This window comes from Roseibium algicola (assembly GCF_001999245.1).
GTDB lineage: Bacteria > Pseudomonadota > Alphaproteobacteria > Rhizobiales > Stappiaceae > Roseibium > Roseibium algicola.
Map to the genome: position 1 here is coordinate 1,879,325 of NZ_CP019630.1, position 57,671 is coordinate 1,936,995.

Genomic DNA, 57,671 nt, shown 5'->3' on the forward strand with positions numbered 1-57,671 from the left:
GGGTCTCGCGAGAGTTCGGAAAAGGCATCGGATCGGCCCTTCTGGAGCCGGTTAGTGAAGCTAAGGGGCTGATTCCACGAGGGCTTACGCTTGACGGGCTGGTATCCGTTTGGCAGGCTTCTGACGCGGCAGACAATAATCCGTAAGCGAGGGGGCACTTCATGATCAAATCTGAGCTGGTTCAGCATATCGCCGAACAAAATCCGCATCTCTATCAGCGGGACGTTGAGAACATCGTCAACGCCATCTTGGATGAGGTTACCGAAGCGCTCATGCGCGGCGACCGGGTGGAGTTGCGCGGCTTCGGCGCGTTTTCCGTCAAGAACCGCCCCGCTCGCGTCGGCCGCAATCCGCGCACCGGTCAAAAGGTGGAAGTGGACGAAAAGTTCGTGCCCTTCTTCAAAACCGGCAAGGAAATGCGTATACGGTTGAACGATGGTGTGGACCACGGCGACGACTGATTGCGTTTGCCACGGCACGCCATTTAAAATCGACTTCTGATCTGGCCAAAACCGGGAGAACCCAGTGACCCGTTTCCTCAAGAACGTGATCTTGTTCGTTATCGCGGTTGTCCTGATCCCGTTGTCGGTGGCGAACCGGCACACGGTCTCCCTGTCGCTCAATCCCCTCGACCCGCAGGACCCGCGCCTGACGATCCCGGACATTCCGCTGTTCTGGATCATCTTCGCAAGTCTGGGCGTCGGCATCATCGTCGGTGGACTTGGCGCATGGGCCAAACAGGGCCGCTGGCGCAAGGAAGCACGCGTGAAGCGCCGGGAAGCCGCGAAATGGCACAAGGAAGCCGACCAGCTGCGGGAAATGAACACCGCAGGTCAGCCGGCATCCAATCTCAAGGGACTGGCAGGACCGGGCAACCGCAACGCCGCCTGACCGGCCGACATTACCATGCGTATTATCTCCAGCGACGAGATCGATGCCTGCCTGGAAGACAGGGCCGTTCTTGAAACGCTGCGCAGAGCCTATCGCTCCAGCACAGTCGCGCCCAAGGCATCCCCCTTGCCCATCGGCCGGCTGAATCAGCAGCAAGGCGCGCTCACCGTACAGCCGGCCTGGACTGACTTTACCCAACAAGGCGACGTCAAGCGCGGCTATATCGGCTGCTCCCTGGCGCTGGATCTACCCGAACAAACGGGCCTGTCCTCAAGTCTCTACCTATTGTTTTCCGGTTCCGGCGGACAACCGATCGCCCTTCTGGATGGCATGCGCCTTACAGTCTGGCGCACGGCTGGTCTCCATGCGCTCGGGGCAAGTTACCTGTCCCGCGAAGACACGTCCCGCCTGCTGATCATCGGCGACGACCCGAGATTGCCCCGGCTTGTGTGCGGTTATGCGGCCGTGCGCAACCTGACGTCGATCCTTCTGGCCGGCGTGTCGCCGGAAATCCAGAAAAGGATCGCCGCCTTGCCCGCGCTCAAGGGGGTCAATGTCGGCATCACGAACGAGATCTATGCCGCGCAAGAAGGCGCGGACATGATCTGCATTGCCGGTCCGGAAAACGAAACAGGCACCCATCACGCCCTCACCTACCTGGATCCTCCTGCGGGCTGTCACGTAGATGTGCTGGATCCGGAAGCACAATTGCCGACAGAACTGCTGCAGGAAGCACGGCTGTTCACCACCGACCTGAGCGAACCGCCGCGGCCGGATCTTGAATGGGCTGCCGACCTGAAGGACCTCACACAGGGCACGAAAGCCGGCCGGCGTTACTACGGCCAGCGCACGCTGTTTTTGCCGGCCCCGCGCACCGGGCTCGCAGACTACGCACTGGCTGCACACGTTTTTTTGAGGACGTGACCTCTGGAACTCGTGCCTGCGCACACCATATCCCGGAACAGCAGGGGGAATCCATGAAAGCGAGCGCCCGAGAAGGGTCGCCCGGATGACGGCTTGGCCGCCATGGGTTTCTCGTTGGTATCTTGAAGGAGCAAATCATGCTGACGACGCTTGCCTATTCGGCAAGCCTTCCGGCAATCGCAATAGGGCTGATGTACTATGTGTCGGCCTGCTCGGGGCTTGTCTACTAGTGCCTTGATGGCACCCTGGCCGTTCGACCCTACGGGCGAGACCGGCTGCCTCCAAGGGTTTGGCACGTTCGGCCGATCGCGCCAAACCCGTTATACGATAATCGTGAAGCCGGTTCCCCGTGGGCCGGCTTTTGTCGTTCCTGGACTGTCCGCTGAGGCCGCGGAACGGAAAGCCATCCCGGCTTAGCCGGGATCTGAACCTGTTCCAATACGGTGTCCAGGCAAGGTCCAGCCACGCAGGATCGCTCCGCCGCGCAAGATCAACGCACAGCTTGCGGCAAGGATCGCGGCAAGGATTTGCGGCGCGCCCAATTGCACCAGCACAACAAATCCACCCGCACCGGCAAAGGCCGCACCGACATAGATTTCCGGCTTCACGATGGAGGAAGGTTCACGGGCGATGGTGTCCCGCAGGATGCCGCCGAAAGTTGCCGTCGAGACACCCATCAGGATCGCCACCAGGATCGTGTCACCGACAGTCAGGGCCTTGGCAGCTCCCATGACAGAATAGGCCGCAATACCGATGGCATCGGCCCATCTCAAGGGTTTGCTGAGCTTTTCGATCCACTCGGCAAAATACCAGACCAGCGCGCTGACGACGAAGCACACCAGCAGATACCATTCGTTCTCCACCCAGAAGACCGGTACACCCAGCAAAAGGTCACGCAGAGTACCACCACCGATCCCCGTCAGCGTGGCAAAGAACAGCAGGGCAACGATATCCAGCTGCTTGCGCGAAGCGACGATGCCGCCGGTAATGGCGAATACCGCCACCCCGAGATAGTCCAGCATTTGCAGCAGCATTCCGTCCCCCATGGCCACTTTCTTTCCGAAGGCAGTACCTGAGGTCCAGGTCTTTGTCATCCCGTAGCATGCCACGCCGGCGCTCGGCCCTACGTCTGAGGGCCTGCATATCTCGCTCAAGGGATTAGGGAAGTTCGACCAGACCGCCGCCTGGAAAAACATTGATCGTTCCCGGCTGTCGTCCTCGCGCGTCGCATCGACGGCAGGACTGGCTCCGGTCAGCTGTGTTGACGAAAGGGTTGCCCCAAAGAAAAGGGGCCACTCCGCTGGATGCGGAGCAGCCCCTTCGAAGCTCTAGGGTCGGTTGAACTCAGGCGTTCTTGTCGACCGTCTGTCCGGCTTCAGCCGACGCCGCAACATCCTTCGGGCCACCCTTGGAAACGCCGACCATGGCCGGACGCAGCACGCGGTCGCCAATGACGTAGCCGGCCTGCATGACCTGTACAACCGTGTTGTTCGGCACTGCGGTGTTCGGCACCTCGAACATGGCCTGGTGGAAGTTCGGGTCGAACTTCTGGCCTTCCGGGTCCAGTTTCTTGACGCCATTCTTTTCAAGCTGGTTGAGCAGATCACGCTCGATCATCTCGACGCCTTCGATCAGCGAAGCAACACCCGCATCGGCGTTCTTGCGGTCATCTTCCGGCAACGCCTCAAGTGCGCGGCGCAGGTTGTCGGAAACCGTCAGCATGTCACGGGCAAAACCTGACACGGCGTACTGGCGGGCGTCCTTGACTTCCTTTTCCGTGCGGCGGCGCAGGTTTTCCATTTCCGCCATGACGCGAAGCGCGCGATCCTTCAGATCCGCGTTTTCGGCTTTCAGAACTTCGATCGGATCGACACCGGCCGCCTCGACAGCTTCCGGCTGTTCCGCTGCTGCGGTTTCCGGCGTTGCTTCTGCCGGCTGCTCTTCCGGGGTTTTGTTTTCGTCGCTCATGAATGATCCGTTTGCTCAGACTGTTTGCGGGTGCTTATACGACCGGTTGGCGTTTTTTCAAAGAGCATCGGCGGATAGGCTTTCGCTTACCCGCCGGATGCGCTCATATGAACCGCAGCCGGTCAGCCGCAGATATATTTCGGAATTAAAGGGCGCTCTTGATCCAGTCGGAGAGTTTGCCCTTCGGCGCTGCACCGATCTGGGTTGCCATCGGCTCGCCGTCCTTGAACAGGATCAGCATCGGAATGGACCGAACGCCGTATTTCATGGCCATGTCCTGGTTCTCGTCGATGTTGAGCTTGGTGATCTTCACCTGGCCGTTCATCTCTTCGGAGATTTCTTCAAGAGCCGGAGCGATCATCTTACACGGACCGCACCATTCGGCCCAGAAGTCGACCACGACCGGGCCGTCGGATTTCAGGACTTCGGCTTCAAACGAAGAGTCGGTAACTTGTGTGGTAGCCATAACTAGATCTCGTAGGTCTCAGGATCGCGCCTACCCGATGTAAGCGCGTCAGTTGGCAAGAACGTAGGAAGCCGAGGGCCTGCCGTCAAGCCGATGTGCCGTCAGGACGCAGTCCGGCGAAGGTTTCTTCCAGCACCTTTTCGGGGATTTCCATCAGGCTCGGCACCGCGGTCCACAGAAGCTGGGCGGAAATCGCCCTGTCCGGATAAATCTGCTTCAGCATTTCCCTGTAAACACAAAGCTGTGCGCGGTACTCGAGCGGGATTTCGGCAACTGATGCCGGCGGATGGAAATTGGTCTTGTAATCCACAATCACCACCCGGTTATCCTCAACCACCAGCCGGTCGATCTGTCCGGATATCTCGACTTCCGTGCCGTCGCTTGCCCGAATCGTCCCGACCAGCGGAACTTCGGCGCGGGCATGACCGCAAAACAACGTCTCGAATTCCGGCATCTCGAGAATCGCAGCCACTTCGCGCAGAAGGTGAGGCAAGCGCTCGGCAAATTCCGGCTTGAGGGTCTGCTTGAGGTAGGCTTCCGACGCTACCATGCGGGCGTCTTCAGCCAAGTCCGGCAACAGCTCCAGAAGCCGGTGGATCAGGCGACCGCGCTCCAGGGGCCAGGACGCAAGATCCCTGCCCGCCTGCAGGCGAGACACCGCAGGCACCGGTTCGATGCCGTCCTTTTCCTCCATCGCCTCGAATGCCCGTGAGGGCTGAAGGCGTTTCTTCCTGGCAAGCGGACGGACGGGACTGGAGAGCCAGTCCGGCAACGGCGGTTCTTCGCTGCGCGGCTCTGCGAAGGTATGCGACGCCGCACCTGCCTCGGGCTCGGCGATGACGCCGTCCTTTTGCCAGCGCCAGGCGGAGACGGATCCATCCGTCGCTGTCAGTTCACGCGCCTCAGGCTTCAACGCCCGCGAGACCATCGAATACCAGCAGTTCTCGTGGGCACCGCGTTTCGGTTCCCAGCCGCAGACGATCAGCCGGTCTTCGGCTCGGGTCAGAGCCACATACAAAAGGCGCCGGTATTCTTCCTCCTGCGCGTCCCGCAGGGCTTCCACCGCCGCGTCGTGCCAGGGCGTCCGGTCCGCCTTGGGCGGCAGCCAGACCAGAGCCGGTGGCAGAAGATCGTTTTCCAGACGCTTGCGCGGCAGGAAGGCCGGATCGTGGATTGCGCTGACGGGGGCTGCCCCCGGATCGACCAGAACGACGATCCGTGCTTCCAGCCCCTTGGAACCATGCACGGTCATGATGCGGACCATGCCCTTGGTATTGGTCAACTCACGCTTGATCTCGGTCGGTGCCGCTGCCATCCAGGCAAGGAACCCTTCCAGGCCCGGCGTGCCGGATTGCTCATAGGCAATGGTGAGCGCCAGGAACTCGTCCAGAACGTCATCGACTTCCACGCCGAGGCGAGCGCGAAAAGCTTTCCGGCCACCATCAGCCCCCAGCAGCCGGGCATAGAATTCGTAAGGCGGCACGAAGTCGGCGCGTGCGCGCCAGTCTTCCAGCCTTGCGCGCACGGCCTTCCATTTGTCCGAACTGTCCGACCGTTTCACCAGCATCTGCCACAGCGTTCCAGGCCGCACCTTTTCCGGCGTTTCCCGGGCAACCTCCAGCAGGTCGTCGTCCGTCAGGTCGAACAGCGGGCTCTTCAGCACGCAGGCAAGCGACAGGTCGTCTTCCGGCAGCAACAGGAACCTGCCGAGAGCGGCAAGATCCTGAACAGCGATATGGTCCGTCAGAACAAGGCGGTCACTGCCCGCAGCCGGGATGTCCATCTCCTTCAGTTCCCGATTGAGCGCTTCGACAAAAGGCCCGCGCTTGCGCACGAGGATCATCACATCGCCGGGATTTGCCGTGCCATCGCGCATCCATTGGGCAATTTCGGCAGCAATACGCCTGGCCACCTTCAGCATCGGGCTGCCTGAACCGACGTGGTCGATCGGCTGGCGCCAGTCGTCCGGCTCCTCGATCTCCGCCTCGGCCTCCAGTGGCCACAGATCAACGATCCCCGGATCGCGCCGGATGGCTTCATGGACCGGCGCTTTCACGTCCTGCGACAGGCCTTTGTGGGCACTTTCGTCGTGAAACACCTTGTCGACCGCTCCAAGAACATCCGGCGTGGAGCGGAAGGAGAGCTGCAGATTGACGGAATGAAACTCAAGCTCGGCCGCCTCGGCCTTGCCGGAAAAGGCCCGGCGCATGGCATCGAAATAGGCCGGAACAGCGCCCTGGAACGAGTAGATCGACTGTTTTTCGTCGCCCACCGCAAACAGCGTGCGGACCCGGTCTCTTGCACCAGTCCCGGCGAAGAACTCGGAGGCAAGCGAAGTCACCACGTCCCATTGGCGCGGGCTGGTGTCCTGAGCCTCATCAACAAGGATATGATCAAGCCCCTGGTCGAGCTTGTATTGCACCCAGAGTGCGGCGTCCGACTTCTGCAGCATTGTTGCCGTCTTGACCACCAGATCCTCGAAATCGAGATAGCCGCGAGCGGTCTTGGCGCGCTCATAATGACCGATCACCGCGTCGGCGAGACGCAGCAGGGCTGTGGTTCCCTCATAGGTCGCCACCTTCCGGCGCTGGTCCAGCAGCTCCAGCAGGCGATGTTGTTCCGCCTCCAGCGCCTCAAGCATCTGGGGGAACGTTTCAGCGACCTTCTTGGTGGCGAGCGACTTTCGCGGCTCAAGCTTGGCTGTCAGGAAAATCGCCTGCCAGGCCTCGCGGAAAGCGGTTATGTCCGTGAGCTTCGCGGCGGTAACCAGATCGTCCGCACGCGCCTGATCGGTCTTGGTGCCGGTTCGCAGTGCCTCGGCATAGGCAAGACAGGTGTTCAGATCAAACGGGCATGCGGACCGAAACTGCTCGTCGAAATCCGCCAGCCTCAGAGCCGGGTCGGTTTCCAGAAGACCGGCAAGCTCGGCAAGCGCGGTCTCCAGATCGCCGGCATCAACCGTCCAGCGGCGGAAAGCGTCACGGCTCTGGATCAACTCGTCCAGCGCCTTCTGGGCGCCGCCGTCGCTCATCAGATCAATGACCGATGCCAGTGCCCTGCCAAAGGCGCTTTCCGGCTCGGTTTCGGCAACATGCAGCACGGTCGCGCGAGAGGCCGCCATGAGTTCCGCTGCCACCCGGTCGTCGAGCACGGCAAAATGGCCCGCGACGTTTGCTTCCAGCGGAAACTGGTGCAGCAGGGATTCGCAGAAACCGTGAATGGTCTGGATCTTCAACCCGCCCGGTGTTTCCAGTGCCCGGGCAAACAGGCGACGCGCCATCGCCAGGCGCGCGGCGTCTGGTTTGCGGCCTTCAATATCCTGCAATTCGGCCGCGAGTGCGGCATCATCCTTGGTGACCCATTCGCCGAGAATCTTGAAAACGCGGGTCGCCATTTCGGCAGCGGCGGCCTTGGTGAAGGTCAGCGCAAGAATACGAGAGGGATCGGTGCCATCCAGCAGCAGCCGCACAACCCTGCGGGACAGAACGAAGGTCTTGCCCGATCCGGCATTGGCACTCACCCAGGCAGAAGCCCGTGGGCGGGAGGCAAGGTCCTGCCGTTGCCTGGTCACTTCAGGGATCTGAAAGCTCATGAAGGCTCCTCCGATCCAAGTGCCCATTCCTGCGTTCTGGCAAGATGATCATAGTCACCGCCCATCTGCCGTTCGCGCATGACGCGGGCACGGGACAGGTAACCAATGTCTTCCCTGACATAATGTGCGATCAACTGTTCCAGCCGCGTCCAGGCGTCTTCCACCAGATCTTCCAGCGGCGTGTCCTTCGGGTTTCGCGGCGCTTCGATCACAGGTTCGCTGCCGCCCTTCAGCTGCAGATACAAAAGCTCGGATATGGGCGCGTCAGCCGGCACATCCTTGAACCCGAACCGCCGGACCATCGCGGCCTCCAGCGGCAATTGCGGCGACAGGAGCGCGTCGACCTGCTTTTGCGAGGGCACCTGCCCTGTCTTGTAATCGACCACGGACAGCCCGCCGCCACTCAGAAGGTCGATCCGGTCTGCCCGGCCGCGCAGGCGGAAATCGAAGCCGGGCAACTTCAGTTCAACACCGCCGCCGATTTCCAGGAACCGCTGACTGACGTGTTGCGACCGCCTCGCTTCGTAGGCAACGAAGCCAGCCGCAATTTTCTGGAAACGCGGCCACCAAAGCGCCCGGATCGCCGGAAACGCATCAAGAGGCTCAAACAGCTCCTCGCCGATCTCTGTCAGGGCCTTTACGGCACTGTCGTCGAATGCGGCGGTCCAGGTCAGCAGGAAATCTGCCAGCGCATCGTGAATGAGGTTGCCCTTGTCGGCAGCACCGGGTTCGCCGCCGATCGGGTCGACCGGCTGCAGCTCGAGCACGTGACGGGCAAAGATCGCGTAGGGATCGCGGATCAGGCGTTCGATTTCGGTGATGGAGAGCGATTTCGGGCGCGCTGCCAAGGGCGGACGAGGGTGAGGCCGGGACGCGGGCCGCACCGCGCCTTCCGGCCGGTCGAGCTGTGCTGCAAGGGCGGAATATACCGCCCCTTGCGCTTCCAGTTTCTTCGTCAGGTCAGGCCCGGCAAGCGTGGTCAGGCGCTGCAGCCAGCGCGATGCGACAGTGGGAGCGCCGTCGGAGCGTGCGGCACGCGACAGAAGGACCCGCCGTGCACCCATGCCTTGCGCAAAGTCATGTGCGGCCGCACCGAGCCGGCGCTCCGGGGGTTCCAGCCCCATGTCGCGCTTCATCGGCCGGTTCAGCCACGGATCATTGCGCGTGCGTTGAGGCCAGACGCCCTCATTGAGGCCACCCAGGATCGCGAAATCAAATGCCTGAAGCCGTGCTTCCATGGGGCCGAGGATCTGCACCCGCTGGTCGCCCGGCAACCTGCGCCGTACGGCCTGACCGGACATCAGCGCAGGCAATACGGACGGCCATTCGCCGGCGGGAATTTCCAGTCCGCTGGAGCTTGCTTCCAGAAGACCGGTCAGGAACTGGGCCAGCGCCTCGCCCGCCTCACCGACGTAAAGTTCTGCCACGGAACCTTCGTGATCGATCGAGATCGCCTCGATCACATCGACATGACGCCGTGCGAGGTCGGTCAGAAGGATCGTGCCGCCTTCTGCGGCAAGTTCTTCCAGCGGTTTCAGTGCGTTCGCCAGACGGTCGACAAGGTTCGCGATCACGTCCCAGTCTTCGTCGTGGATCTTTTTCCAGCGTGGCGTATGTGCCTTGTCCGCATCTTCCCGGCTCGCCTCGACAGCCAGCTGCAAACCTGCCGTTCCCGGCCGGGCGCGCGGTCCGCGAACCACGCCACGCTCCAGCGCGCGGGCGGCAGACCGGATGTCCTTCACCGGCAGGCCCAACCGTGTCAGCGGATGCTTCAGCAGCGCCAGAAGATCGATAGGCTCGCAGCCACCAAGGGCGAGTTTTGCTGCCAGGATTGCCAGGATCGCCGGTGCGGTCTGGTCGAGCGGGCGGCCGGCACTGTCGTCCACCTGGATGTTCCAGCGGGCAAGCTCTGCCGCAACCCGGCGCGTCAACATACGGTCCGGCGAAATGAGGGCCGCACTTTCCTGCCGCTCGATCGCTTCGCGCAAGGCAATCGCGACGCTCAAGGCTTCATCCGCCTCGTTGCGGGCAGTCATGATCGAGACACCATCCAATGCCTCCGCCCTGTCCGTTTCGGGACGGGCATCCAGATAGGCTGTCCAGCCATCGGAGGTATCGGCGGGACGCAAAGCTTCGGAGACAAGTTCCTCACGCAGCAGGAGCCCACGGTCCGGGTCCGGCCCGAGTGTTACGACCTCTTCCCGCCCGGCACCCAGCCGATCAAGCAACTGCTTCAGAGAATACTGCGGATGTGAAGGCAGGGTTGCCGCGTCTTTCTGCATCACACCCTTGCGGGTCGAGGCCTTGCCCGTCTTTTCTCCCAATACGGCCCAGGAGCGGCTGTCCAGATAGCGGTCCAGCCCAGGCAGCACGACGACACCGGATTCAAGCCGGGAGACAACCTTCAGCAATTCGGCGGTGGCCGGAACCGAGCCGGTGACACCCGCAACAATGACCGGGCCACGAGGAGGTGTCCGTTCCAGGCGCTCGGCCTCGCGCCGGATAAGGGCCGAGCGGCGGGCCTTCGGGTCCATCATTTTCAGTTCGGCCAGATGCGCGGGCCAGGCCTCCCGTACGATCTGCAGGAAATCGAGCGTGATCTGCCAGTACCGGGCATGGTCCTCCGGCACCAGACCGGACAGTTCCGTCCAGTCGGCTTCTTCCGTCTCAACCTCGTCCATAAGCGTCAGCAGGTCTGCCGCCAACCAGGCTGCATCGGCCGTCGACGCCGGAAGGCCGAGAGGTTCGTCGGACCTGAGACTGAGCGCTTCCCGGCGCAGCATGCCTTTCCAGGCCTTTACCAGCCGCGTCATCGCAAGATGACGTTCCAGAAGGGGCATTGCCGGCGGCAGAGGTTCCAGATCCGCATTGGCGGTCAGGCTCTGCGCATCCTCGTCGGCATCGCCCACCGGGCGGATGGCAGGCAGGAGAACCGGCCGGCCACCAAACCGCTGCTGGAAAAGCTCCGGCAGCAGGCGCGCAGCGCGGCGCGTCGGCAGATACAGCGTGACCGACGGCAGCAGCAGTGGATCGTCCAGCGGGCGAAAGCCGGGGATCAACGTGCCGTCGACCAGTGTGTCGACCAGCGTTTTCAGGAAAGGGACGGACGGCGGGACAGACCAGAGGCGCGCGCTGCGGGCCATCCTCAGGCGGCACTCTCGCGAACGGCATATTCGGCGGCACGGATGGCCTCCGGGGTACCGATATGCAGCCACAGGCCTTCCATCTGAACGCCGTAGAGACGCCCGGCTTCAATCGCCCTGTCGAAAAGCCTGTTCATGGAGAACGGCCCGTCCGGGGCATCTTCGAACAGGCGCGGGTGCAAAATGGTTGCACCTGCATAGGCAAAGGGCGTCACACCCTTTTCCTGCCGCCGGGTCAACGCCCCATCCTTCGCCATGTCGAAATCACCACGGCCGGAATAACCGACCGCTTTCACGGTTTCGGCAACCAGAAGCAGGGCGTCCATGCGGCTCTCGTCCCAGGCTTCGATCATGTGTTCCAGGTTGGGTTTGACGCCTTCGATCCAGTAGCAGGTATCGGCGTTGAGCTGGAAGAATGGCTCTTCGCCCAATAGCGGCAGCGCTTTCTTGATACCGCCCCCGGTTTCCAGAAGCTGATCGCGTTCGTCGGAAATCAGGATTTCCATATCAGGGCGGCGGCGGACATGAACCTCCACCAGATCGGCAAGGTAATGCACGTTGACCACACAGGTCTTCACGCCGGCTGCTGCGAGCCGGTCCATGCCATGGTCGATCAGGGCCTGACCGTTGACCTCGATCAGGGGCTTGGGCGTCGTTGCCGTCAGCGGGCGCATGCGCTTGCCGAGGCCTGCGGCCAGGATCATGGCTTTGGAAGGGCGAAACCGCTTGTCTGTCATCATCTGTCTCAAATGTGCGACCGGTTGAACGCGGCGCGTTCAGTGCCGGTAGCGTGCGTACCAGTCTTTCAAATCTGACAGGAACGGCCTGTCAAGCACCCGGTCGAGATAGCCTAGCATGCGCGGCAAATGGCTCAAGTAAGCCGGCTTACCATCGCGCTCGGCCAGACGGACGAAGATGCCGAGGATCTTGGAGATCCGCTGCGCCGCCATGACCGCATAGGCTTTCGAAAAACCAACTTCATCGAACTCTGCGGACTGCATTTTTCTTGCCGAGAGATAAGCATCGTAGAGCGCCGTTTCCAGAGCTTCGTCCATGTCCGTGCGGGCGTCCAGCAGCAGGGAAGCAACATCATAGGCAACCGGGCCATAGACCGTATCCTGGAAATCGATCAGGCCGATCCTGTCGGTTCCTTCAGCACCCGCCTGCCAAAGGAGGTTCGGCGAATGAAAATCGCGCAGCACCCAACCTGTCTGGGCCTCGCTAATGTCTTCAAGTGCTTCGCGCCATAGCCGTTCGAATTCCGAGCGCGTGCTCTCGTCGGCCGGATTTCCGGTGACCTTCGGGACATACCAGTCCAGAAACAGCGCCGCTTCGGCAACAAGCGCGTCCGCTGAATAGTCGGGGACCTGATACAGCCCACCATCAGCGAGCGAGACCGTTTTTGGCCAGGCCTCCCCATGCATCTTCGCCAGGACATCGACGGCGGCAAAATATCTTTCGCGCACCGGTTCGCCGTCTACCACGATGGTATCCCGGCCAAGATCGGACGAGAGGATCAGTCCGTTTTCCAGGTCGCTCGCCATAAGATCGGGCGCGCGAAGACCATGGTTCCTGAGTTCCGTTCCCACCGCGACAATCGCCCGGCAGTCGCGCGCCAGATGCACCTTTTCCATGTAGGCGCGGACAGCTTCCGGCACCGCGTCCCCCTGGAAAGGCCAGCGCATCAGAACAGCTGTCGAAGACCCTGTTGCAACCGTCTCGAACGTTCGCAGGGAGGCATCGCCTGCCAGGAAACGGCGCTCGGCATCCGGCAGACCAGCGGTCCCCAGAAAGGACCGCGTTGCCAGCGATTGCCCGATCCGGTTCTGCCAGTGGGGGGCGTCCGAATAGAGGCTGAACCGGCGATGGTAATCGTCGTCAGTCGGCTGGGTGATCTGGATCCAGAGGGCATTGCCGGGCAGCAGCTCGTTCGCCTTCTCCGGCCATTCGATCAGCGCGGCTCCCGTTTCCAGAAGGTCATCCAGCCCGAGCTCTTCCAGTTCTTCGGGCTCTTCAAGCCGGTAAAGATCGAAGTGGGAAAGGTCGAAACGCGGGAAATCGTAGGTCTGCACGAGCGTGAAGGTCGGGCTCGGCACTTCCAGCTCCGGCTCACCGGCAAAGGCCCGGATCAGCGCCCTGGTGAATGTGGACTTCCCGGCACCAAGATCGCCCGACAGGCAAATGACATCGCCGGGCTTCAGGACCATCGCGATGTCGTTGGCAAGTCGCCGCGTGCCTTGTTCGTCGGCAATTTCGATTGTCTGAAAGGCGCCCGACAGGGCTTGCAGCTGGTGGTCTGCCATCCGGCGTCCTACTCGGCCGCCGCCTGGTCCGCCAGTTCGGGCCGTGCGGGGAAAACGCAGGTCACCGTCGTGCCCTTGCCTTCGGCGGACTGAATGTCGACCGTGCCGCCATGGAGTTCGACAAAGCTCTTGACGATGGCAAGGCCGAGACCCGCGCCCTGACGGCGCGATCCTGTGTCATGCCCGACAAAGCGGTTGAACACCTGGGTGAGGATTTCAGCGGGAATGCCATAGCCATGATCCTGAACGACGAAGGTCACCTTGTCGTCTTCGCGGCTGCAGCTGACATCGACCACGCCGTCGGGCTCGGAATAGCGCACGGCATTGGAGATGAGGTTGAACAGGACCTGGCGCAGGCGTTTTTCGTCGGCAACCATCATGCCGATATCACCCGGCACATGGGTCCGCAGGTTGATGCGTGCTTCGGCGATCCGGTCCTTCAGCCCTTCGACGGCGGCTGCAACGGTCGGCGCGACGTCGACTTCACCCAGGTCCAGTTCCATGATGCCGGCATCCAACGTTGCCAGATCCAGAATGTCGTTGATGATGGCAAGCAACGCCGAGGAGGACGACTGGATGTAGTCCGCATATTCGCTCTGCTTGTCGGAGAGTTCGCCGAACTTCGGATCTGCCAGCAACTGGGCGAAGCCGATGATGTTGGTCAGCGGCGAGCGCAGCTCGTAGGAAACATGCTGGATGAAGGCGTTCTTGATCTGGTCGGCCTGTTCCAGTGCCTCGTTCTTTTCCAGAAGAGCCCGCTCGACATTGACGCTGTCCGTTACGTCGACAAAGGTCACCAGCGTACCGCCGTCGGGCAGCGGAACAGTGGCATAGTCGACGACATCGCCGTTGTGGCGTTCCAGACGGCTGACCTTCTGGGTGCGGTTGTCGAGAAGTCCCGTTACATTGCCGGCAAGCTGTTCCCAGGCATCGCGCTCGGTTTCATTGAGCGTGCAGGCGGAGACGACTTCCTTGACGTGCGGCAGTTCTGAAAGCTGATCCTCTTCCAGACCCCAGATACGACCGAAAGCGGGGTTCCAAAGGCGTAGGCGCCCGTCGGACCCGAACACGGCAACGGCTTCCGACAGATTGTCGAGGGTTTCCCCCTGGACGCGGGTCAGCGCGTTGTAGCGGCTTTCCAGATCGAGCTGCTCGGTGACGTTTTCATAGATATAGGTGACGCCGCCTTGCGGGTGCGGATTGGCAATGACGCGCAGGGTGCGGCCATCGGGAAGATGCCACCAGCTTTCGCGAGCTTCCAGAGACTGGTAGCTCTCCATCATCTTGTTACGCCAGACGCGATAGTCCGCCTGTTCCGGGATCTTGCGCGCCGCGCGCAAGGCATCCAGAACCGCGCTGTCTTCCGGCCGGCTTTCCAGGAAAGCGGGATCGAGATCCCACAACTGGCGGAAGGCCGCGTTGTAGAATTGTAGCTTGCGATCGGAGCTGTAGATGGCAACCGCAGCTGCCAGCTGGTCCAGCGTGCGGCCGTGGAAGTCCTCGGCGCGGCCGAGTTCCTTCTGGGCCTGTTCCAGTTCGCTGATGTCCACGGCAATGCCGGCTCCGCCGACATTGGCATTGACATCGGTCACTTCGAACACCCGGCGTTCACCGGAGGCCACGATGGGAATGCGTGCGTTGAAACAGCCGTCTTCGTTCCGCTGGACGGCCATGGCAGTGCGCGCAGCAGCGTCGAGGAAGGTTGCCCCTTCCTTGATCGCAAGATCAGCGTCGGTCATGTCGACCGCTTCTGCATAGGCCTGGTTGGCCCAGATGAGATTTCCTTCCGCATCGCGCTGCCAGGCCGGTGCCGGCATCGCATCCAGCAGCGCGTGCAGCATATGCAGTTCGCCCGAGATCTTGGCATTGCGGGCAGCAAGTTCCGCCTGCATCTGACGTTCGCCGGTCAGATCGCGCAGACGCAGGACCACAGCACCGCCGGTGGTGCGCCCCAGCGCTTCCACATAGGTTCCGGTGCGGGTCTTCAAGGTGGTGGTGAAAGCTTCGCCGGTGCGGAACAGCATGTCCAGATGACGTTCCAGATCGCCGGCGCATTTCGCCGTCAGCCAGCTGCCGAACGCAAGCAGCTGCGCCGGGGGTCGCGGCACACCAGATTTTTCGGGAAGAATGCCCCAGATCTGGGGCATGGCGCCGTTACCGGTCCAGACGATGACGCGTTGCTCGTCGGTATTGAGCATCGCCTCCAGGCGGTCGACCCGGAATTTGAGATCGCTCTTTTCCTTTTCCAGCGCGTCGGTCAGCAATCCGGATTGTTTGCGATGACGCACGAGAGCGACAGATGCGGTGACGGCAAAGGCGCACATTCCGCCTAACGCACCAAAAAGAATCATGTTATCGGGGGAAATGGCAGCAGTCGTGTCGGCGAGCATGTCGGCTGCCGCTGAACCGCAAGACAGGCTCCAGCCTGCCAGCGCCGTTCCGCCGAGCTTCACCGATTTCAGACTCCAATCTCGCCACGCCGCGCGTGGCCGCGCGTCGTTCCTGCCGCTTATCGGCATATTGTGATCCCCTTGTGCCGCCTTGCCCTGTTCTTGCGGGCCGCAGCTCCCGGTTTCTGGGAGCAAATCAAAGACATCCGCCTCATGGCCTTTGATTCGCCTAAACCATAACCTTTTTGAGAATCACGCAGAAGAGTCCGTTATTGAAAAGTTAACAGGACCCTTAAAATTAAAGGGTCCTGCATTTTTTTATTCACAGACCCGAATCGAGGCGATCACCACATCTAGTGGGCCACCTCGCCGGAATCAGTATTTGTAGTGTTCCGACTTGAACGGACCAGCCTTATTAATCCCCAGATATTGAGATTGCTCGTCCGACAATTCGGTTAACGTGACGCCCAGCTTCTCCAGGTGAAGGCGGGCAACCTTCTCATCCAGATGCTTCGGCAGCACGTAGACTTCGTTCTTGTACTGATCACCCTTGGTGAAGAGTTCGATCTGCGCCAGAACCTGGTTGGTAAAGCTTGCGGACATCACGAAGCTCGGGTGGCCGGTAGCATTGCCGAGGTTCACCAGACGGCCCTGCGAGAGCAGGATCATGCGCTTGCCATCCGGGAACACATACATGTCGACCTGGTCCTTGACCGGGCGGCACTTGGTGTTCTTGAGGGCAGCAACCTGGATCTCGTTGTCGAAGTGGCCGATGTTACAGACGATCGCCATGTCCTTCATGCCACGCATGTGGTCGAAGGTGATGATGTCCTTGTTGCCGGTCGCGGTGACATAGATATCGCCTTCCGGAAGAGCCTGTTCAATGGTCTTGACCTCGAAACCGTCCATGGAAGCCTGCAGGGCGCAGATCGGGTCGATTTCGGTGACGATCACGCGGGCACCGGCACCAGCCAGGGACTGTGCGGAGCCTTTGCCGACGTCGCCGTAACCACAGACAACGGCAACCTTGCCGGACATCATCACGTCGGTGCCGCGGCGGATACCGTCGACCAGGGACTCACGGCAGCCATAACGGTTGTCGAACTTGGACTTGGTGACGCTGTCGTTGACGTTGATCGCCGGGAACGGCAGGTCGCCCTTCTTCTGCATTTCATAAAGACGCAGAACGCCAGTGGTGGTTTCTTCCGAAACGCCCTGGATCAGCTCTTTCTGCTTGGTGAACCAGCCCGGGTTGGCGGCCATGCGCTTCTTGATCTGCGCGAACAGGCACACTTCCTCGTCCGACTTCGGGTTATCGATCAGACCGGTTTCACCGGCTTCGACCCGTGCACCGAGCAGGATGTAGAGCGTGGCGTCGCCGCCATCGTCCAGGATCATGTTCGCACCTTCGGGGAAGTCGAAGATCTTGTCGGCATAATCCCAGTATTCTTCCAGGGTTTCGCCCTTGGTTGCGAAAACCGGAATGCCTGCAGCTGCAATCGCAGCGGCTGCCTGATCCTGCGTGGAATAGATGTTGCAGGACGCCCAACGGACTTCCGCACCCAGCGCAACCAGCGTTTCGATCAGAACGGCGGTCTGAATGGTCATGTGCAGGGAACCGGCAATGCGGGCGCCCTTGAGCGGCTTGGAGTCACCGAATTCGGCGCGGCAGGCCATCAGGCCCGGCATTTCGTGCTCGGCGATCTCGATTTCGGTGCGGCCCCAGTCTGCGAGCCCGATGTCTTTAACGATGTAGTCGGTCATGAATAAGTCCTGCTGTTTTGAGCCAGCTTCAGGCGCAAGGCCCCTTGAGTGTCGCCGCCATCTCGTGAACCAGTGCCAAAACAGCACCAGGGGCGGGCGACAGCCGAAATCCGGAAGGCTCCGGAAATCGTTGGAAGGGGTTATAGCGTCAGCAGGGTCATCACGCAATAAAGATATAAAGAATTCTTTATATCATATGTCCCAATCACGTCCGGTAGAGATCCGCACGTGACGGCGGCATGCCTGAGGGGCCCTTGGTGCGACGCGTCGCGACCGTCTGGAAGATGCCGATGGAGCCGCGTTCGAAGCCAAGCGAGACGCCAATGAGATAGGCCAGCCACAGACGATATTTGTGCTCGCCTATTTCCGCGACAGCCGCGTCCTTTACCTTCATCAGGTTTTCCGCCCACAGCCGTGTCGTGCGGGCATAGTGCTCGCGCCATGCTTCCACATCGTGAACCTCGAAGCCGTGCGCTTCCAGATTGGTCAGCGTCCAGCCAATGTGGTCGACCTCCCCTCCCGGGAAGATGTAGCGTACCAGCGCCTGGTATTCCGGCTTCTTGCGGCGGAACGCCTTCAGATCCTTTTTTCCGCGGCGGGTGATCGCATGGTGCAGGTAGACACCCCGCGGTTTCAGCAGGCGGTGCACGCTCTGGAAATAATTATCGTAATTGTCCAGCCCGACCGCCTCGAACATGCCGATGGAGGAGATCTTGTCGAACTTGCCGTCCATGTCGCGATAGTCGATCAGCTTGACCGAGACCTTGTCTTCAAGGCCACGCGCCTTGATCCGCTCCTCGGCAAGCTTCAGCTGTTCTTCCGCCAGTGTGACCCCAACGGCTGTCACGCCATAATGTTCGGCGGCGTGGCAAATCAGGGCGCCCCAGCCGCAACCGATATCGAGCATCCGGTCGCCCGGCTTCAGCCGCAGCTTGCGGCAGATCATGTCGAGCTTGTCTTTCTGCGCCGTCGCCAGATCGTTCGACCAGTCGGAGAAATAGGCGCAGGTGTAGACCATCTCCGGATCGAGAAAGAGCCGATAGAAGTCGTTGGAAACGTCGTAATGGAACGCGATGTCGTCCTTGCGGCTGCCGGAGCTTCGGTCCGCTGACTGACCGGCATCAAGCCCGTCCGGGTTGGCTTCAGCCTTGCGACCAGAGCCGCGCCAGAGCGAAAATCCGGTTTTCAGAAGCAGGGTCTTGTTGAGGCGCTTGCGAATTTCCCGGCTTTTGAGCGTCGGCCGCTTTTCGGCAAAGTCGAAAATGCTGCCACCGCGCGGGTCGACGTCGCCATTTGCATAGAGATCGATCAGCGTCTTGATGCCCGGACGGCGAAGAAGACGCGTCAGGGCGGCTTCGGAAAGAGCAAGCCGCAGACCGTCCGCCGGCGCATCGGCAGGTACCCGGGATCCGTCCCAGAGTTCGAACGCGAATTGAAGGTCCAACGCCTCATGGACATGGGTAAGTGCAGTGCGTGCGGCGGAAATCAGTCGGTCCTGAGTGTGGCTCGCCATGTCGGCCCCCGGTTCGGTTTGGAAGGGTGTGGCCGATGCCCGGAATTCACTCGATCGACCGCAGCAGGAATGTGCACCGCAGGGTGGCGGCACGAAATGTCAAAATCAATCTTCTTCGCCAAAGCCGCTTTCGACGAGCTCGGCAATCGCCGCCATGGCGTCTCCCGCATCAGAGCCGGTGACGCTGACAGTGATAAAGCAGCCCGGGCTGGCAGCGAGCATCATGAGACCCATGATCGACGTTCCGCCGACGGTCTGGCCGTCCTTGGAAACCTGGACGTCTGCGTCAAACGTCTCCACCAGCTTCACCAGCTTTGCGGAAGCCCTGGCATGCAGGCCACGGCGGTTGACGATTGTCAGGTCTTTTTCCAACACGGTCTGCGCTGTCATTGTTGTTTTAGTTCTGTCCCGACAGCACCTGGCTGGCAACCGAGATGTATTTCTGGCCGGCCTGACGGGCTTCGTCGACAGCATCGGCCAGTTCGCGATCTGCGCGCACGCTGGCAAGCTTGATCAGCATCGGCAGATTGACACCGGCCACCACTTCAACGGATTTGCTGTCCATCACGGAAATTGCGAGGTTGGAAGGTGTGCCACCGAACATGTCCGTCAGAAGCACCACACCCTTGCCGGAATTGGCAGCTTCCACAGCGGCCAGAATGTCCTGGCGCCGCTGCTCCATGTCGTCATCCGGACCAATGGAGATGGTTTCAACCTGTTCCTGTGGACCGACAACATGTTCCAGCGCCGCTTTGAATTCCTCAGCAAGGCGCCCGTGCGTAACAAGTACAAGTCCGATCATGCGTCAGTTAGCCTGATTATCGAGTGCGTTAAGCTCAGGATCCCAAAAGAGATCCGGAAAGAGCCGGGCGTTTATCAGTCTGATGCACTCTCTTCAACCGCTTCGTCAGTTGCAAGCAAAAAACGCCCCTGCTGCCTCAAATATAATCCGGTCCTTTGGGGAAAAGGTGCCGTAACGCCCAACGGATCAGGCGCAGGCTGTGCTCAGGGTCGTTTTGCGGGCACATAACCACCGGTAAATGCACGCCTTCCAGGCAGGTCGTCGCGAGAACCTGCTCCGGCATCCTCTCGATGGCGTCGGCCTGCTTCAGTTCGACCAACAGATGCACTTGCGCGTGCGGCAGAAAGCGCGTTTCGACAACACCGAAACCGCGTACTTCCATGCGGCCTTCGATCGTCCGCGGCGCACGCGCCTCAAGCCGTCCATCAGCTGCAGCAACATGCGTGTAGTCGTCAGCCACCAGAAGGCCGAGATTGCCTTTGGCCCGTGCCGCCTCGACGAGAATATCCGAAAGGGTTGTCTTGCCGCTTCCGGCACCGCCCCGGATCAGAAGGCCGGCTGTGCCCACCACCACGCAATTGGCATGAACCGCCGGAGGCGTCACTTGCTCCGCCCTGCCGGCAGATAGATGGTGAAACGAGCACCTGCAATCTTCTGCTTGCCGTCCCGACCGGGCACCAGACGGTTGGTGGCAACAATTGTCCCGCCATGGGCTTCGATGATCTGCCGGGAGATCGACAGGCCCAGACCGGAATTGTTGCCGAAGCCTTCTCCTTCCGGCCTGTCGGTATAGAAGCGTTCAAAAATGCGCTCGGTGTTTTCAGCACGGATGCCGGGACCGTCATCATCCACGATGATCTTGATCATACGGCCGTCCCGGCTGAGATCCACCCGAACCGTTCCGCCGGCGGGCGAGAAGGACCTGGCGTTGTCCAGAAGGTTGCTGACGACCTGTCCGAGGCGAATATCATGGCCTTGCATCTGATAAGGCTTGCTGCCCTGAGCATCTGCAACGGCCAGCTTGACACTTGCCTCCTCCGCTCCGGACCGCTGGTTGGCGGCATCGGCCATGTTGCGCAGCAGTTCGGCCAGGTCGATCGGCTCGGCCTGGATCCGGGCCAGTTCCGCATCAAGGCGGGAAGCATCGGAGATGTCGCTGATCAGACGATCGAGGCGGCGCACGTCATGCTGGATCACTTCCATCAACCGGTCCTGCGAATTCTTGGACTTGGCCAGGGGCAGGGTTTCCACGGCGCTGCGCAGCGATGTCAGCGGGTTCTTCAATTCGTGCGCGACATCGGCGGCAAACTGCTCGATCGCATCGATCTTGTTATAGAGCGCGTGGGTCATTTCCCGGAACGAACGCGCCAGATGGCCGATCTCGTCCTGCCGATCCGAAAAGTCCGGTATCTCCTCGCGAGAGGTCGAGCCTCGCCGCACGCGGTCCGCGGCAGCCGCAAGGCGCCGGACCGGGCCGGCAATCGTCCCGGCCAGAAGGATCGACAGAAGGATGGTCACTGTGGCGGCAAACAGGAACACGCGAATGATGGCGATACGTTCGGCCCGCACGATGGCGTCGATGTCACCGCCCTGTGTCGACAGGAGCAAGGCCCCAAGGACCGCGCGGAACCGCTGGATCGGCACGGCAACGGAAACGATCAGCTCGCCCCGTTGCGAGATCCGCGTCACGCTGGCCGGGGATCCGGCAAGCGCCGCCTCCACTTCCGGATAGGCGCGGCCATCGCCACCGCCTACGTCCTGATAGATCGGCAGGTCACCCTGGCGCAGCCAGCGCTTGACCCATTGCCAGGTCGAATCCCAGAAGCCTTCCTCCTCCGCCGTCGGAGGCGGCAGATCGAAGCGCAGGATCTGGGCGCTGGTATAAAGGTGGCGGCTGTCGAGGATGAGAATGCCTTCCGGATCATAGATCCGCGCCCGGGTCTTGGTCGGCGAAATCAGGCGGCGCAGCACGGGACCGACCCGTTCCGGGTTGATCGGAAAGTCGAGACTGTCGAGATCTTCCTGGGTCGGGGTGATGCTTTCGCCCGCCTGCAACTGCAACAGGCGTTCGGGATCGACGGTGATCGTGCCCGTATCGACGGTGGCGGAAGCGGCAATGGCGCCAGCAATGATTTCGCCCTGGGTCAGAAGGCTCTGCACCCGCGCATCGATCAGACCCGCGCGAAACTGGTTGAGGTACAGGATACCGATCACCAGTGCCAGCAGACCCACGAGGTTGATGGCGATGATCCGGCGCGTCAGCGACGAGAGAACATAGGTTCCGAAGATACGGCCCAACTGGCTGAGCAGACGGCGACGGATCCGCTTGTTGCCAAGTCGGCGCAGACGGGAGCGATCCGAACCGTTCTGAGGTTCAGAGGCACCAATCTCTTCCGCGCTCTCGCTTTCCACCGCCATTCAGGCTCACATTAGATCAAAGGCTGTTCAATCGAAACCGACTGAACAGCCAAAAGCAGATCGTTTCCAGGTTTTACCGGGACAGTCGCTCTACCGGTCCGTTTCAGACTTCCCGGAAACGATACCCGACGCCGTAGAGGGTTTCGATCATGTCGAAGTCGTCATCAACAACCTTGAACTTCTTGCGCAGCCGCTTGATGTGGCTATCGATGGTGCGGTCGTCCACATAGACCTGATCGTCATAGGCCGCGTCCATGAGCGCGTTACGGCTCTTGACGACACCGGGCCGCTGCGCGAGCGCGGACAGGATCAGGAATTCGGTCACGGTCAGCGTGACAGGTTTGCCGTTCCAGGTGCAGGTGTGACGCTCCTGGTCCATCACAAGCTGGCCACGTTCCAGCAGTTTGTCGGCATCGTCGCGCGGCGTGGATGCGTCACGCGGTTGCGCCCGGCGCAGCACCGCGCGCACACGCTCGACCAGAAGCCGCTGCGAAAAGGGTTTGCGGATAAAATCGTCGGCGCCCATCTTCAGGCCGAAGAGTTCGTCGATCTCGTCATCCTTGGAGGTCAGGAAGATTACCGGCAGATCGGAGTTCTGGCGCAGGCGGCGCAGCAGTTCCATGCCGTCCATACGTGGCATCTTGATATCGAAAATCGCGAGTTCCGGCGGGTCGCTCTGCAGGCCGTCGAGCGCCGATGTACCGTCGGTGTAGGTTTGAACGCGATAGCCTTCCGCTTCCAATGCGATAGAGACCGAAGTCAAAATGTTGCGGTCGTCATCGACCAGGGCAATTGTCGGCATGCTTTGTTTTTCCATTTCCGGCAACGCACCGATGGCGCGCATCGGCATTAATGTAACACACAGCCTTTGGCCTGCTAAATGCGCATAAATTAAGGCAATCCGCCTCCGGATATGCTTGCATGACACAAAGACCGCCCAGCCGGCTGCATTGGTGGGGATCACTGTAAAAGATTTCAAGAGACCAACTTAACGTCAAGTCTCGTACATTGGTGGCGGGGCTCAGTCGAGTCTCTACTACAAGTGCGAAATGAACGCACTTTCTTTCGATTCAATCAACATTTCGAACATTCCGAAAGTTTCGAATTTTAGTTCGACGTCCAAATTAATCATTGGCAATTTAATGGTGATTTTTAATCGATTAAACAATTACATAGCACCTTTGGTAGTCTTGCTGCCGTTTAGTCATTCCACTACGTTCGCAGCCCTCACAGCCAGATTTAGCTTTTCTTAACTTTCTCCGGCCGTGACAAAACTAGCCCCCATCACGAGGACTGCGGGAACATGCAAGAAGTAGGTGTCAGGAATCCCTCAATTGGTTGCGAAACTTTCGGCTTCAAAGGCCTGAAAGCGCTCTATTGGAACCAGAACGAGCCTGCTCTTTATGAATATTCCCTCTCCCGCGGCGAAGCGCAGCTAGCTGCCGGCGGCGCGATTGTTGCTGAAACCGGTGTTCACACCGGCCGTTCGCCGAAAGACAAGTTCGTGGTTCTGGACGACGAGACCCGCGACACAGTGTGGTGGGACAACAACTCCCAGATGTCGAAAGCCAATTTCGACCTGCTGCTGTCCGATTTCCTTGCCCACGCCGAGGGCATGGAGCTGTTCGCACAGGACCTTTACGGCGGCGCTGACAAGACCCATCGCCTGCCGGTGCGCGTCTATACGGAATATGCCTGGCATTCGCTGTTCATCCGCAACCTCCTTCTAAGGCCCGAGACTTCCGAGCTGGAAGGCTTTGCGCCGGATATGACAATCATCGATCTGCCAAGCTTCAAGGCGGATCCGGAACGCTACGGCTGCCGGACAGAAACCGTGATCGCCTGCGACCTGACCCGCAAGATCGTTCTGATCGGCGGAACCTCCTATGCAGGCGAAATGAAGAAGTCCGTCTTCACCATGCTGAACCACCTGCTGCCGGCAAAGGGCGTCATGTCCATGCACTGCTCGGCGAACTTGGGTGATGCAGGCGATACCGCAGTGTTCTTTGGCCTCTCCGGCACCGGCAAGACCACGCTCTCCGCCGATCCGTCCCGCACGCTGATCGGCGACGACGAGCACGGCTGGGGTGAAAGCGGCGTCTTCAACTTCGAAGGCGGCTGCTACGCCAAGACCATCAAGCTTTCCGAGGAAGCCGAGCCGGAGATCTACTCCACCACCCAGCGCTTCGGCACGGTTCTGGAAAATGTGGTTCTGGACGAGAACCGGGTGCCGGATTTCGACGACGGTTCGAAAACCGAAAACACCCGCGCGGCCTACCCGATCCACTTCATCTCCAATGCCAGCGACACCGGCTGCGCACCGATGCCGAAGACCATCATCATGCTAACGGCCGATGCCTTCGGCGTCATGCCGCCGATCGCGCGTCTGACACCGGCGCAGGCGATGTATCACTTCCTGTCCGGGTACACCGCCAAGGTGGCCGGCACGGAAAAGGGTGTTACCGAGCCGCAGGCAACCTTCTCGACCTGCTTCGGTGCGCCGTTCCTGCCGCGGCATCCGTCCGAATACGGCAACCTGTTGAAGGACCTCATTGCCAAGCACAATGTGGATTGCTGGCTGGTCAACACCGGCTGGACCGGCGGTGCATATGGCACCGGGCAGCGCATGCCGATCAAGGCAACCCGCACGCTGCTCACTTCCGCACTGAACGGCAGCCTGAAGGACGCCGAGTTCCGCACCGATGCGAACTTCGGCTTCGATGTGCCGGTTTCCGTCGAAGGTGTCGACGATACGATCCTGACCCCGCGCGAAACCTGGACGGACAAGGATGCCTATGACGTTCAGGCCGCCAAGCTGGTGCAAATGTTCGTCAAGAACTTCGCGACCTTTGAAGCCCATGTCGACGGTGCCGTGCTGAATGCCGCTCCCGCCGTGCGTATGGCTGCCGAATAAGCCCGAAAATAATACCCCGCAAAACCTGAACGGCTCCTCCCCCTCGAGGAGCCGTTTTTTCGTGGGTAGACAACGCTCTTGTGCTTCCCGATCACGACGTCCCGCCGGATGGATGATCGCTGAGAAAGTCCGGCGGCGGCGCGAGGAGCACAGGGTGATGCTGCGCTTGCTTTCCCTCGCCTGCTCTCTTTCATCAAATTCAGAAAGATCTATATTGAAGGTCCTACCTTGAAGGGGCGACCTCATGACGGCCACAGAGACGACTTCCATTCCCGACGTTTTGAAGACAGCCGAAAGCTGGCGCGGTGCGGGACGTTCCGTTGCACTGGCGACCGTGGTCGAGACCTGGGGTTCCGCGCCACGTCCGGTCGGGTCCCATCTGGTCATTGATGCTGAGGGCAACTTCGAAGGCTCCGTCTCCGGCGGTTGTGTCGAAGGGGCGGTGGTGTCCGAGGCAATCGACGTCATCGAGACCGGCAAACCGACCACGCTGGAATTTGGCGTTGCAGATGAGACAGCCTGGCGTGTCGGTCTTTCGTGCGGCGGCCGCATTCGCGTCTACGTCGAACCCGTCACCTGATCCCGGACCTGATTTCGATGACCACGGAAACCCTGCTTGCCTTCGTCGCCGCTACGGCTCTTTTTGCCTATATGCCTGGCCCGGCCCTGCTTTATACCGCCGCACAGACGATCGCCCGCGGACAGCGGGCCGGTTTCATGGCTGCCGCGGGTATTCACCTGGGCTGTTATGTGCATGTCTTTGCCGCAGCCTTTGGCCTGTCGGCGATCTTCAGTGTCGTGCCGACACTCTATTTTGCGCTGAAGCTGGTTGGCGGGCTTTACCTGATCTTTCTCGGCATCCAGATGATCCGGACCCGCGTAGTGGCCGGACCGACACCCAATTTGCCCCAAAAATCCGAAAAGCGAGCCTTTGCAGACAGCGTGCTGGTGGAGGTTCTCAATCCCAAGGTCGCCATCTTCTTCATCGCTTTCCTGCCCCAGTTCGTCACCCCTGACGCAAGCCTGCCGATCTGGGCGCAGTTCCTGATCCTGGGAACGTTCGTCAACTTCGCTTTCACCTCGGCAGATATCGTCACCGTTCTTTTTGCAAGCCAAGTGAAAAAGCGGCTGACCAGGACATCGAGGTTCCAGAGCCTCACACGCTGGCTCGGAGGATCGCTTCTGGTGGGACTTGGACTGAAACTGGCAACGGACCGCGCATAGACCATGGACTTTTCCCTGCTAAGTGACCTCAACAAGGACCGTGCCGCGCGCCGTGCGGCGATCCTGGTGACCGACATGGTGGACGGGCAGCAACGCCTCGTCCGCAAATCCGACGATTTTTCCGGCGATCCCCTGGCTGAGGAACTTGCAAGGCGTTTCCGCTCAGGTAAATCCGGCATGATCACCGCAGAAAGTGGCGAAGTCTTCCTGAACGTATCCTTGCCTGCGCCGCGCCTGGTCATCATCGGCGCAGTGCACATCAGCCAGGCGCTTGTTCCGATGGCGGAGATTGCGGGGCTTGATGTGACCGTCATTGATCCGCGCACGGCCTTTGCCACCGAAGACCGCTTTCCCGGAAGCACACTCAAGGCGGACTGGCCCGAAGAGGTCTTGAAGGATGCGCCCCTTGATGCCTTCACGGCCGTTGCCGCTGTCACTCATGATCCGAAGATCGACGACTACCCCCTGATGGAAGCGCTGAAGACCGGATGTTTCTATGTCGGGGCGCTCGGCAGCCGCAAGACCCACGGCAAGCGTCTGGAACGCTTTACCGAAGCCGGCCTGGCACCTGAGCTGTTTGACCGGATCGATGCTCCGATCGGTCTCGATATCGGAGCAGCTTCACCGGAGGAAATTGCGGTGGCCGTGCTGGGCGCCATCATCAAGGCGTTGCGGACCGCTCCGGGAGCTGCCGCATGATATTCGGCCCTTGTCCGCCGGAAGATGCCGAAGGCTGTATTCTCGCGCACCGGACAGCCCTGCCGAAGCGTGTGCTGAAAAAAGGCCGCCGCCTGACGGGACAAGACTGCGCCGAGATTGCCGCCGCCGGTATCGACAGCCTCATGGTTGCCCGAATAGAACCCGGCGACATCGGCGAGGATGCCGCGGCTGAGCAGCTCGCCACGGCTGCTGCAGGTGCGGGTCTTGAGACCGACACCGCCTTTACGGGGCGCATGAACCTCTATGCCGCCACCAACGGCGTCCTGGTGGTCGATGCGGATGCGGTTACCGCGGCCAACCGGATTGATCCGGCCATCACCTTCGCGACACTGCCGAACTGCAGCAAGGTTCTGGCCGGCCGTATGGTTGCAACCGCGAAGATCATTTCCTTTGCCGTTCCAGAAGAACAACTGGGAGCCGCCGAAAACGCTCTCAGGGGCGCAGTCCGTGTTGCCGGCTTCAGTCCGCGCAAGGTTGGCCTTGTCGCAACGCAACTGCCGCATCTCAAGCCTTCGACCATGGACAAGACCCGCCGCGTGCTGGAAGACAGGCTGTTGCCGAGCGGATCAACCGTCCTGAACGAGCACAGGGTCGCCCACAGCAGGGAGGCCGTCGCCGAAGCCTTGCGGTCGCTGAAGGAAGAAGGCGCTGATTTTCTGATCCTGTTCGGGGCTTCTGCCGTTGTCGACAGGCAGGACGTGCTGCCTGCGGCTCTGGATCTTGCCGGCGGGACGGTGCACCACCTGGGCATGCCGGTGGACCCCGGCAACCTGCTGATGCTCGGAAGTCTCGACGGCATTCCCGTGCTGGGCGCACCGGGCTGCGCCCGAAGCCCGAAGGAGAACGGTTTCGACTGGGTTCTGGACCGCCTGCTTGCGGGACTGGAAGTTCACCCTGACGACATTACCGCGATGGGTGTTGGAGGCCTCTTGATGGAAATCGGGACACGGCCGCAGCCCCGCGAAGGCAAACGCAAGGGCGAAGCTGCCAGGATCGCGGCGCTGATCCTTGGCGCAGGCAAGTCTTCCCGCATGGGCGGTCCGAACAAGCTGCTTGCGACGCTGGACGGCAAGACCCTGATCCGGCATGCCGCAGAAGCTGCCGCCGGCGTCGGTCTGTCACAGACCGTTCTGGTAACCGGGCATCTGGCTGAAGAAGTCGGCGCACAGGTCGAAGATCTGGACGTTACGCTGGTGCACAACCCGGATTTTGCAGACGGCATGGCCGGGTCCATCCGCACCGGCATGAATGCTCTCGCCGCAGATACCGATGCGGTGATCGTTCTTCTGGGCGACATGCCACGTATCGGCTGCGATGTTCTGAAGAGGCTGATCGGCACTTACCGCGAAAACGACAACAGTCTGATCGTCACCGCAACGGCGGATGGGAAACGGGGCAATCCGGTCTTGTGGGACCGGCGCTTCTTCGAAGCCCTGAAATCCTTGAGCGGCGACGTTGGAGCGCGTCACATCATTGGCGAAAACCCCGGGTTCGTGGCCGAAGTCGAGATCGGATCCGCCGCAAGACTGGATCTTGATACACCCGATGCGCTTCGGCAGGCTGGAGGCAAGTTGCCTGAGCCAAAAGGCTAAACCTTTGGCCTGGTAAAGTAAGCCGAAGCAATAAAGCCAAACGATAACATTACATTAACCCGGTATGCACTGAGTGCAGGCCGGAATTGCCAGCTATTCTATTGCAATTTTGTGACATGCCGCTTATGTAATGCCTGCGCTTGCTGAAGGGCACCCAATTGGGTTGGACAACGGATGACGTCCCGGGCGCCGCTTACATCCGATTCCTGTCGAAAGCTGTTCGGATCCTCCCTCCCGAGGATGCTCGAGCGCTTTTGTCGCTTGGTTAAAAGAAGAACGAAGGAAAACGTCATGGCTGACTTGTCTCTCCCGCGCCCGGGCTGCTGCAAATGGGCAGAAGGTGATTCTGGTAACTACATCTTCCCGTGCAGCACGCGCGTCGAAGCAGGTGTCTCCTATTGCACCGAACATAGCGCCATCGTCTACATCCCGCCGGAAGAGCGCCGCCGCAACCGTTCCGGTGGTGGCATGAGCCTGTCCTTCCGCCGCGCGGCATAAGAATACAAGCTGCTTGAACTAAAAAAGCAGATATTCCGTGGAACACCACGTACCTCGAAACCCGGCCCTCAGGCCGGGTTTTTTATTGCCCGGATTTTCCCGTGCTGGATTTCAAGCCTGCATGGCTGGACGAAAGGCATGTCAACATCGAGCAACCTCTGCGTGAATAGAAGATTTCATGCGATTTTTTCGATCTAAGCAAATATTCTTACTGAATATTACCTAGAGGCGATTCTTCGTTAAAATACAATCACCCTCACCACGCAAAACAACCCTGCCTTTATGGACAATTTAATTCAATCTCGCAAAGTTAATACTTTGTTTTAGTTCTATACCTAAGAGTAAACAAACTAAAACCGAGATAGTGACGCGTTCGGCAGAGAGGCACAGTGCATCATGACCCCTGTGCAGGGAGACAGCGAACAGGACCGCCTGGACGCACTGGCGACCCTTCAGATTCTCAATTCTGAACGCCTGCCGGAATATGACGATCTCGTGGAGACCCTTGCCACGATCTTCGATGCCCCGATGGCCTTCATTTCCATCGTCGGTAAGGATGACCTCTGGTTCAAGGCCAAGATCGGCATAGACGTCGACGGCACTCCAAGAAAAGGCACTTTTTGCGATCAGGCAATCCTCTCGCGCGAGTTGATGGTCGTTCCCAACGCCCTTGAAGACCCCCGCTTCCGCGATACGAGCCTCGTTGCCGGTCCACCCTACACACGCTTTTATGCAGGTTTGCCGTTGTGCCTGGATGGCACGCACATCCTTGGGACACTCTGCGTCGTCGACACCAAACCACGGCGGCCAAGCGAAACACAGCTCCGCCAACTGCAGCGTATGGGATCGATCGTCCTCGGTCTGATGAAGTCTCATCGCGCCCAGAGTGATACGCAATCTGCCCTTCGGGCGGCCGAAGAACAGCAACGGCTTGCGATGCGCAAGAGCGATCTGCTGGAAGAGATCACGGCCGTTTCCGGTGTTGGCGGCTGGGAAGTGGATATTGATACCGACACGGTAACCTGGACGGAAAAAACCTGCGAAATCCATGAAGTGGATGACGACTTCGTTCCAACTGTCGATATGGCGCTTTCCTTCTACGCACCGGATTGCCGTCGCCAGATATCGGATGCCGTCATCAAAAGTGTCAAGGAAGGCGTTGCCTGGGATCTTGAACTCCCGTTCGTGACCGCCAGGGGGCGTGAGATCTGGGTTCGCACCGCGGGCAGGCCCATCATCGAAGATGGTCGCGCGACCCGTTTGATCGGTGCCTTCCAGGACATTACCGAACGCAAGCAATCCGAACAGGCCGTGCTTCATTCCGAAGCGGTCCATCGCACCACCCTGGAATCCCTAAGCGAAGGGATTCTCCTCGTCAACAGAGCCGGACAGATCCAGTCCTTCAATCCTGCAGCAGCTGCATTGCTCGGCTACACCGTCGGGGAAATGAAAGGTCAAAAGCTTCAGGATCTCGACCTCGATATCGAATGCGAAGAAGACGGCCACGTTTCCGGCTGCAATCCCCTGCAACAGGCAGCGGTCAATCCGGACAAGGTTTGTAACGTCGTTGCAAACGTGACCCGTCGGGGGACCGACCAGTCCGTCTGGCTGCGGCTGAATGCGAAATCGATTGGCGACGACAATGCGTATGGCCTCGACGGCGTTGTCCTTTCCCTGACCGACGTCACCGCGACCAAGCGGCAGCTCATCGCTCTGCAAGCCATTTTCGACAACCTGCCGGGTGGCCTCGTCTATTATGATCCCGACAGACGGCTTGCGGTCTGCAACAAGGATTTTCAGCGCCTTCTGCAACTGCCGCAGGAATTTATTGATCGCAAGGCGCCGTTGCTGGAGGTGGCGACATATCTGGCAAAGCGAGGAGACTACGGTCCGGGAGACCCGGACAAGCTTCTGGAAGAACGGTTCAGGTATTTCAATGATCCCAAACCGCATATTTACGAGCGCGTCAGCCCCGATGGGACACATCTGGAAGTCCGTGGTATCCCTCTGCCGAGCGGGGGCCTTATCACCAGTTTCTTTGATATTTCGGAGCGCAAACGGGCAGAGAACATCTTGCGGTATTCCGAGGCCGTCCAAAGGACAACGCTCGAGTCTCTCAGCGAAGGTATTCTTCTGCTGACACATACCGGCGAGATCCAGTCAGCCAATCCTGCTGCGATCGACCTCTTGGGCGTGACCGGCAGGGAGCTGGTCGGGTTGAACGTAACCGACATTGATTTTGGCCTTCGCTGTGATCTTGAAGACAAGGGTCCGTGCGATGCACCGCTAGAGCTTGCTGCGCGTGACCCGGGATCACTGAGGGACGTCATCGCCCGTCTCTCCCCCACCAACGGGCGGCCTAGGAAGTGGCTTCGCCTGAGCGCCATGCCAATCGACGACGATCAGGAGTTCGATCTGGACGGTGTCGTCGTCTCCCTGACGGACATTACCGAGACCAAGCAGCAGGCCGACACGCTGCAAAGCATCTTCGACAACTTTCCGGGCGGGATCGTTCACTACGATGAAACGCTCCGGCTCGCGTCGAGCAATCAGCAGTTCCGCGACCTTCTCGAATATTCTGATGAGTTGATTGAAGATCGGCCTTATCTTTACGACTTCTTTCTCTTCAACGCTCGAAGAGGTGACTACGGCCCCGGCGACCCAGAGGCTCTCGCTCTGGAACGGTATCGGAAGTACGACCTGAAAAAATCACAGGTGTTCGAACGGCGTGCCGCGAACGGCACCTATATCGAAACCCGGAGCACGCCACTGCCGTCAGGTGGTCTCATCCATAATTTTTACGACATCACCGACCGCAAGAACCTGGAAGAACAACTTGCCGCGAACGAACGGTTGGCACGGCATCGCTCGCACGAACTCGAAGCCATTCTCGCCAATATGCGCCAGGGTGTCAGCGTCTTCGACGCGCGTGGCCGGCTGTCATTGTGGAACCGGCAGTACATCGAAATCTTCAACAAACCTGAGGGCGATGTTTACGAGGGTATCAGCCTCATCGAATTGATCCAGGCCGAGAAGGATCGCGGCGAATTCGAAGGCGACGTTCAGGAACACGTCATGGATCTGATGATCCGCTTATCGGCAGGCGAAGTGGTCCGTTCCAAGTTCAAACATCCCAACGGCAGGATTGTCAGCGCGGTCCATGCGCCCTTGCCGGCGGGCGGCTGGATCGGTACGCATGAAGATGTAACGTCCCGTGAACTGGCGGCTGAAAAGATCCAGTTTGCCGCTCACCATGACACCTTGACCGGGCTCGCCAACCGAACGCTATTCAATGCAAAGCTGGACGAAGCCCTGAATGCGGCATCGGCCAATGGCATTGCAGGCGACCTGATGCTGCTTGATCTCGACAAGTTCAAACCGGTGAATGACAGCTTCGGTCACGATGTCGGTGACGAACTTCTTAAAACAGTCGCACAGCGACTGCGCGAGTGTGTCCGGTCCTCAGATCTGGTCGCTCGTCTCGGCGGCGACGAATTCGGGATCATCCTAACCGGAACCGGTTCCGGCAACGCCAGTACGGCCGAGATCGCCGATCGTATCGTCCGCAAGATCGGGGCACCGTTCGCTGTCCAGGATCACATTATTTCGGTTGGCGTCAGCGTCGGAATTTCTCCGATAACGGGCACGGAACTGGATCCTCGTCCAGTGATAAAGCGCGCCGATATGGCGCTTTACGAGGTCAAGCATAACGGGCGTAACGGGTTCAAGTTCTTCGAAGAGGAAGACGTCGCTCGGTTTGCTCGCGCCTGACGTTCGGCCTTCTGATCGAGAGCCGAATGTTTGAGAGGTAGCCTGCCAGATACGTCAGAACCGTGCCTCTTTGCATACTTGACCGATCGCTTCCCCCAAAAACAAAAAACGCGGTCCGTTGCCGGACCGCGTCATTGAATGAAGCTTGAGGGGGTCGTATCAGGCCTTGGTGAGGGCTTCTGCGACGTCCTTGAGCTGAGCCAGTGTCATTTCGGCTTTCTGCCGCGAGGCATCGTCCTTGGCGTCGGAAACATCTTCCTGCGCATCCTGGATTGCCTGGTCGAGCTGCTCACGGCTGATCTCGCCAACCGGAACGGCCTGTTCGGCCAGAACGGTGAGACCGCCTGCTGCAACATCGGCAAAACCACCGCGGACGAAATATTCGTCCCAGCCACCATTTTCGCTGCTGCGCACCTTCAGGATGCCCGGCAGGATGGTGGAGATGAACGGGGCATGGTTCTTCAGAACGCCAAACTCGCCTTCGGCGCCCGGTACAACGACCTCTGCGACCTGTTCGGAGAGGAGCTGGCGCTCCGGCGAGACCAACTCAAACTGGAAAAGTTCAGCCATTTGGCGTCTTCCTTGTCAGTCTAATTCTGATGGCAAGCCATCAAGCATGAAGAAGACGGACGCCCGATAACGGGCGTCCGGTCAATTCGCCGATCAAGCGGCTTCAGCAGCCAGGCGCTGTGCTTTCTCGATGGCTTCATCGATGGAGCCAACCATGTAGAAAGCAGCTTCCGGCAGGTGGTCGTATTCGCCTTCGACCAGACCCTTGAAGCCCTTGATGGTGTCTTCGAGGGCAACCAGCTTGCCCGGAGAACCGGTGAAGACTTCGGCCACGAAGAACGGCTGGGACAGGAAGCGCTCGATCTTACGGGCGCGGGCAACGGTGAGTTTGTCTTCTTCAGACAGTTCGTCCATGCCCAGGATGGCGATGATGTCCTGCAGAGCCTTGTAGCGCTGCAGAGTAACCTGAACCGCACGAGCCGTTTCGTAGTGCTCTTCACCGATGATGCGGGCATCAAGCATACGGGAAGTGGAGTCCAGCGGATCCACAGCCGGGTAGATGCCTTTTTCAGCGATCGAGCGGTTAAGAACCGTCGTTGCGTCCAAGTGAGCAAAGGTCGAAGCCGGTGCCGGGTCGGTCAAGTCATCGGCCGGAACGTACACGGCCTGCACGGACGTGATCGAGCCCTTGTTCGTGGTGGTGATGCGCTCCTGCATGCCGCCCATGTCGGTGGCCAGCGTCGGCTGGTAGCCCACAGCGGACGGGATACGGCCGAGAAGTGCGGACACTTCGGACCCTGCCTGGGTGAAGCGGAAGATGTTGTCCACGAAGAACAGCACGTCCTGGCCCTGGTCACGGAAGTGTTCTGCAACGGTCAGACCGGTCAGAGCAACACGTGCACGGGCTCCCGGGGGCTCGTTCATCTGGCCGTAAACCAGAGCAGCCTTGGAGCCTTCTCCACCGCCTTCCTTGTTCACGCCGGATTCGATCATTTCCCAGTAAAGGTCGTTACCTTCACGAGTACGCTCGCCAACACCTGCGAACACGGAGTAACCGCCGTGCGCCTTGGCGACGTTGTTGATCAGTTCCATGATGAGAACGGTCTTGCCCACGCCGGCGCCGCCGAACAGGCCGATCTTACCGCCCTTTGCGTACGGAGCCAGAAGGTCAACGACCTTGATGCCCGTCACAAGGATTTCAGCTTCGGTGGACTGTTCGATGAACTCCGGAGCGTCCTGGTGGATCGCACGCTTGCTTTCGTGCGGGATCTCACCGGCTTCGTCGACCGGCTCGCCGATCACGTTCATGATACGGCCCAGGGTGCCGTCGCCAACCGGCACCACGATCGGTGCATCGGTGTCGACCACTTCCTGACCGCGCACCAGACCCTCGGTGGAGTCCATCGCGATGGTACGTACCGTGTTTTCGCCAAGGTGCTGAGCAACTTCAAGCACAAGACGCGTGCCCTGGTTGTCAACTTCAAGAGCGTTCAGGATCAGCGGCAGGTGGTCATCGAACTTGACGTCGACAACGGCGCCGATGACCTGGGTGATCCGTCCGACCTTTTTGTCAGCCATATCCCTAATCCTCGTCTCGATCCCGTTAGAGCGCTTCCGCGCCCGAGATAATTTCAATCAGTTCCGTCGTAATCTGAGCCTGGCGCTGGCGGTTGTAGTTGATCGTCAGTTTGTCGATCATCTCGCCGGCGTTGCGGGTCGCGTTGTCCATTGCGGACATACGTGCACCCTGTTCAGACGCAGCATTTTCCAGAAGTGCCCGGAAAATCTGAACGGAGATGTTGCGCGGCAGCAGATCCGCAAGGATCTCTGTCTCTTCCGGTTCATATTCGTAAACCGCGTTGGCACCTGCGCCTGCATCAGTGCTGCCAGCCTCGAAATGGGCCGGGATCAGCTGAGTTGCAGTCGGTTCCTGCGCGATCACGGATTTGAAAGTCGAATAGAACAGCGTGCAAACGTCGAACTCGCCATTGTCGTACATGGAGAGCACTTCGCGGCCGATGTCGTCCGCGTTGCTGAAGCCAACGTTCTTAACACTGCGCAGGTCGATGGTCTTGATGATGTGCTGGCCGAGCTCACGCTTCAGAGCGTCGTAGCCCTTCTTGCCGACACAGATGATCTTGACCGTCTTGCCCTGCTTCAGCAGGCTGCGCGCTTTTTCACGCGCAAGCTTGGCAATGTTGGTGTTGAAGCCCCCACACAGTCCACGTTCGGCCGTGGCAACGAGCAGGAGATGAACCTGGTCATTGCCGGTGCCGGACATGAGCTTCGGAGCGTCGTCGCGCCCCTCGAAGGCCACCGCGAGGTTGGCCAGCACCGCACCCATGCGTTCCGCATAGGGGCGCGCGGCCTCCGCAGCTTCCTGAGCACGACGCAGCTTCGCCGCGGCCACCATTTGCATGGCCTTGGTGATTTTCTGCGTCGCCTTAACGGAAGCGATGCGGTTTCGTAAGTCCTTCAGGCTCGGCATGGCCGCCCCTGCTCCTTATCCCGGCGTGGTCTTAAGCGAAGTTCTTGGCGAACGCGTCGATGGCAGCTTTCAGCTTGCCAGTCAGCTCGTCGTCGAGTGCCTTCTTCTCCCAGATGGCGTCGAGCAGCGCTTTGTGCTCGCCACGAAGGAACAGAAGCAGGCCTTCTTCGAAGTCCTTCACGCGGTTGACCGGGATTGCATCCAGGTAGCCGTTCACGCCGGCATAGATGACTGCAACCTGTTCTTCGGTCTTCAGCGGCGAGAACTGCGGCTGCTTCAGAAGTTCGGTCAGACGTGCACCGCGGTTGAGGAGGCGCTGGGTCGTGGCGTCGAGGTCGGAGCCGAACTGGGCAAAGGCCGCCATTTCGCGGTACTGAGCCAGTTCACCCTTAATCGGGCCGGCAACCTGTTTCATCGCCTTGATCTGAGCGGAGGAGCCCACGCGGGACACCGACAGACCGACGTTCACGGCCGGGCGGATACCCTGGTAGAACAGATCCGTTTCCAGGAAGATCTGACCGTCGGTGATCGAGATCACGTTGGTCGGAATAAACGCGGACACGTCGTTGCCCTGGGTTTCAATAACCGGCAGTGCGGTCAGAGAGCCCTTGCCATGGTCTTCGTTCAGCTTCGCAGCACGTTCCAGCAGACGGGAGTGCAGGTAGAAAACGTCACCCGGGAAAGCTTCACGTCCCGGCGGACGACGGAGCAGCAGGGACATCTGACGGTAGGCCACAGCCTGCTTGGTCAGATCGTCGTAGCCGATCACGGCGTGCATGGAGTTGTCACGGAAGAACTCGCCCATCGCGCAGCCGGCAAACGGTGCCAGGAACTGCAGCGGAGCAGCGTCGGAAGCGGTAGCTGCGACGACGATGGAGTATTCCAGCGCACCGGCGTCTTCCAGGGTCTTCACGAACTGAGCGACGGTGGAGCGCTTCTGGCCGACAGCAACGTAGATGCAGTACAGCTTGGCGTCTTCGTCGTCAGAAGCATGCAGCGGCTTCTGGTTCAGGAAGGTGTCGAGAATGATCGCGGTCTTGCCGGTCTGACGGTCACCGATGACCAGCTCGCGCTGACCACGGCCAACCGGGATCAGGGCGTCGATGGCTTTCAGGCCGGTAGACATCGGCTCATGCACGGACTTGCGCGGCAGAATGCCCGGCGCCTTGACGTCCACGCGGCGCTTTTCGGTTGCCTCGATCGGGCCTTTGCCGTCGATCGGGTTGCCGAGCGGGTCAACAACGCGGCCCAGGAGGCCCTTGCCGACCGGCACTTCCACGATGGCGCCGGTCCGCTTGACGGTGTCGCCTTCTTTAATGTCACGGTCGGAGCCGAAGATAACGACACCAACGTTGTCGGTTTCCAGGTTCAGGGCCATGCCCTTGATACCACCCGGGAATTCGACCATTTCACCAGCCTGGACTTTGTCCAGACCATAAACACGGGCGATACCGTCACCGACGGAGAGCACCTGACCGACTTCAGAAACTTCGGCTTCCTGGCCAAAGCTCTTGATCTGGTCCTTGAGGATTGCGGAGATTTCCGCGGCCCGAATATCCATCAGCCGACCTCTTTCATCGCGAACTTGAGTGAATTGAGCTTGGTACGCAGCGATGTGTCGATCATGCGGGAGCCGACCTTGACCACGAGGCCACCGATCAGGGCAGGATCAACCTTTGCCACGATGTTTACAGATTTGCCCGTGGAAGCCGAGAGAGCTTCTTTCAGGGCAGCGACATGATCGTCGGAAAGGGCAGCTGCGGAGGTTACCTCAGCCGTTTCCTCACCACGCTTTTGCGCAAGCAGGGTGCGGAATGCCTTGATCATGCCGGGAAGAACGAAGAGGCGCCGGTTACGGGCTGCCAGCTTCACGAAATTAGCAGCCAGGCCTTTGATGCCTGCCTTGTCGAGAAGTGCGGTAAGCGCTGCAAGCTGCTCCTCCACACTGAATACCGGGCTTTTCACGAGACGGACGAGATCTTCGCTTTCGGCAAGCATGCCTTCGAAAGCTGTCAGATCCCGCTCCACGTCAGCCGTTACACCTTCGCCTTCGGCGAGGTCGAGAAGGGCGGACGCATAACGCTGTGCCACGCCGGATACGAGAGATACGTTGTCAGTCACCAGGTCCGTGCTCTCTGACGTTTTTCATGCCCACGAAACGGCTAGCGCTCGCAAAGCATTGAAAAAATGAATGATTTCAAGGTCAGAAGGTATGACGGTTAAACCGCTGCCCCCAAAGCCGCGCCTCAATTAGCACAGGGTTTCTCAGTGTGCAACTTCGCCTAAAGACTGTTATTGCCGATTCCTCGGTGTTTTTTGTCAAAGGTCGATAAAAAACGTTTCAGATCAACGTCTCCGCACCGTCATAAACCTTTAGACGGTTTTCTGCAGAGCGGGCGAAAAGGCCTTTGCACAGGGCTGAAAGGGGCAAGCCAGGAGGGCGTTTTTGCCGCAGCTGCGCGGAAGGCGGGATTATTGCCGTCAGCAACGTTGCCACAATTGCAAACAATGCCCCTGCGGTTCCACCCGATTCTCCCACGCCGAACTCGTATGAACGGCAGGCGCTTTTCCCTATGGATGCAAAAACCACCTAGAGAAAATGCTGCGGGTCGATGTCCACTTGCAGGCGCAGCCCTTTCGTGGGCTTCGGGCCGATGCTCAGCCAATGCCGCAGATAGGCCTGCAGATCGTACTGGCGGGGGGCCATTGCCAGCAGGCGGAAACGATAGCGTCCGCGCACCATGGCAAGGGCGGCTTCCGCAGGCCCAAGGAGCGTGACGGCCTGATCCGGCGGTGCGGCACGGGCAAGGGCCCTCGAGAAGCCTTCCGCAAATCCTCTGTCTGGTCCGGAGACGATCACGGCGGCAAGACGCCCGAACGGCGGCAGACCTGCTGCCCGCCTTGCCTCGATCTCGGCCTGGTAGAACGCCTTCTTGTCACTTGAAAGCAGCGCCTTGATGACGGGATGATCCGCATTGTAGGTTTGCAGGAAACCCTTGCCGCCGCCGGTGACGCGGCCCGCACGGCCTGTCACCTGGGCAAGCAGCTGGAAGGTTTTTTCCGCGGCTCTCGGATCACCATGGGCAAGGCCAAGGTCCGCATCCACCACGCCGACCAGTTTCATCAGCGGGAAGTTATGCCCCTTGGCGACCAGCTGCGTGCCGATGACGATGTCGGCCCCGCCTTCCTCGACAATCTTCATTTCGCGCTTCAGCCGATCCGGCCCGCCGGCAATATCCGACGAAAGCACGAGCACACGCGCCTGCGGAAAGAGCTCGCTCACTTCCTCGGCGATTCTTTCCACGCCGGGACCGCAGGCAACCAGACTGTCTACCGACTGGCAGGACGGACAGGCCTTGGGGACCGGCTCCTGATGGCCGCAGTGGTGGCAGACGAGTTTTTTCTGAAAACGATGCTCCACCAGCCAGGCGCTGCAATGAGCGCATTGGAACCTGTGGCCGCAGGTACGGCAAAGGGTCAGCGGTGCATAACCGCGCCGATTGAGAAACAGTAGCGACTGCCCCCCTTCGGCGAAGGTGCCGGCGATGCCGTGGACCAGGCCAGGTGCCAGCCAGCGTCCGCGTTCCGGCCCGTCCTGGCGCATATCGATGGCCATGAGGTCCGGCAGGGCAGCACCGGATGCCCGTTCGGGCAGCTCGAACAGCTTGTAGCGGCCGACCTCTGCGTTGACGATGCTTTCCACGGATGGCGTGGCCGACGCCAAAACAACGGGGAAGCCGGACAGATGACCGCGGACAACAGCCATGTCGCGTGCGCTGTAAGGCACTCTATCGTCCTGCTTGAAGGCTGCATCGTGTTCTTCGTCCACGATGATCAGGCCCAGTTCCTTGAACGGCAGAAACAGCGAGGAGCGGGCCCCTATCACCACCCGCACATCTCCGGAGGCCACCCCGCGCCAGACCCGCGACCGGTTCTTGACCGTGATCTGCGAATGCCATTCGGCCGGATAGACCCCGAAGCGTTGTTCGAAGCGCCGCAGGAACTGTTCGGTGAGTGCGATTTCAGGCAGCAGCACCAGCGCCTGCTTTCCCCGGCGCAAGGCTTCGGCAATCGCCTCGAAATAGACTTCCGTCTTGCCCGAGCCGGTGACACCGTCGATCAGGGCAACGGCCCCACCCTTGCCGAAACAGGCGGTCAGGCCGTCTGCCGCAGCCTGCTGCGCCGGGGTCAGCGGTTTTTGCGCGTAGTCCAGTTGCGGTTTCGGCGGCGGAGGAGCCGCCTGCATCAGGACGGTTTCCAGGACATCTTGCTGAAGCAGGCCGTCGATGACGGAAGCGGACACGCCGGCAGCATGGGCAAGGCCGCTTTTCGTCCAGGCAAAGCCGTCTTCCATGGTCGCCAGAACGCGCCCGCGTGCCGGCGTCAGACGATCCGGCTCGGCACCTTCGATACGGCGGACACCGGGAACGGGTGCCTCCGGCTCCAGCGCTTCTTCGGACCGCAACACCATGCGCAGCACCATCCCCGGTGCGCCAAGTGTCCAGTTCGCTACCCAGTCGACGAACCGGCGCAGTTCATCATCAAGCGGCGGCGTCTTGTCGTAGACATGGGAAATGGTCTTCAGTTTCTTTGGATTGATGGCCGCGTCCGGCTGGATATCCCAGACAGCGCCAATCACCTCGCGCGGGCCGAGCGGTACCTTGACGATGGTGCCCGGAACCACGGCCTGGCCGGGAGGTACCTTGTAGGTATAGGCCCCCGCAACCGCGACCGGCACCAGCACGCTGGCAATGGTTTCCTGGAAGTCTGGATCGTCGAACAGCACTGGGTGTCAGGTCCTCATCGCTCCGGGAACGGCCGCGAAACCATGCGCCAGGCACGGCCCGAACCCTGGCGAGACATTGCCCGTCCGGTCGCCGGGATCAAGCCTCGCCACCCTTGAGGTACGTACCGCAAAAATTTCGTCCACCAGAGAATCAGGGGTTCTTCTTGTCATCATCCTAGGGTAAAGAGAGCCCAGCTGACCACGCAATCGTTTTGTCCCGCTAGCCGGGACCAGGTTTCCGGCGACGCTCCGGTAGCCCTACAGGGAGTAAAGACAGATGAAATTCTTCGTCGATACGGCCGACACGGCTGAAATCAAGGAACTGGAAGCAACCGGCCTCCTTGACGGTGTCACCACCAACCCCTCGCTGATCGCAAAGTCCGGTCGGGACTTCAAGGAAGTCATCGCAGAAATCTGCGCCATCACCGAAGGCGATGTTTCCGCCGAAGTGGCCGCAACCGATTTCGAAACGATCATGAAGGAAGCGCACGTCCTTGGCGCGATCGCGAACAACGTGGTCATCAAGCTGCCGCTGACGTTCGATGGCCTGAAGGCGTGCAAGCAGCTGACCGAAGAAGGCACCAAGACCAACGTCACCCTGTGCTTCTCGGCCAACCAGGCCCTGCTCGCAGCCAAGGCCGGTGCAACCTACATTTCGCCGTTCATCGGCCGTCTGGATGATATTCATGCCGACGGGCTTGAGCTGATCCGCGAAATCCGCGTGATCTACGACAACTACGGCTTCGACACCGAAATTCTGGCTGCGTCGATCCGCACGCCAAACCACGTGAAGGATTGCGCCATCATCGGCGCCGACGTCGCGACCGTACCGCCGGCAACGCTGAAGGCACTGGTCAAGCATCCGCTGACCGACAAGGGCCTTGAAGCTTTCCTGGCCGATTGGGCCAAGACCGGCCAGAGCATTCTCTGATCACCGACCTTTAAGACAAACGAACGGCCCGGATTTCCGGGCCGTTTTTTGTTTGCCGTTCCTGGCGCCTGCCAAGGGCAACAGGACGTTCCAATACCTTTTGCCTGGTGTTGGGGGACAAGTCGGTCAGGCTCGGAGATCTCGACGGTCCTGTTCAACTCCTGGTGGGGGAGGACCATCTGTCGGCCGGTTTGACGAAAAATAGCCGCCATATGGCGCGATGTTAACGGAACCGTTGGGGATCCGGCATCACATTGGCACCATGTGTGCCGCATCCTCCAAATCCGAATCGCTGCTCGTCACCGCCCGGCCGGAACTCAACCGCCGCATCGACCAGTGGCTTGACCACCTGTCCGATGAGCGACGCCTTTCCGACAAGACCCTGCTTGCCTACGAACGCGACCTGCGCCAGTTCCTGCGGTTCCTGACCAACCATCTGGGCGGGGCACCGGACCTCAAGGAAATTGCAGCGCTCCGCCCGGCCGACTTTCGAGGCTTTCTGGCAAGCCGCCGCCGTGATGGTGCCCAGAGCCGATCGCTCGCCCGCGGCCTTGCCGGGATCCGGTCGTTCCTCAGGTACCTGGAGAGGCGGGGCGAAGTGAACGCTGCCGCGTCTTCCGCCGTGCGGCCACCACGGCAGGCCCGATCCCTGCCGAAACCCGTCTCCTCCAAGGACGCCATCGACGTGACCAGCGGTGACCTGGCGATGGAACGCGAGCCGTGGCTGGAAGCCCGCAACGCCGCCGTCCTGACCCTGCTCTACGGCTGCGGCCTGCGGATTTCGGAAGCGTTGTCGCTGACCGGTGCCATGGCCCCCAAAACCGGGACGAAGACACTTCGTGTCGTCGGCAAAGGCGGCAAGGAGCGGATTGTCCCGATCCTGCCGGCGGTCTGCCAGGCGGTGGAGCACTATCTGAAACTTTGCCCTTATGCAATTTCACCCGATGGCCCCCTGTTTCTCGGTGCCCGCGGCGGTCCGCTGAACCCGCGCATGATCCAACTGGCCATGGCACGCCTGCGCGGTGCATTGGGCCTGCCGGACAGCGCGACCCCGCATGCCCTGCGCCATTCCTTTGCCACACATCTGCTGGCTGGCGGCGGTGATCTCAGGACTATCCAGGAACTGCTCGGCCACGCCAGTCTTGCCTCAACGCAGATCTATACGGAAATCGACAGCGCCCATCTCCTGTCCGCCTACGACAAGGCTCATCCGCGCCGTTAGGATCCGTCAGGTTTCGGAAATCCGTAGACTGTCCGTTCCTTGCCATCAGGAAACATCTCGCGCGCAATCGGCTCGCCGCCAAGTTTGCGCACCAGGCCCCTTGCTGCCTCGTTGTCATCCTTCATATGCGTTTCGACCAGTGGCCAGCCATAGACTTCGTAAGCATGGCGGATTGCCGCCTGCGAGACTTCCACGGCTGCACCGGTGCCGCGTGCCTGAGGCATCAGCCACCAGGTCAGCTCCCGTCTTGGCCAGCCTTCGGGCCAAACGAAGCCGCAACCGCCGATGATATCTGCGCCCGTTTTCGGTTCGATAACCCACATGCCATAGCCGCGCAGTTGCCAGTGGCCGAGGTGGCTTGCCAGCACGCGCCAGGCAAAGTCCGCGCGCAACGGCCCACCATAGAAGTGTGAGGCCTCGCCGTTCTCGAAGAACGCCTTGTAGACTGGAAAGTCCGGTTCTTCCGGCAAGCGCAGACGAAACCGCGACGTTTCGAATGATTGCATGATAAGTCTCTGTTGTTTGCGGGGAATTTCGTTCGATTCCCATGTTAGTTCCAACTCCGTTGTAGCCGCTTCCGCCACAAACGGTTAGGTTGCTGAAACAGCCTGTTTCGCCGGGAGATAACGAATGCGTCTGATACTACTCGCAGCCGGTCTTCTTCTACTGTCGGCAGCGCCCTCGCTGGCGCAGCGCGTCTACTGTCCACTTCCCGAAGACGGCGTCTGGGTCAATGCGAATGCCAAACCGAAGGAGATCTCGCGCGTCGAGGTGGAAAGCCGCTGCGAGAATGAAGCGGTGCATGTGCGCGTACGCGCATTCACCTCCTGCATTCCGCGTGACTGCAAGTGGGGCTGGACCAAAGGGGAAATGCGCTCAGATGGTGCCATCCAGGTGCTGCTGATCGGTTTCTTGAGCAGCAAGCAACTGACATTGCGGGCCTTTGGCGAGCTTCTGGATGTTCACGTGATCAACGTCGTCAACGATCTGTCCGAACCGCGAACCGAGACCACCTACAATCTCCAGCGCGAGTAACCGGTCAGGGGCAGTGCGACGACAATCGCCTTTCGCTTTTTCCTTGTCAGACCTCCGTTTTCCCTTACCTTACGTAAGACTGCGCAAGTGTAGCGCAGGCCAACGGACGGAGATGTAACATGCGCCTATTGAGCACCGGCATTGCGGCCCTTGCCGTAACCGCGTTTGCAATTGCACCGGCCGCTGCATGCAGCTGGAACAAGACAGCCCAGTCCAAACAGATGACAGTGGCGGAAACGCCCGTCCTCCCGGACGCCGACTCGGATGTGGCCATCGCCACCAACGATCTCAGCAATGCAATCGTAAGCGAGACCGTAATTCAGCCGACCACCGGCGAAACCGTGTCGGAGTGACCCCCACCGGTAAACAAGCTCCAGACCAAGACCCGCTGCTACGCAGCGGGCTTTTTTTTCGGCTGAATGCCGTCTGCACGAAATCTGCTGAAACCTGCCTTCATCGGGCCGTATCGACGCCTCAATAACCCGGTTCACTCGGGATTATCCTGAAGAACCGGTTGATACAGTCTCATGATTTCCAGACGCCGTTTCCTGCAAACCTGTGGCATCGCAATGCTGGGTGCCGTTTCCGCTCCTGCCTATGCGATTGGCGTTGAGCCTTTTCGGCTCAGCCTGAAGCATTATCACCTGACGCCTCCACGATGGCCCAGAGGGCTGAAACTGAAAGCCGCGCTGATAGCCGACCCGCATGTCTGCGATCCCTGGATGGGGCTGGAGCGGGTTCGCTCCATCGTCCGGCAGACCAACGCTCTGAAGCCCGACATCATCCTGATGCTGGGCGACTATGTGGCCAGCCACAAATGGCAATACGACCCGATCCCGCCACAGGCGTGGGCTGATCTCTTCGGTGATCTGTCGGCCCCGCTCGGGACCCACGCCATTCTCGGCAATCACGACTGGTGGGACGACGCGGACGCGCAGCTGACTGGCGGTGGGCCGACCAGATATGGTCAGGCGTTGCTGAACGCCGGCATTCCCCTTTTCCAGAACCGGGCTCAACGGTTCGAGAAGGACGGCCAGGCTTTCTGGCTTGCCGGCGTCGACGACCAGCTGGCGCTGAGACCGCACCGCAAGATCAAGCGGCACCGCTGGAAAGGTTTGGATGACCTGACCGGCACGCTTGCCCAGGTGACGGACGATGCGCCCGTGCTGCTGATGGCACATGAGCCCGACATCATCCGCGAAGTGCCGGGCCGCGTCAGCCTGACGCTCAGCGGTCACACCCATGGCGGGCAAGTCAACTGTTTCGGCTACAAACCGGCCTTTCCCAAACGCAGCGTCAAAAGCTACGCCTATGGCCACATCGTTGAAACGGAAGGGACGAAGCTGGCAAGGCATCTGGGCCTTGAAACGGAGCCCCGCCACCTCATCGTTTCCGGAGGTCTTGGCTGCTCGATCCTGCCGGTCCGATTCGGTGTTCCTCCGGAAATAACGGTGGTGCATCTGGGAAGCACCACCGCTTGAGTCATGTTCTGGCAAGGGCGAATTATTCAGCCGCCACTTCGTGCTCCGTCTTGTGCCGGTATTCCTTTATGGCCTGGCTCAGGATCTGGACCGAGGAACTGACGAAGAGAGCCGCCATGAGACCGGCGACAATCAGGTCCGGCCAGGCGCTTGCCGTTCCCCAGACACCGGCAGCCGCCAGCATGACGGCGACGTTGCCTATGGCATCGTTGCGCGAACACAGCCAGACGGAGCGCACATTGGCATCACCATCCTTGTATCGGACCAGCAGCAGGACACTGGCAAGGTTTACGGCCAGCGCCAGAAAGCCGATGGAGCCCATCACCGCGGCCTGCGGTACGCCAAGCACGAATACCTGATAGAGCGTGGTGGCAGCCACCCAGACGCCCATCAGAAACAGGCTTGTGCCCTTTGCAAGCGCGGCCAGGGCCCGGGTCTTCAGCGATGCGCCAATGACAGCCAATGATATGCCGTAGGTGACCGCGTCGCCGAAGAAATCGAGGGCGTCGGCCTGCAGCGCCTTTGAGCCGGCTGCCTGGCCGGCAATCATCTCGACGATGAACATGCCACCGTTCAACGCGATCACCAGCCAGAGCCGGCGGCGATAGTCCTTCGACATTCCGTCAAATGTTCCGTGGGAATGTCCGCAACAGGCACCCATGACGCACTCCTTGTTCGAGTCGCTTGATTTTCGGTTCCTGTCCCTTGTAATTGCTATAGCGACTAGAGCTTCAAGAGGCTTTTTATGGATTTTTCAATTGGTGACCTTTCAAGACGGACCGGCGTGAAGGTTCCGACGATTCGCTATTACGAAAAGGAAGGCCTGCTGGAAGCGCCGATCCGCAGCGAGGGCAACCAGAGGCGCTACCGGCCCTGCGACCTGGAAAGGCTTGGCTTCATCAAGCATTGCCGCGACCTCGGCCTGCCAATGCCGGCCATCCGCGATCTGATAGACCTCAGCCAGCATCCGGACAAACCGTGCGAAACCGCCAACCGGATTGCCGAAGATCAGTTGAAGGCAGTGCGCCAGCGGATTGCCCACCTGCGCAAACTGGAGGCGGAATTGAAGCGCATCGCAAAAAGCTGCGAAGGCGACCACACGGTGACCGAATGCAACGTTCTGAAGGCTTTCGGCGACCATGGCCTCTGCCTGAAGGAGCACTGACACGCCTTTTTGCCCGGCTTCAGGCAAGCATTGTCCAGTCCCGTGTCTCCCCTACGGCACGCATGTTCGTTCCGGTGGCAGCCGCCAGGGAATGTGCTGCTAGCTTTCGTCTATCGGTCTTGGTCCGGCGCCTGAGCCGAGTTCCGTTGCCATCACCGTTCCCCCTAGCCTTTCCAGGCGCATCATTGTCCAGCGTTTGGCAGGCAGATTACAGGAATGACGGCCCAGAATGCAGGAGAACTGGAGGACGTGGGGATAGTCGTTCTTCGGCCAAACCCTTTCAGCAACGTCATGCCTGCCCTTCAGGTAGCCGAGCAGGGTATATTCGCTGACATACCAGACGTCGCCTTCCTTCAGGTCTCCCATACTGGTCGGCCGCCCCTTGGGAAATGTGCCTCCCCAAGTCCAGGACAGGGCACCGGACGTTTTCTGATCTAGAAAATGGTGGGCCATCGTTTCGTCGATAAAGACCCGCTTTCCATCCGCCAGATCCTGCCGGTAGGCCTCGACCACAGCTTGCCTGTTCGGCAAAGGTTCCGACAGCACATAGAAAACGATGAAGTTGGAGGAAAGCGCCAGCACCAATGCGGCGCAAAGGCCAAGCTTCACCCTGTGCCAGCGGTCTTTCAACAGCACGTCGACCGCCAGCAGAAACAACATTGCGGCCGCAAGATTCCGGATCAGCGGCCGGTCATGCACGAAGGCGCCGAAGAATTGTCCAGCGGCAAGGCAAAAGCCGATCATCCCGGCAGTGCGGGACTTGCGGAAAACAACCCAAGATACGCCTGCAAACATGGCAGCCCGGAAGATCGCTTCCACATTGAACTTGCCGGAGCCATGTGACCGGCTGGAGTGATAGGCGATCTGCCGGAAGAACTCGGCGAACTCGAAGTTCACCGAGACCGCAAACAGGGCAACGGCAATCGCGAGGGCGACAAGGCCTTCACTCAGCACACGAACGAGGCTTGCCTGCCGTGTCCTGAGCCTCCAGATCTGAAGAACGGCAATGACGCCAACACTCCAGGCAAGCATGGACAGTGCAGTCAGCGGAGCAATTCCCAAAAGCGCGGTACCCGCAACGGCGGAAACAGTTTCCGGACCGGTCTGCCGCGTGTCACCCGTACCTGCCCTGACTGCAACCGGCAGGACCAGCAGCAGCCCGAGCATCCAGATGAATGAACCCGTCAGTTCCAGCCGGAAGCCGGAAACGACATACATGGGCGCAAAGATCAACGGTGTGAAAAGCGCAGCGGTGCGAAGGTTCAATCTGAGGCAGAACACCACGAAGACCAGGCTGGTTGCCACGTAACAGAGGAATTCGAACAGGACGATTGTCGCGGTGCTGATCCCGGCGGCTTTCAAAAACCATCCGGACAGAATGAAATGAAGCCTTGGCTGGAGATGATAGGATTCCAGCCCCGGGAACTGGACCGCAAGAAGGGGATTCAAGTGACGGCCCGTTTGCGCAAATTCGGATGCCCACGGAATAAAGAAGAGGTCATCCACGTAGGGAATGGTTCGCTCCGGCCAGAAAAACACCAGGCCGCAAACCAACGGCAATACGCCCCCTGCAACGACTGGCAGCCAGCCGCGGGTGAGATTCAGATTTTGATTGTTGCCCCGTTGCCTTTCAAGCAAAGCATCTCCTGCCTTTTGTTGAAATGCACCACCCCTGACAGGACAACACTCTAGCGCATTAGTTGCAGATGCGCGGCATTTTTTACGTTTACTTGCAGAACTTCAAACTTGAATGGCGTCTGCCGGTCCGCAGGACGGCCGATCCAACAAAAATGTTACGGGGCACCCAGCGACCGGATGCCCCGAACCGATATCGAAAAGACATCGTTCAAGCGTTGATTACGCGTGGATGGACTTCGCAAATGCGCCGAGAGCCGCCTCCTTGACCGCTTCCGACATGGTCGGGTGGGCGTGGCAGGTGCGCGCAAGGTCTTCGGAAGATCCACCGAATTCCATCAGGACAGCAGCTTCGTGGATCATCTCACCGGCACCGAAGCCGACGATGTGAACACCAAGCACGCGGTCGGTCTTTGCGTCCGCCAGAACTTTGGCAAAACCGTCGGTCTTGTTCATGGCGCGCGCGCGGCCGTTTGCGGAGAAGACGAATTTGCCGGTCTTGTACTCGACGCCGGCCGCCTTCAGTTCTTCCTCGGTCTTGCCGACGGAAGCGACCTCCGGCTGGGTGTAGACAACACCCGGGATGACATCATAGTTCACGTGACCAGCCTGGCCTGCCAGCATTTCGGCAACGGCAACGCCTTCGTCCTCGGCCTTGTGGGCCAGCATCGGACCGACGACCACATCGCCGATGGCGTAGATGCCGTCGACATTGGTCTTGTAGTGGGTGTCGATCTTGACGCGGCCGCGCTCGTCCAGGGCAACACCTGCCCCATCAAGGCCCAGGCCTTCCGTGTATGGACGGCGACCGATGGCAACCAGAACGATGTCGGCCTCGAGAACCTGCGCATCGCCGCCCTTTGCCGGTTCTACAGTCACGGCAAGGCCCTTGCCTTTCTTCTCGACACCCGTGACCTTGGAGGACAGCTTGAATTCCATGCCCTGCTTTTTCAGCATGCGCTGGAAGTTCTTGGAAACGTCACCGTCCATCGGGCCGAGGATCTTGTCCATGAACTCCACCACGGTCACTTCCGACCCGAGACGGTTCCAGACGGAGCCGAGCTCAAGGCCGATGACACCACCACCGACGACGAGCAGCTTGCCGGGCACCTTGTCCAGTTCCAGAGCGCCGGTGGAAGAGACCACCTGCTTCTCATCGATCTCGACACCCGGCAGCGGCATGACGTCGGAACCGGTGGCAATCACGATGTTCTTCGTTTCCAGTACGCTTGCCTTGCCGTCGGCATCGGTAACTTCGACCTTGCCTTTGGCCAGGATCTTGCCGGTACCGGTGTGAACGTCGATCTTGTTCTTCTTCATCAGGAAGGCAACGCCGTTCACATTGGCATCGACCACACCGGTCTTGTGTTCCATCATCGCCGGCAGATCGAGCTTGGGCTTTGCGACCTTGATGCCGAGTTTTTCGAAACCGTGGCCGGCTTCCTCGAACATTTCCGAGGCATGCAGCAGCGCCTTGGACGGGATGCAGCCGATGTTGAGGCAGGTGCCGCCAAGCGTTGCGCGTTTTTCGACGACAGCCGTTTTCAGGCCGAGCTGCGCAGCCTTGATCGCGCAGACGTAGCCGCCAGGACCGGTTCCGATGACGACGAGATCATATTGGGACATTTTGGTCGCCTTTGCCTCTTTCATTTCTGGTTTGAATGGGGGTTAGGGAAGGATTGCCCGGCCGCCGGAGACATCGAGGATGGCACCGGTCGTATAGCTGGACTGGTCGGAGAGAAGCCACAGAATCGCTTCGGCCACCTCGTCGGCGGTTCCGGCACGTTTCAACGGCAGTTTGGACCTGAGCTGGGCCACCCGGTCAGGATGGCCGCCCGAGGCGTGGATATCGGTGTCGATAATGCCGGGACGAATACCGTTGACGCGAACACCTTCGTCGGCAACTTCCAGCGCCAATCCGACAGTCATGGTATCGATAGCCCCCTTGGAGGCTGCATAGTCGACATATTGGGAAGGTGACCCCAGCTTGGAGGCTGCAGACCCGAGATTGACGATCACACCGCCGGTGCCGCCATGCTTGGTCGACATGCGCCTGACCGCTTCGCGGGCACACAGGAAGGCGCCGATCACGTTGATGGAGAACATTCGTGTCAGACGTTCCAGGGTCATTTCATCGACGCGCTGGGAATAGTCGACAACACCGGCATTGTTGACCAGGCCCTTGAGGGTGCCGAGCTTGTCGGCTTCGGCGAAAAGATGCAGCACGTCGGCTTCGTTCTGGACGTCACCCTGAACTGCCACGGCCTCGCCGCCGGCCGCCTTGATTTCCTCGACGAGAGCATCAGCGGCAGCCTGGTTGTGCGTGTAGTTGACGATCACCTTGTGACCGAGCGCCGCAACCTTGCGGCTGACGGCAGCGCCGATCCCCCGGCTCCCGCCCGTTACCAATACAACCGTGTCAGTCATGAATTCCCACCGGCTCCCGTTCCTATTGCCCTTGAATGCGCGTCAGTTCTTCAGCGCCGCGGCCCGCAGCCCAGAGGCCTTTCAAATGCCCGTCCGCCATGACCGCGTAAACCACCGGCGTCTTGTCGCCCCAGTCCACTGTCAGTACGTTGCCGTCCAGTTCACCCACGCCGCGATAGCTGTCGGTGCCGACTGTCCAGATCAGCGTGAATGTCCGGCCCTGCTGCGTCAACACGACCGTACCGTCATATGTCGTGCCGTCCGGGTTTCGGCCGGCAACCGAATAATTGCCAGTCAGCCCTTCCGCCTCGACCGGTGCAGTGCGCGAATAGAGCGTCAGCTTTTCGCTGGCCGAGCCGTCCGCCCATTCACCGTCCAGCGTTTCCGCGCCAGTGAAGGAATAGACGACAGGGTGCTTGTCTCCCCAGTTGACCACCAGCATGCGGCCGGCGAACTCGCCGACGCCGGTGAAGACGTCGGTTCCGATCCACCAGGTAAGCCGCACATTCCGGTCTTCCGGCGTGATTGCCAGCATGCCGTCGTAGGTCGTTCCGTTCGGGTTGGTTCCCTCGACCCGGTAGACACCCGAGATCTGGCGGGCCGGACCGGTGCGCGCGGTGCTCTCCTTGAGCGCGGTTCCGATTGCCGCAAGAGCGGCCATCTTGGGCACCGATCCCGCCGGATTATCAGTGCTGCCGTCAACGAAGGTAAAATCTCCGAAGAAGGACGAGGAAATCCAGGGCGTTTGCTGGCCGTTCGTTTCCTGGAAGACACCCTTCAGCGTGCGCTTGAAGGTTTCTTCCAGATTGAGCGCCGGGGTCGCGATGGCGCTGGCCAGATGCTTGGTGAAAGGGCTGTTGCTGCCCTGCCCGTCCAGAGCCACGGAGCCAGGTGACGTCGAATACGAGACGAACAGGCGCGCATTGCTGTCGATCCGCGACAGGCCGGACGATGCCCCACCGAGGGGATTGTTGCGGCAAGCGTCCAGTACGACGATGTTGAGCCCGTCATGGGACGACGTCATTACTTCCACGGCCTCGCTGACCGCGACCGACTGCTGCTGCAGGACTTCGTCCGCCGGCGCATCCCCAGCCACAGGCAGCAGGTAGTTTTCGCCCTTAATCTGGATACCGTGGCCGGCGTAATAGAACAGGCCGACGCCACCCTCCTTTTTCAGCCGATCACCGAAGGCCCGGATCGCCTGTTCCATGGCATCACGGTTGGCGTCAGTCTGAAGGATGACCTCGAAGCCGGCCTTGTCGAGGGCGCGGGCGATGGCCAGAGCGTCATTGACCGGATTGGCGAGCGGGCCATAGCCATATTGCGCGTTTCCGATCACAAGCGCAGTGCGTTGTTCGCTTGCGTGCGAAGAGACTATCAGTCCGAGGACGGTCCAGACGACAAGAACAACCGAAAGGGCATAACGCTTTATGGCGTTCATATTCCTGTTTCTCCTGACCGTCTCACACCGTGTCGGCGATGATCCGATTATTGCTCCGCCAGAGCCAGCCGCAAGCCGAACCCGGCAAAGGTTGCAGCCACGGTCCGGCGCATCCAGACCATCACGCGATCACTCTTCAACACTTTCTCGCCGACCAGTGAAGCAAACGCGCCATAGATGACAAAGACAACGAAGGTCATTGCCATGAAGACGCCGCCCATCAGCAGCATGTCGAGCGTTGGATTGACGGCATCATGGCTGACGAATTGCGGCAGGAAGGCGAGGAAGAATACCGTCAGCTTGGGATTGAGGATGTTGATCAGGAAGCCGGTGCGCGCCGTTGCAAGGAAGCTCTTGCGCGAACCCCTGTCAGCTTTCAGTTCCATCGGTCCGCTGTCTTTCAGCGTCTGCCAGGCGAGGTAGAGAAGATAGGCGACACCGGCGTATTTCACGCCCTGGAATACCAGGGCACTGGTGTGCATCAGCGCCGCCAGGCCCACGACGGACGCCAGAATTGCGGGAATGATACCGAGGGTGCAGCCGAAGGCCGCGGCAACGGATGCCTGACGGCCTCTGCCAAGTCCGACGGCAACCGTATAAACAACACCGGTGCCCGGAACAAGCACCACGACAAGAGCAGTAATCAGAAATTCCAGGCTCACAATGCGGCTCCTCCTGGGCCAGACCGACGGGCATTCAACCGCGAGAGCTGGAACGCCGCTGGCCAGGCAACCTTAAAATGTCCGGGCACCCTGCCGGGGCGTTCCCGGCAAGGCACAAGCTAGGCACTGAACCGGATCAGAGATCCAGAACCAGACGCTGCGGATCTTCCAGGCTTTCCTTGACGCGAACCAGGAAGGTCACGGCTTCCTTGCCGTCGACAATCCGGTGGTCATAGGAGAGCGCCAGATACATCATCGGGCGGATAACCACCTGGCCGTTCACAGCCATCGGACGTTCCTGGATCTTGTGCATGCCCAGGATACCGGACTGCGGCGCGTTCAGGATCGGCGAAGACATCAGCGAACCATACACCCCGCCATTGGAGATGGTGAAGGTGCCGCCGGACATATCAGCCATGCCCAGCTTGCCGTCGCGTGCCTTGCGGCCGAGGTTGCCGATTTCCTGCTCGATCTCGGCGATGGACATCTGGTCCGCGTCGCGCACAACCGGAACCACAAGGCCCTTGTCCGTGCCAACGGCGACGCCGATGTGGCAGAAGTTCTTGTAGATGATGTCGGTGCCGTCGATCTCGGCATTGACTGCCGGGATCTCTTTCAGCGCATGGGTCACCGCCTTGGTGAAGAAGCCCATGAAGCCGAGCTTGACGCCGTGTTTCTTCTCAAACAGGTCCTTGTACTGCTTGCGCAGTTCCATGACCGGGCCCATGTCCACTTCGTTGTAGGTGGTAAGCATGGCCGCGGAGTTCTGTGCGTCCTTCAGGCGGCGCGCAATGGTCTGGCGCAGCTTGGTCATGCGAACGCGTTCTTCGCGAATTTCGTCCTGGGCGGCAACCGGGCCACGGGCAACGGGAGCAGCCGACGGGGCTGACGACGAAGAGGTTGCACCGGAGGCGATCGCGTTGATGACGTCTTCCTTCAGTACCTGACCACGCTTGCCGGACCCGGCAACCTGGTCGGCGGAAAGGTTGTTTTCAGCCATCATCTTCTGAGCAGACGGAGCCGGCGGCATGGAAGACCCACCGCTTGCGGCCGGAGCGGACGCAGCCGGTGCAGCGGCTGCCGGAGCAGCAGCAGCACCTTCGCCTGACGGATCGATCTGGCAGAGCAGAACGCCGGGTTCCACGGTCGTACCGGTTTCGACTGCGATCTTGACGATGGTGCCGGCAACCGGGGCCGGAACTTCCTGGGCCGCCTTGTCGGTTTCCAGTTCCACCAGCGTGTCGTCGGCCTTGACGACATCACCGACCTTCACGCTCCATTCGCCGACTTCCGCCTCGGTGACGGATTCGCCTGCGCTCGGCGTGACGACATCAACCAGCTGGGCCTTTTCGGATTTGGTTTCGGCCTTGGCGTCAGCCTTTGCCGGAGCCGCTTCAGCCTTCGCGGCCGGAGCACCGGCGCCTTCTGCGATCTGACCGAGCAGGGCGCCAACTTCAACGGTGTCGCCTTCCTTGACCACGATGCTTTCCAGCGTGCCCGCGGCCGGTGCCGGAACTTCGACGGTTACCTTGTCGGTTTCCAGTTCCACAAGGGGCTCGTCCTGGCTGACGGCGTCGCCCGGTTTCTTGAACCACTGCGCAATAGTCGCTTCGGAAACGGATTCACCCAGCGTGGGGACGCGAATTTCGGTTGCCATGGTCGCCTTCTCTTAAAATTACCTGGCCAAATTTTTGAAAGAGGGCCCGAAGGCCCTCTTGTGACTAACTTCCCAGAGCCTCTTCGAGGAACGCCTGCAACTGCGCCAGATGCGAGGACATCAGGCCGGTTGCGGTCGATGCCATCGCATTGCGGCCAGCATAGCGCGGGCGCTTGTGCTTGGCGTCGATCTGCTCCAGGACCCATTCGATGTAGGACTCGACGAAGAACCAGCTGCCCATGTTCTTGGGCTCTTCCTGACACCAGACCATTTCGGCCTGCGGGAAGCGCGCCAGTTCCAGCATCAGCGCCTTTTTCGGGAACGGATAGAGCTGTTCGACGCGGAGCAGGTAGACGTCGTTGACGCCACGCTTTTCACGCTCTTCGAACAGATCGTAGTAGACCTTGCCCGAGCACATCACGACGCGCCGGATCTTGTCGTCTGAAACCAGCTTGCCTTCCGAATTCAGGTTGGGCCCCCAGTCGTCCCACAACAGACGGTGGAAGGAGGACTCCGGACCGAGTTCCTGCAGCGTGGATACCGCCTTCTTGTGACGCAGCAAGGATTTCGGCGTCATGAGGATAAGCGGCTTGCGGATATCGCGGCGCAGCTGACGACGCAGGATGTGGAAGTAGTTCGACGGCGTCGAACAATTCGCAACCTGCATGTTGTCTTCAGCGCAAAGCTGGAGGTAACGCTCCAGACGGGCGGAAGAGTGCTCAGGTCCCTGACCTTCGTAGCCATGCGGCAGCAGGCAGACGAGGCCGGACATGCGCAGCCACTTGCGCTCACCCGAAGAGATGAACTGGTCGAACACCACCTGGGCGCCGTTGGCGAAATCGCCGAACTGGGCTTCCCAAAGGGTCAGAGCACGCGGCTCTGCCAGCGAGTAGCCATATTCGAAGCCGAGCACGGCTTCTTCCGAGAGCATCGAGTTGATGACCTCGTAGCGCTGCTGATCGGGAGAGACGTTGTTGAGCGGAATGTACCGGCTCTCGTCTTCCTGATCGTACAGAACCGAATGGCGCTGCGAGAACGTGCCGCGTTCGCAATCCTGACCGGACAGGCGCACCGGGTGGCCTTCCTTCAGCAGCGAACCGAAGGCAAGCGCTTCAGCGGTAGCCCAGTCGATGCCTTCGCCGGTCTCGATCATGCGCTCGCGCTGGTTCATGAAGCGCGCGATCGTGCGGTGGATGTTGAAACCGTCCGGCACGTGGGTCAGAGCCCGGCCGATCGACTTCAGTTCATCCATCGGCAGACCGGTTTCACCGCGACGCGGATCGTCTTCGTCGTCGGCCCGTTTCATGCCTGCCCACTTGCCGTCCAGCCAGTCGGCCTTGTTCGGCTTGAAGGCCTGGCCGGCATCGAACTCGTCGTCCAGATGCTTGCGCCAGTCGGCTTTCATGTGCTCGACTTCGTCCTGCGTCAGAACACCTTCCTTGATCAGGCGTTCCGAGTAGAGCTGCAGCGTCGTCGCATGCTTGCGGATCTTGCGGTACATGATCGGCTGCGTGAACGCCGGCTCGTCGCCCTCGTTGTGGCCGAAGCGGCGATAGCAGATCATGTCGATGACCACCGGACGATGGAACGTCTGGCGATATTCGATCGCGATCTTGGCCGCAAAGACGACGGCTTCCGGATCATCCGCGTTGACGTGGAAGATCGGCGCCTCGATGACCTTCGCCATATCCGACGGATAGGGCGAAGACCGCGAGAAGCGCGGGTTGGTGGTGAAGCCGATCTGGTTGTTGATGATCACATGGACCGAACCGCCGGTGCGGTGGCCACGCAGCGCGGACAGGCCAAAGCATTCCGCAACAACGCCCTGGCCGGCGAATGCGGCGTCGCCGTGCAGCAGCAGCGGCAGAACCGTGCCGCGGTCGATTTCGGTCGTGTCGACGAAGTTGCCGTTCTCGTCGGCAGCCAGCTGATCCTGCTTGGCGCGCGCCTTGCCCAGAACCACCGGGTTGACGATTTCCAGGTGCGAGGGGTTTGCCGTCAGCGACAGGTGCACGTCGTTGCCGTCGAACGTCCGGTCGGAAGACGCGCCGAGGTGATACTTCACGTCGCCGGAGCCTTCCACATCGTCCGGCGCGTAGGAGCCGCCCTTGAACTCGTGGAAGATTGCCCGGTGCGGCTTGGCCATCACCTGGGAAAGCACGTTCAGGCGGCCGCGGTGGGCCATGCCGAACACGATTTCCTTCAGGCCCATGGAGCCGCCGCGTTTGATGATCTGTTCCAGCGCCGGGATCAGCGCTTCACCGCCATCCAGACCGAAGCGCTTGGTGCCGGTGTATTTGACGTCCAGAAACTTTTCGAAACCTTCGGCTTCGACCAGCTTGTTCAGGATCGCCTTCTTGCCTTCCGTAGTGAAGGCAACCTGCTTGTCCGGACCTTCAATGCGCTCCTGGATCCAGGCCTTGGCCGCCGGATCGGAGATATGCATGAACTCGACACCCAGCGTCGAGCAATAGGTCCGCTTCAGGATGTCCATCATCTCGCGGATGGTGGCGTATTCCAGACCCAGCACGTGGTCGATGAAGATCTTGTGGTCCCAGTCGGCTTCGGTGAAGCCGTAGGAGGAGGGATGCAGCTCCTCGTGATCGCCCTTGCCGGCCAGGCCGAGGGGGTCGAGATCTGCATGAAGATGGCCGCGCATGCGATAGGCGCGGATCATCATCAGGGCGCGAACGGAATCGCGGGTCGCCTGATGAACTTCCTGATCCGAAACCGGCTCGCCCTTGGCTTCAGCCTTCTTTTTCAGTTTGTCGCCGAGCTTCTGCTCAATCGGGCCCCAGTTGCCGTCGAATGCATTGACGAGGTCGCCATTGGCCTCGATCGGCCAGTCCTTGCGTTTCCAGGTCGCCCCGCGAGCCTCTTTCAGCACTGCTTCCTTCTCGTCCTGGAAGGCCGCAAAGAAGTCCTGCCACTCGGCGTCGACCGAGCTGGGATCTGTCTTGTACTGTGCGTAGAGGTCTTCGATATAGGCTGCGTTGGCGCCGTAAAGCAACGACGTCAGTGCGAATACGTTGTTCGCTTCCTGCCGTGCCATGTCCTTTAGCGGAGGTATCCTCCGCCCTTTTGTTTAGGCGGGCCCGAAAAATTGACCCGCGGCCGGTTTCCCTACAATGGCCGATGGTTTCCACCGACCCCTCGAAAAATGGTTACGGCACGTCAACCGCGCCGGAACCCATCCTTTCATCATGCGACAGGAAACGTAAACAGTTTCCGTCCCCATCGCTAAAGATTCTTGCAGAATCAGCCCTTCAAGACTTCGAGAAGGGTCTCGCCGAGCTTCGCAGGAGACGGTGACACCTTGATGCCAGCAGCTTCCATCG

General features: G+C 60.2%; 48 protein-coding genes (2 of these 48 running past the window's edge). 17 read left to right on the forward strand and 31 right to left on the reverse strand.

The window, feature by feature from the left end; all coding sequences use genetic code 11:
• The 4 genes from sppA to B0E33_RS08830 form a co-directional block, all read left to right on the forward strand.
• Nucleotides 1-146, forward strand: the 3' end of a protein-coding gene (gene sppA, locus B0E33_RS08815) for a signal peptide peptidase SppA (protein WP_062490767.1). Its footprint begins 841 nt before the window's first position; the window shows 146 of its 987 coding nt (coding positions 842-987); its start codon lies beyond the left edge, outside the window; it ends in the stop codon at nt 144-146.
• A 15-nt stretch (nt 147-161) separates the two neighbouring features.
• The gene (gene ihfB / locus B0E33_RS08820) at nt 162-461 is read left to right on the forward strand and encodes an integration host factor subunit beta (protein ID WP_006940254.1); all 300 of its coding nucleotides are present in this window, start codon (nt 162-164) and stop codon (nt 459-461) included.
• 64 nt (nt 462-525) lie between these two features.
• Nucleotides 526-891, forward strand: coding sequence for a lipopolysaccharide assembly protein LapA domain-containing protein (locus B0E33_RS08825; protein WP_022998966.1), 366 nt, complete (start codon nt 526-528; stop codon nt 889-891).
• A 15-nt stretch (nt 892-906) separates the two neighbouring features.
• Complete coding sequence (locus B0E33_RS08830; RefSeq protein WP_077290979.1) at nt 907-1,815, forward strand: ornithine cyclodeaminase; 909 nt, start codon at nt 907-909, stop codon at nt 1,813-1,815.
• 413 nt (nt 1,816-2,228) lie between these two features.
• On the opposite strand, the gene B0E33_RS08835 is transcribed toward B0E33_RS08830, so the two are convergent.
• From B0E33_RS08835 to B0E33_RS08905, 15 genes are all read right to left on the reverse strand, one after another.
• Complete coding sequence (locus B0E33_RS08835; protein ID WP_077293202.1) at nt 2,229-2,849, reverse strand: trimeric intracellular cation channel family protein; 621 nt, start codon at nt 2,847-2,849, stop codon at nt 2,229-2,231.
• A 310-nt stretch (nt 2,850-3,159) separates the two neighbouring features.
• Entirely contained in the window at nt 3,160-3,783 is a 624-nt protein-coding gene (grpE, locus tag B0E33_RS08840; RefSeq protein WP_022998970.1) for a nucleotide exchange factor GrpE, read from the reverse strand.
• A 145-nt stretch (nt 3,784-3,928) separates the two neighbouring features.
• Nucleotides 3,929-4,249 (reverse strand): thioredoxin, encoded by a 321-nt coding sequence (gene trxA, locus B0E33_RS08845; protein ID WP_022998971.1) that lies wholly within the window; start codon nt 4,247-4,249, stop codon nt 3,929-3,931.
• Nucleotides 4,250-4,334: 85 nt separating this feature from the next.
• Nucleotides 4,335-7,868 (reverse strand): double-strand break repair helicase AddA, encoded by a 3,534-nt coding sequence (gene addA / locus B0E33_RS08850; protein WP_206051419.1) that lies wholly within the window; start codon nt 7,866-7,868, stop codon nt 4,335-4,337.
• Complete coding sequence (addB, locus tag B0E33_RS08855; protein WP_077290981.1) at nt 7,838-10,984, reverse strand: double-strand break repair protein AddB; 3,147 nt, start codon at nt 10,982-10,984, stop codon at nt 7,838-7,840. The genes addA and addB overlap by 31 nt, the downstream gene beginning before the upstream one ends.
• A gap of 2 nt (nt 10,985-10,986) precedes the next feature.
• Nucleotides 10,987-11,721: a nucleotidyltransferase family protein gene (locus B0E33_RS08860; protein ID WP_031268670.1), complete on the reverse strand. Its 735-nt coding sequence runs from the start codon at nt 11,719-11,721 to the stop codon at nt 10,987-10,989.
• A 39-nt stretch (nt 11,722-11,760) separates the two neighbouring features.
• Complete coding sequence (gene tsaE, locus B0E33_RS08865) at nt 11,761-13,287, reverse strand: tRNA (adenosine(37)-N6)-threonylcarbamoyltransferase complex ATPase subunit type 1 TsaE (RefSeq protein WP_077290982.1); 1,527 nt, start codon at nt 13,285-13,287, stop codon at nt 11,761-11,763.
• An 8-nt stretch (nt 13,288-13,295) separates the two neighbouring features.
• Nucleotides 13,296-15,740, reverse strand: a complete 2,445-nt coding sequence (locus B0E33_RS08870; protein WP_077290983.1) for a PAS domain-containing sensor histidine kinase — start codon at nt 15,738-15,740, stop codon at nt 13,296-13,298.
• Nucleotides 15,741-16,052: 312 nt separating this feature from the next.
• Nucleotides 16,053-17,441 (reverse strand): adenosylhomocysteinase, encoded by a 1,389-nt coding sequence (gene ahcY / locus B0E33_RS08875; protein WP_022998977.1) that lies wholly within the window; start codon nt 17,439-17,441, stop codon nt 16,053-16,055.
• A gap of 205 nt (nt 17,442-17,646) precedes the next feature.
• Nucleotides 17,647-18,954, reverse strand: a complete 1,308-nt coding sequence (locus tag B0E33_RS08880; protein WP_077290984.1) for an SAM-dependent methyltransferase — start codon at nt 18,952-18,954, stop codon at nt 17,647-17,649.
• Between the two features lie 105 nt (nt 18,955-19,059).
• The gene (locus B0E33_RS08885; RefSeq protein ID WP_022998979.1) at nt 19,060-19,344 is read right to left on the reverse strand and encodes an HPr family phosphocarrier protein; all 285 of its coding nucleotides are present in this window, start codon (nt 19,342-19,344) and stop codon (nt 19,060-19,062) included.
• 7 nt (nt 19,345-19,351) lie between these two features.
• Nucleotides 19,352-19,756, reverse strand: a complete 405-nt coding sequence (locus B0E33_RS08890) for a PTS sugar transporter subunit IIA (RefSeq protein WP_022998980.1) — start codon at nt 19,754-19,756, stop codon at nt 19,352-19,354.
• 136 nt (nt 19,757-19,892) lie between these two features.
• The gene (locus B0E33_RS08895) at nt 19,893-20,360 is read right to left on the reverse strand and encodes an HPr kinase/phosphorylase (protein ID WP_077290985.1); all 468 of its coding nucleotides are present in this window, start codon (nt 20,358-20,360) and stop codon (nt 19,893-19,895) included.
• Nucleotides 20,357-22,174 (reverse strand): sensor histidine kinase, encoded by a 1,818-nt coding sequence (locus B0E33_RS08900; RefSeq protein ID WP_022998982.1) that lies wholly within the window; start codon nt 22,172-22,174, stop codon nt 20,357-20,359. Before B0E33_RS08900 ends, B0E33_RS08895 begins: the two co-directional genes overlap by 4 nt.
• 103 nt (nt 22,175-22,277) lie before the next feature.
• Nucleotides 22,278-22,976, reverse strand: a complete 699-nt coding sequence (locus tag B0E33_RS08905) for a response regulator transcription factor (RefSeq protein WP_031268674.1) — start codon at nt 22,974-22,976, stop codon at nt 22,278-22,280.
• Between the two features lie 501 nt (nt 22,977-23,477).
• Here B0E33_RS08905 and B0E33_RS08910 point away from each other — a divergent pair.
• From B0E33_RS08910 to B0E33_RS08940, 7 genes are all read left to right on the forward strand, one after another.
• On the forward strand, nt 23,478-25,088 hold the full coding sequence (locus tag B0E33_RS08910; RefSeq protein ID WP_077290986.1) for a phosphoenolpyruvate carboxykinase: 1,611 nt from the start codon (nt 23,478-23,480) through the stop codon (nt 25,086-25,088).
• A 244-nt stretch (nt 25,089-25,332) separates the two neighbouring features.
• Nucleotides 25,333-25,668 (forward strand): XdhC family protein, encoded by a 336-nt coding sequence (locus B0E33_RS08915; protein ID WP_022998985.1) that lies wholly within the window; start codon nt 25,333-25,335, stop codon nt 25,666-25,668.
• Nucleotides 25,669-25,685: 17 nt separating this feature from the next.
• Complete coding sequence (locus B0E33_RS08920; RefSeq protein WP_062490784.1) at nt 25,686-26,312, forward strand: LysE family translocator; 627 nt, start codon at nt 25,686-25,688, stop codon at nt 26,310-26,312.
• A gap of 3 nt (nt 26,313-26,315) precedes the next feature.
• Nucleotides 26,316-27,011, forward strand: coding sequence for an XdhC family protein (locus B0E33_RS08925; RefSeq protein ID WP_077290987.1), 696 nt, complete (start codon nt 26,316-26,318; stop codon nt 27,009-27,011).
• Nucleotides 27,008-28,624: an NTP transferase domain-containing protein gene (locus B0E33_RS08930; RefSeq protein WP_077290988.1), complete on the forward strand. Its 1,617-nt coding sequence runs from the start codon at nt 27,008-27,010 to the stop codon at nt 28,622-28,624. Before B0E33_RS08925 ends, B0E33_RS08930 begins: the two co-directional genes overlap by 4 nt.
• A gap of 291 nt (nt 28,625-28,915) precedes the next feature.
• Nucleotides 28,916-29,122: a hypothetical protein gene (locus B0E33_RS08935; RefSeq protein WP_022998990.1), complete on the forward strand. Its 207-nt coding sequence runs from the start codon at nt 28,916-28,918 to the stop codon at nt 29,120-29,122.
• 396 nt (nt 29,123-29,518) lie between these two features.
• Nucleotides 29,519-32,893 (forward strand): PAS-domain containing protein, encoded by a 3,375-nt coding sequence (locus B0E33_RS08940; protein ID WP_077290989.1) that lies wholly within the window; start codon nt 29,519-29,521, stop codon nt 32,891-32,893.
• Between the two features lie 159 nt (nt 32,894-33,052).
• On the opposite strand, the gene B0E33_RS08945 is transcribed toward B0E33_RS08940, so the two are convergent.
• From B0E33_RS08945 to B0E33_RS08970, 6 genes are all read right to left on the reverse strand, one after another.
• Nucleotides 33,053-33,463, reverse strand: coding sequence for a F0F1 ATP synthase subunit epsilon (locus B0E33_RS08945; protein WP_022998993.1), 411 nt, complete (start codon nt 33,461-33,463; stop codon nt 33,053-33,055).
• A gap of 93 nt (nt 33,464-33,556) precedes the next feature.
• Nucleotides 33,557-34,981: a F0F1 ATP synthase subunit beta gene (gene atpD, locus B0E33_RS08950; protein ID WP_022998994.1), complete on the reverse strand. Its 1,425-nt coding sequence runs from the start codon at nt 34,979-34,981 to the stop codon at nt 33,557-33,559.
• 25 nt (nt 34,982-35,006) lie between these two features.
• Nucleotides 35,007-35,891: a F0F1 ATP synthase subunit gamma gene (locus B0E33_RS08955; protein WP_077290990.1), complete on the reverse strand. Its 885-nt coding sequence runs from the start codon at nt 35,889-35,891 to the stop codon at nt 35,007-35,009.
• 31 nt (nt 35,892-35,922) lie between these two features.
• The gene (gene atpA, locus B0E33_RS08960) at nt 35,923-37,452 is read right to left on the reverse strand and encodes a F0F1 ATP synthase subunit alpha (protein ID WP_022998996.1); all 1,530 of its coding nucleotides are present in this window, start codon (nt 37,450-37,452) and stop codon (nt 35,923-35,925) included.
• A complete protein-coding gene (locus B0E33_RS08965) occupies nt 37,452-38,012 on the reverse strand; it encodes a F0F1 ATP synthase subunit delta (RefSeq protein WP_022998997.1) in 561 nt (186 codons plus the stop codon). Before B0E33_RS08965 ends, atpA begins: the two co-directional genes overlap by 1 nt.
• A gap of 469 nt (nt 38,013-38,481) precedes the next feature.
• Nucleotides 38,482-40,677, reverse strand: coding sequence for a primosomal protein N' (locus tag B0E33_RS08970; RefSeq protein ID WP_077290991.1), 2,196 nt, complete (start codon nt 40,675-40,677; stop codon nt 38,482-38,484).
• 277 nt (nt 40,678-40,954) lie between these two features.
• Here B0E33_RS08970 and fsa point away from each other — a divergent pair, with 277 nt between their 5' ends.
• Nucleotides 40,955-41,608, forward strand: coding sequence for a fructose-6-phosphate aldolase (fsa, locus tag B0E33_RS08975; protein WP_077290992.1), 654 nt, complete (start codon nt 40,955-40,957; stop codon nt 41,606-41,608).
• Between the two features lie 262 nt (nt 41,609-41,870).
• The gene (locus B0E33_RS08980; RefSeq protein ID WP_075281679.1) at nt 41,871-42,830 is read left to right on the forward strand and encodes a tyrosine recombinase XerC; all 960 of its coding nucleotides are present in this window, start codon (nt 41,871-41,873) and stop codon (nt 42,828-42,830) included.
• On the opposite strand, the gene B0E33_RS08985 is transcribed toward B0E33_RS08980, so the two are convergent.
• Nucleotides 42,827-43,336 (reverse strand): GNAT family N-acetyltransferase, encoded by a 510-nt coding sequence (locus B0E33_RS08985; protein WP_077290993.1) that lies wholly within the window; start codon nt 43,334-43,336, stop codon nt 42,827-42,829. The genes B0E33_RS08980 and B0E33_RS08985 overlap by 4 nt on opposite strands.
• Before the next feature lie 124 nt (nt 43,337-43,460).
• Here B0E33_RS08985 and B0E33_RS08990 point away from each other — a divergent pair, with 124 nt between their 5' ends.
• The 3 genes from B0E33_RS08990 to B0E33_RS09000 all read left to right on the forward strand — a co-directional run bounded on the left by B0E33_RS08990 (nt 43,461) and on the right by B0E33_RS09000 (nt 45,346).
• On the forward strand, nt 43,461-43,865 hold the full coding sequence (locus B0E33_RS08990) for a hypothetical protein (protein WP_055657199.1): 405 nt from the start codon (nt 43,461-43,463) through the stop codon (nt 43,863-43,865).
• A gap of 119 nt (nt 43,866-43,984) precedes the next feature.
• Nucleotides 43,985-44,218: a hypothetical protein gene (locus B0E33_RS08995; protein WP_077290994.1), complete on the forward strand. Its 234-nt coding sequence runs from the start codon at nt 43,985-43,987 to the stop codon at nt 44,216-44,218.
• A 174-nt stretch (nt 44,219-44,392) separates the two neighbouring features.
• Nucleotides 44,393-45,346, forward strand: coding sequence for a metallophosphoesterase (locus tag B0E33_RS09000; protein WP_077290995.1), 954 nt, complete (start codon nt 44,393-44,395; stop codon nt 45,344-45,346).
• A 22-nt stretch (nt 45,347-45,368) separates the two neighbouring features.
• Here the strand turns inward: B0E33_RS09000 and B0E33_RS09005 are convergent, their stop codons facing one another.
• Nucleotides 45,369-45,965, reverse strand: a complete 597-nt coding sequence (locus tag B0E33_RS09005) for a cation efflux transmembrane domain-containing protein (RefSeq protein WP_022999006.1) — start codon at nt 45,963-45,965, stop codon at nt 45,369-45,371.
• Nucleotides 45,966-46,091: 126 nt separating this feature from the next.
• On the opposite strand from B0E33_RS09005, the gene B0E33_RS09010 reads away from it, so the two are divergent.
• Nucleotides 46,092-46,511 (forward strand): MerR family transcriptional regulator, encoded by a 420-nt coding sequence (locus tag B0E33_RS09010; protein WP_077290996.1) that lies wholly within the window; start codon nt 46,092-46,094, stop codon nt 46,509-46,511.
• Between the two features lie 99 nt (nt 46,512-46,610).
• Here B0E33_RS09010 and B0E33_RS09015 read toward each other — a convergent pair whose 3' ends face one another.
• From B0E33_RS09015 to sucD, 8 genes are all read right to left on the reverse strand, one after another.
• Nucleotides 46,611-47,960: a hypothetical protein gene (locus tag B0E33_RS09015; RefSeq protein WP_156912364.1), complete on the reverse strand. Its 1,350-nt coding sequence runs from the start codon at nt 47,958-47,960 to the stop codon at nt 46,611-46,613.
• A gap of 408 nt (nt 47,961-48,368) precedes the next feature.
• On the reverse strand, nt 48,369-49,772 hold the full coding sequence (gene lpdA / locus B0E33_RS09020) for a dihydrolipoyl dehydrogenase (protein ID WP_031268678.1): 1,404 nt from the start codon (nt 49,770-49,772) through the stop codon (nt 48,369-48,371).
• 42 nt (nt 49,773-49,814) lie between these two features.
• The gene (locus tag B0E33_RS09025; RefSeq protein WP_077290998.1) at nt 49,815-50,573 is read right to left on the reverse strand and encodes an SDR family oxidoreductase; all 759 of its coding nucleotides are present in this window, start codon (nt 50,571-50,573) and stop codon (nt 49,815-49,817) included.
• A 22-nt stretch (nt 50,574-50,595) separates the two neighbouring features.
• Complete coding sequence (gene lfb1, locus B0E33_RS09030) at nt 50,596-52,014, reverse strand: LIC10280 family protein (RefSeq protein ID WP_077290999.1); 1,419 nt, start codon at nt 52,012-52,014, stop codon at nt 50,596-50,598.
• 47 nt (nt 52,015-52,061) lie between these two features.
• Nucleotides 52,062-52,676, reverse strand: a complete 615-nt coding sequence (locus tag B0E33_RS09035; RefSeq protein ID WP_022999012.1) for a LysE family translocator — start codon at nt 52,674-52,676, stop codon at nt 52,062-52,064.
• Between the two features lie 136 nt (nt 52,677-52,812).
• Entirely contained in the window at nt 52,813-54,333 is a 1,521-nt protein-coding gene (odhB, locus tag B0E33_RS09040) for a 2-oxoglutarate dehydrogenase complex dihydrolipoyllysine-residue succinyltransferase (RefSeq protein ID WP_062490813.1), read from the reverse strand.
• A 64-nt stretch (nt 54,334-54,397) separates the two neighbouring features.
• Nucleotides 54,398-57,385: a 2-oxoglutarate dehydrogenase E1 component gene (locus B0E33_RS09045; protein ID WP_022999014.1), complete on the reverse strand. Its 2,988-nt coding sequence runs from the start codon at nt 57,383-57,385 to the stop codon at nt 54,398-54,400.
• Nucleotides 57,386-57,591: 206 nt separating this feature from the next.
• On the reverse strand, nt 57,592-57,671 hold the 3' end of the coding sequence (sucD, locus tag B0E33_RS09050; RefSeq protein ID WP_077291000.1) for a succinate--CoA ligase subunit alpha. Its footprint extends 829 nt past the window's final position; only the last 80 of its 909 coding nucleotides appear in the window; its start codon lies beyond the right edge, outside the window — the gene reads right to left on this strand; its stop codon occupies nt 57,592-57,594.

Bases quoted from the DNA above. Each gene is read 5' to 3' on its own strand.
- B0E33_RS08990 (WP_055657199.1), top strand. From the start codon at position 43,461: ATGCGTCTGATACTACTCGCAGCCGGTCTTCTTCTACTGTCGGCAGCG.
- addB (WP_077290981.1), bottom strand. From the start codon at position 10,984: ATGGCCCGCAGCGCGCGCCTCTGGTCTGTCCCGCCGTCCGTCCCTTTC.
- lfb1 (WP_077290999.1), bottom strand. From the start codon at position 52,014: ATGAACGCCATAAAGCGTTATGCCCTTTCGGTTGTTCTTGTCGTCTGG.
- B0E33_RS08980 (WP_075281679.1), top strand. From the start codon at position 41,871: ATGTGTGCCGCATCCTCCAAATCCGAATCGCTGCTCGTCACCGCCCGG.
- B0E33_RS08885 (WP_022998979.1), bottom strand. From the start codon at position 19,344: ATGACAGCGCAGACCGTGTTGGAAAAAGACCTGACAATCGTCAACCGC.
- odhB (WP_062490813.1), bottom strand. From the start codon at position 54,333: ATGGCAACCGAAATTCGCGTCCCCACGCTGGGTGAATCCGTTTCCGAA.
- ahcY (WP_022998977.1), bottom strand. From the start codon at position 17,441: ATGACCGACTACATCGTTAAAGACATCGGGCTCGCAGACTGGGGCCGC.
- B0E33_RS08925 (WP_077290987.1), top strand. From the start codon at position 26,316: ATGGACTTTTCCCTGCTAAGTGACCTCAACAAGGACCGTGCCGCGCGC.
- B0E33_RS08905 (WP_031268674.1), bottom strand. From the start codon at position 22,976: ATGCCGACAATTGCCCTGGTCGATGACGACCGCAACATTTTGACTTCG.
- grpE (WP_022998970.1), bottom strand. From the start codon at position 3,783: ATGAGCGACGAAAACAAAACCCCGGAAGAGCAGCCGGCAGAAGCAACG.
- B0E33_RS08935 (WP_022998990.1), top strand. From the start codon at position 28,916: ATGGCTGACTTGTCTCTCCCGCGCCCGGGCTGCTGCAAATGGGCAGAA.
- B0E33_RS08920 (WP_062490784.1), top strand. From the start codon at position 25,686: ATGACCACGGAAACCCTGCTTGCCTTCGTCGCCGCTACGGCTCTTTTT.
- B0E33_RS08955 (WP_077290990.1), bottom strand. From the start codon at position 35,891: ATGCCGAGCCTGAAGGACTTACGAAACCGCATCGCTTCCGTTAAGGCG.
- B0E33_RS09000 (WP_077290995.1), top strand. From the start codon at position 44,393: ATGATTTCCAGACGCCGTTTCCTGCAAACCTGTGGCATCGCAATGCTG.
- B0E33_RS08930 (WP_077290988.1), top strand. From the start codon at position 27,008: ATGATATTCGGCCCTTGTCCGCCGGAAGATGCCGAAGGCTGTATTCTC.
- trxA (WP_022998971.1), bottom strand. From the start codon at position 4,249: ATGGCTACCACACAAGTTACCGACTCTTCGTTTGAAGCCGAAGTCCTG.
- fsa (WP_077290992.1), top strand. From the start codon at position 40,955: ATGAAATTCTTCGTCGATACGGCCGACACGGCTGAAATCAAGGAACTG.
- tsaE (WP_077290982.1), bottom strand. From the start codon at position 13,287: ATGGCAGACCACCAGCTGCAAGCCCTGTCGGGCGCCTTTCAGACAATC.
- B0E33_RS08880 (WP_077290984.1), bottom strand. From the start codon at position 18,954: ATGGCGAGCCACACTCAGGACCGACTGATTTCCGCCGCACGCACTGCA.
- B0E33_RS08940 (WP_077290989.1), top strand. From the start codon at position 29,519: ATGACCCCTGTGCAGGGAGACAGCGAACAGGACCGCCTGGACGCACTG.
- B0E33_RS09010 (WP_077290996.1), top strand. From the start codon at position 46,092: ATGGATTTTTCAATTGGTGACCTTTCAAGACGGACCGGCGTGAAGGTT.
- B0E33_RS08890 (WP_022998980.1), bottom strand. From the start codon at position 19,756: ATGATCGGACTTGTACTTGTTACGCACGGGCGCCTTGCTGAGGAATTC.
- lpdA (WP_031268678.1), bottom strand. From the start codon at position 49,772: ATGTCCCAATATGATCTCGTCGTCATCGGAACCGGTCCTGGCGGCTAC.
- atpA (WP_022998996.1), bottom strand. From the start codon at position 37,452: ATGGATATTCGGGCCGCGGAAATCTCCGCAATCCTCAAGGACCAGATC.
- B0E33_RS08910 (WP_077290986.1), top strand. From the start codon at position 23,478: ATGCAAGAAGTAGGTGTCAGGAATCCCTCAATTGGTTGCGAAACTTTC.
- addA (WP_206051419.1), bottom strand. From the start codon at position 7,868: ATGGGCACTTGGATCGGAGGAGCCTTCATGAGCTTTCAGATCCCTGAA.
- B0E33_RS08835 (WP_077293202.1), bottom strand. From the start codon at position 2,849: ATGCTGCTGCAAATGCTGGACTATCTCGGGGTGGCGGTATTCGCCATT.
- B0E33_RS08860 (WP_031268670.1), bottom strand. From the start codon at position 11,721: ATGACAGACAAGCGGTTTCGCCCTTCCAAAGCCATGATCCTGGCCGCA.
- B0E33_RS08945 (WP_022998993.1), bottom strand. From the start codon at position 33,463: ATGGCTGAACTTTTCCAGTTTGAGTTGGTCTCGCCGGAGCGCCAGCTC.
- atpD (WP_022998994.1), bottom strand. From the start codon at position 34,981: ATGGCTGACAAAAAGGTCGGACGGATCACCCAGGTCATCGGCGCCGTT.
- B0E33_RS08900 (WP_022998982.1), bottom strand. From the start codon at position 22,174: ATGGCGGTGGAAAGCGAGAGCGCGGAAGAGATTGGTGCCTCTGAACCT.
- B0E33_RS08915 (WP_022998985.1), top strand. From the start codon at position 25,333: ATGACGGCCACAGAGACGACTTCCATTCCCGACGTTTTGAAGACAGCC.
- B0E33_RS09045 (WP_022999014.1), bottom strand. From the start codon at position 57,385: ATGGCACGGCAGGAAGCGAACAACGTATTCGCACTGACGTCGTTGCTT.
- B0E33_RS09005 (WP_022999006.1), bottom strand. From the start codon at position 45,965: ATGTCGAAGGACTATCGCCGCCGGCTCTGGCTGGTGATCGCGTTGAAC.
- ihfB (WP_006940254.1), top strand. From the start codon at position 162: ATGATCAAATCTGAGCTGGTTCAGCATATCGCCGAACAAAATCCGCAT.
- B0E33_RS09025 (WP_077290998.1), bottom strand. From the start codon at position 50,573: ATGACTGACACGGTTGTATTGGTAACGGGCGGGAGCCGGGGGATCGGC.
- B0E33_RS08995 (WP_077290994.1), top strand. From the start codon at position 43,985: ATGCGCCTATTGAGCACCGGCATTGCGGCCCTTGCCGTAACCGCGTTT.
- B0E33_RS08985 (WP_077290993.1), bottom strand. From the start codon at position 43,336: ATGCAATCATTCGAAACGTCGCGGTTTCGTCTGCGCTTGCCGGAAGAA.
- B0E33_RS08830 (WP_077290979.1), top strand. From the start codon at position 907: ATGCGTATTATCTCCAGCGACGAGATCGATGCCTGCCTGGAAGACAGG.